The organism is Mesorhizobium sp. WSM1343 (assembly GCF_055901535.1).
Map to the genome: position 1 here is coordinate 5,294,026 of NZ_CM148370.1, position 57,671 is coordinate 5,351,696.

Below are 57,671 nucleotides of genomic sequence, written 5' to 3' on the forward strand. Positions count from 1 at the left end.
TCGACCTTCCTTCCGGTCGAGGACCAGGGCTATTTCTTCGTCGTCATCCAGTTGCCCGACGGCGCGTCGCTGGAACGCACCGACGCGGTGGCGCAGAAGGCGCGTGACATCCTGCAGGCGACGCCCGGCGTCGACATCGTCGGCTCGATCAGCGGCCTGAACTTCCTGACCAGTGCCGCGCAATCGAATTCGGCGGTCGAATTCGCCATCCTGAAGCCGTGGGAGGAGCGGGGCCCCGACCAGAGCGCGTCGAAGCTCGTCGCCGATGTGCGCGGCAAGCTGATGCAGATCCCGGAGGCCTTCGCGCTGAGCTTCGATCCGCCGTCGATCCCCGGTATCGGCACGACGGGCGGCTTCGAGTTCGTCGTCGAGGATCTGACCGGCCGCGGCAGTTCAGCCCTCAACGATGCGACGCAAGCCGTGATCGCCGAGGCGCGCAAGCAGCCGGAAATCAACCCGCAGCAGCTGTTCTCGCCGTTCTCGACCTCGACGCCGCAGTTCAACTACGACCTCGACCGCAGCAAGGCCAAACTGCTCGGCCTCAACCTGCCCGATGTCTTCAACACGCTGCAGATCTATCTCGGCTCGCTCTACGTCAACGACTTCAACCTGTTTGGCCGCACCTTCCGGGTGACCATCCAGGCCGACAAGGATGCACGTGCGGGTGCCGCCGACATTTCGCGGCTCTATGTGCGCAATGCCTCCGGCGGCATGGTGCCGCTCTCGACGCTGGGCAAACTCGTGCCCTTCGTCGGCCCGGAGACCGTGCCGCACTACAACAACAATGCCTCGGCCTCGATCAATGGCGGCGCCGCACCGGGCTTTTCCTCCGGCCAGGCGGTTGCCGCCATGGAACGGGCCGCTGCAACCGCGCTGCCAAGGGATTTCGGTTTCGAATGGACCGGCATCACCTTCCAGGAGCTCAAGGCAGGATCGATCGCGTCCGTCGTCTTCGGCCTCGCCATTGTCTTCGTCTTCCTGATCCTGGCGATGCAGTATGAGAGCTGGGCGATGCCGTTCATGGTGCTGTTGGCGGTGCCACTGGCCCTGTTCGGCGCCTTCGCAGCGTTGTTGCTGCGTGGCATGCAGATCGACGTCTACTCGCAGATCGGCTTCGTCATGCTGATCGGCCTGGCGGCCAAGAATGCGATCCTGATCGTCGAATTCGCAAGGCGACGGCGCGAGGAAGGCCTCAGCATCGTCGACGCGGCGATGGAGGCGGCACGGCTCAGGCTGCGGCCGATCCTGATGACGGCCTTCGCCTTCATCCTCGGCGTGCTGCCGCTGATGTTTGCGACCGGCGCCGGTGCGGCAAGCCGGCAGTCGATCGGCACCACCGTGTTCGGCGGCATGGTCGCGGCGACCATCCTGTCGCTGGTGTTCGTGCCGGTGTTCTACGCGGTCATCGAACAGCTGCGTGAACGCCGCAGCAAAGACGAGCCCACCTCTCAAGACAATGAACCAACTGCTGAGCACGCTTTACCGCCCCTGGCGGAAGCGGCCGAATAAGATTGGAGACTGATCATGCGTAAATGGAAAATCGCGTTGGGAACGGCTGTCGCGCTGGGTGCGATCTCGGTGGCCAGCGTCCACCTGCTCGATATGGGCAATCTCAGCCTCAATGCCGGCACGGCAGGTGCGGCGCCCGCCCCGGCGGCGTTCGTCATGCCGGTGCCGGTGGTCAGTGTCGTCAAGAAGACGATCCCGATCTACCTCGACTATGCCGCGCGGACAGAGCCGATCCGCAGCATCACCTTACAGGCGAGAATTCCCGGCTATCTGCAGGAGCAGACCGCAGCCGACGGCGTCGACGTCCGGCAAGGCGATCTTCTCTACAAGATCTCGCCTGACGACTTCCAGGCGGCGCTCGACCAGGCCAAGGCCCAGGTGCAGCGCGACACGGCGACGCTCGACTATGCCCGCTCGAATCTTGGTCGCGGCACCGAGCTCGCCAAGAGCGGCTACCTCGCCAAGGACGGCTTCGACCAGCGCACCAGCACATTGCGCGAAGCGCAGGCATCGCTGGCGCTGAACCAGGCGGCGGTCCGCACGGCAGAGCTCAATCTGAGCTACGCTGAAATCCGGGCGCCGTTTGCCGGGCGCCTTGGCCGCAACCAGGCCTCGGTCGGAACGCTGGTCAGCGTCGCCGGCACCGTGCTCAACACGCTGGTGCAGCTCGACCCGATCTACGTCACCTTCAACCCGAGCGAGACGGATCTGACCGAGATCGAGCAAGCCCGTGCGAACGGCCCGATCGAAGTGGATGTCCTGCTCCCCGGCCAGACCGAGGCAAGCCAGAAGGGCGAGCTTACCTTCATCGACAATTCGGTCGACCGCTCGACCGGCACGATCACGGCGCGCGCGACGATCGGCAATGGCAAGTTCACGCTGCTGCCGGGCCAATATGTCCGTGTCCGGCTGCATGTGAGAGAGCAGGCCGATGCGCTGATGGTGCCCCAGACGGCCCTGGGCTCAAGCCAGCTCGGCAAATATCTCTATGTCGTCGGCAAGGGCAACACGGTCGACCAGCGGCTCGTTTCGCTCGGACCGACGAGCGGCGATCAGGTCGCCATCCTCAGCGGCGTCGCCGAGGGCGACCAGGTGATTACGGGCAATCTGCAGAAGATCGGCCCCGGAGCGCCCGTATCGCCGATACCGGAAAAGCCGGCCACCTGAACACCCCCGTCAGGATCCGGCTTCAGCGCGGCGCCCCGGCCTTCCCACAGGTCGCGGGCGCCGCTCGACTGAACATCGACCAGACCGGCAACATCGGCCCGGTCGGCCTTGGCCGGCGGCATGAATGCACAATAGGGGTGCCCGAGGCGCACCGAGACGGAGGAGAGCGCAATCAGCCGACCGGCCTCCAGATCGGCGTGCGCCATGACCCGCTGGCCAAGCGCGATGCCCAGGCCGAGCCTTGCCGAGGCGATCGGCGTCGGTGAGCGCGATGCGGTTGCCGCTGCGCGCGAACAGCTGCTTGCCGAACCAGGTTTCGAGATTGCGTATCTGCTGGCTGACCGCCGCCGACGAAACGCCGAGTTCAGAGGCGGCCAAAGTGAAGCTGCCGGCACGGGCGGCAACTTCAAAAGCCTTGATCGCATTCAGCGGCGGCAACCGTTCCACAGCGGCTCCATATGACTCGCCAGAGGGAATTTCGGAACGGTCTCTGCAGCGTTGGCCAATCAATTGAGATAGCCTCTTGTTAGATTGTCGACAATCTGCTTGTCTTGCTTTCGGTTTCCTGGGAGTGGCCGAATGGCGAAAGCGGATTTCAGTCCTATCGCGGATACGACGCGACGCGCCGAGATCGTTGCGCTGTTGCGGCGCGCGATCCTGACCGGCCAGCTCGCGCCCGGCCAGAAGCTCAACGAGCTCCGTATCTCCGAACAGATGCGGGTCAGCCGCGCGCCGCTGCGCGAGGCGATGCGCGAGCTGGTCCAGGAAGGGATCCTGACCAGCATCCCCTATGCCGGCACCTTCGTCATCGAGGTCACAGCCAAGGACATCGACGATGCCTATTCGTTCAACAAGGTGATGGACGAGCTGGCCATCGAGCGGGCGTGGCCGCTGCGTGACCAGCGCTTCTTCGACGAGCTCGACCGGCGCCACGAAGCCGTGAAGCAGGCGACCCGCGCATTGGACACGACACGCCAGATCGAAACCGCGCTGCAACTGCATGGCCTGATCTACGAATGGGCCGACAATTCGGTGCTGCTGGAAACCTGGCAGCGGCTGACCAGCCGGCTGCAGATGTATTTCGCGCTCCACCAGCATGCCCGCAACGAGCCGGTGTCGGCCGAAGACGTTCACGAAACCTATGTGCGGTTGCTGAAGGGCAAGGACATGCGTGCGGCCCAGCGCCATGCCAGGGAGCATATCGATCTCGACTTCGAGGAGTTGCTTGCCTACGCGCGCGGCCTCGAACAACGCCCATCGAGGGGCGCCTGACCCGTTCCCAACACCACAGACAGCGGACAAGACACGTGCAGATCGAGACCATCAAGGCCTACCACGTCATGCAGCCCTTCGTTGACGGGCCATACCGCATGTCGAAGGGGCGCGAGGCCGACGCCTTCGACGCGGTGATCGTGTCCATGACATCAGACAGCGGCATCACCGGCTGGGGCGAGATGGCGCCGCTCGGCAATTTTTACTCAGCCGCCTTCCCCGCCGGCGTTCGCGCCGGCGTGGTCGAGATCGCGCCGCATCTGATCGGCCGCGATCCGCGCGGGCTGGCCAGCATCGGGCGGCTGATGGACACGGTGTTCAAGGGCCATCCCTACATCAAGTCGGTGCTCGACATGGCCTGCTGGGATCTGGCGGCGCGCGCAGCCGACGTGCCGCTGGTCACGCTGCTCGGCGGCAAGGAAAGCGACACAGCGGAACTCTACAAGGTCGTCACGCACGGGAGCGTCGACGCCATGGCCGCGCTGGCCAAGCGCATCGTCAAGGACGGCTTCCACCGGCTGCAGGTCAAGGTCGGCGGCAATGTCCATGACGACATCGAACGCGTCATCGCGGTTGCCTCCTCGGTGCCGAAAGGCACGGTCATCTTCTGCGACGCCAATGCCGGCTGGACTCCCTATCAGGCGCGCCAATTCGCCGATGCCACGCGCGCCATCGACTACACGTTCGAGCAGCCCTGCACCACGATCGATGAAAACATGTCGGTGCGCCGCATGCTCGACAAGCCGATGGTGCTCGACGAATCCGTCACCTCGCTCGAGGCGATGCTGGAAATTCATCGCCTGGGCGCGGCCGACGGGCTGACGCTGAAGATCTCGCGCCTTGGCGGCGTGACGAAGACGCGCCAGATCCGCGACGTTGCCGTCGACCTCGGCTTCATGATCACGGTCGAGGACACGGGCGGCGCCGAGATCGACACCGCGGCGATGGCGCATCTGTCGCTGTCGACGCCGGAAGAGCGCCGGCTGCACGCCATCGCCTTCCATGAATGGGTGACGGTGCGCACGGCATCGAACATGCCACCGGTCACCGGCAGCCGCATGGGCATTCCAGACGGGCCGGGTCTCGGCATAGACGTCGTTCCCGATCTGCTCGGCGCGCCGTTCTTCGAGATCGGGCGCTGAGATGAAAATCCGCAGCATCAAAGCCACGCCGATCAATCTGCGCCTCGAAGCGCCCTATGCCTGGGTGTTCGGCGAACTCGACGGATTTTCACCGACCGTCGTCGAAGTCGAGACCGAGGATGGCCTGGTCGGCCTCGGCGAAGCGCCGACGCCAGCGGCGGCCGCGATCATCAATAATGTCCTGGCGCCGCGGCTGGTCGGGCGCGATGCCTTCGACATCGCCGGCGCCGAGCATGTCTGCCTGCCCTTTTGGACCGGCGTGCAGTCGATCAACGACCGCACGCGCATCATGGCTTTCGGCGCCATCGAGATGGCTTTGTGGGACCTGCGCGGCAAGGCGTGGAACCAGCCGCTCTATCAGTTGCTTGGCGGCGCCGTACGCAAGGATATCCCGTTCACCGACTATTTTTCGCTGCGCGGTGATGGGCCAAATGTGAAGGGCGAGACGACGCCCCAGGAAGTCGCCGACTATTGCGTCGAATTGCACGAGACGCATGGAACGACTTTCTTCGAAGGCAAGTTCTCGACCGAAGATCCGAAAATCTCGCTCAGGATGGTCGAGCTGATCCGCAGGAAACTCGGCGACGATGCGATGATCCGTATCGATTCCAACCAGGCGTATTCGCTCAGCACCGCGCGGCGGCTGGCGCGCCCGCTGGAAGAGTTGGGCGTGCGCAACTGGGAGGATCCGGTGGCGACCATCGAGGAGATGCGCGAGTTGCGGCGCCATTGCTCGATCCCGTTCTCGACCCACAACATCGACATTGCGCGCGCCATGGAAACCAAAGTGCCGGACGCGTTCGTCGGCAACCCGACGACGCATGGCGGCATCGGCCGGCTGCTGCGCTTCGTCGGCGCCTGCGAGCATGCCGGGATCGATTTCTGGTGCTACAGCGGCGACAGCGGCATCGGCAGCGCCGCCTATCTGCATCTGTGCGCGGCACTCGGCTGGATCAGGGAGCCGAACCAGTCGCTGTTTCGCATGCTGCCGATGGATGTCACCGAGGAAGGACCGTTTTCGCCGAAAAACAATGTCGTGCGCGTTCCGGAAGGTCCCGGTCTCGGCGTCACCTTGTCGCGCGAAAACCTCGCTGCCTGTCACAGAGACTTTACCGAGAAAGGACCGTGCAACAAGTATCATGACCCGGCAAAGCCCGGAACCTATCGCCGTTTGCCGCTGAACTAGATGACGGCTAGCGGCCAAGACCGACGGCCAGACACGAGAAGCCAACCGCCGCGACTTCGGTCGGGAAGGTTGGACAAAGACGGTGGAAGCAGTGCAGCCAACAATCCGGAGCGTCCATGCCACGACTGGATGGACCGGACAAAACCGCATGCTAAAGTTCCGATAGACAGGCCTCCGGTGCCGGGAAAATGGAGCAATCCACGAAATTTCGTCAACCATAAGAAATAGGGGAAAGGGTAAAAACCCATGAGCAAGAACCACAGCATTCTCGATCTGATCCGGCGCAATCGCACGCCGATTGAAAATCACCTGATCGATGGCCTCGTCGACGGCCGTGTCAGCCGCCGCGACTTCGTCCGTCACGGCAGCCTGCTCGGCCTGTCGCTGCCGCTGCTGGGCCGCATCGGCATGGCCGCCGGCCTCGGCGGCATGCCGTCGCTGGCGCGCGCCCAGGGCGCGCCGGGCGCCACCATCCGCGTCGCCAGCAGTGTGCCGGCGGCGACGATCGACCCGGTCAGCATTGCGGACGCCGGCGGCCTGCTGATCATGCAGCAGGTTGCCGAATTCCTTTGCGTCGACGGCCCCGATCTGGTGCTGCAGCCGGCCTTGGCCGAAAGCTGGAAGCCGAACGACAACGGCACGGTGTGGACCTTCAAGCTGCGCAAGGGCGTAAAATTCCACAGCGGCGGCGAGATGAAGGCCGACGACGTCGTGGCCAGCATCGACCGCCTTGCCGACCCGGCCAACTCGTCCAATGCGCTGTCGGTGTTCACCGGCATCCTGCAGAAAGGCGCTTCAAAGAAGGTCGACGACTACACGGTGGAATTCCACCTCGATGCGCCGAACGGCAACTTCCCCTACATGGTGTCGTCCGACAACTACAACGCCGTCATCATCCCGGCGAGCTACAAGGGCGACTACGAAAAGAGCTTCGACGGCACCGGGCCGTTCAGAATTGAGAAATACACGGCAAAGGTCGGCGCGTCCTTCGTCCGCAACGAGGACTATTGGGGTCCCAAGGCCTTGCCCGAGCGCACCGAATTCACCTTCTTCACCGACATGCAGCCGCAGATCCTGGCGCTGCAGGGCGGACAGGTCGACATCATCAACCAGATGCCGGTGTTGGCCGGTGTCGCTCTGCTCAACGATCCGAACATCGACATCATCAGCCTGAAGTCGTCGGCCCATCAGCAGCTGCACATGCGCTGCGACGAGGGTCCGTTGAAGGATGCGCGCGTGCGCCGAGCCATTGCGCTCTGCCTCGATCGCGACAAGCTGGCCGCCGGCCTGATGAAGGGACGCTCCGCCCTGGGCAATGACAGCCCGTTCGCCGCCGTCTATCCTTCGACCGATACGAGCGTGCCGCAACGCAAGCAGGATATCGCCCAGGCCAAGCAGCTCATGGAAGCAGCCGGCCTTGGCCAGGGCTTCAAGATAACCCTGACCACCGAACGCTACCTGGAAATCCCCGAATACGCCCAGCTCATCCAGAACTGGGTCAAGGAGATCGGCGTCGAGCTCGATCTCAACATCCTCGACCAGAGCGGCTATTACGGAGACGCGGTGTTCGGCAAATCGAACTGGCTGGATTCGGTGATGGGCATCACCGACTACGGCCACCGCGGCGTGCCGAACGTCTATCTTGCGGCACCGCTGAAGAGCGAAGGCACCTGGAATGCGGCGCATTTCAAGAACAAGGACTATGACGCGCTGGCGACCAGCTACATCGCAGCACTCGACCTCGAGGCGCAGAAGGCCGACGCCGGCAAGATCCAGAAGCTGTTGCTCGAGGAAACGCCTGTTATTTTCGGCTATTTCTACGACTATCTGACGGCGACGGCGAAGGGCGTGGCCGGCGTACAGCCGACCGCCATGTCGCAGCTGTTCCTCGACAAGGCATCGAAAGCCTGAACTAACTCTTTGTTGGAGCATGACCTTTTCCGAAAACCGGTCCCCACTTTTCGGGATCATGCTCAAAGGGAAAGCCAATCCTCTAACAGCCAGCTCCCGCATGGGGCTGGCTCCACAAGGAGTCTTAGCCATTCTCTCCTTCCTTGCCCGGCGTGTCTCGCTGTCGCTGGTGACGCTGTTCCTGCTCAGCATCATGGTGTTCCTGGGCGGCCAGGTGCTGCCCGGCAACGTCGGGCGCGCCATATTGGGTCCATTCGCCGACCAGCGCGCGGTCGACGCGCTCAATCACACGCTCGGCGTCGATCGCCCGCTGCTGGCACAGTACTGGGGCTGGATCTCCAATTTCGTCCAGGGCGACATGGGCACGTCCTACATCTTCCGCTCGCCGGTCGCGCCTTTCGTCATCGATGCGCTCGGCAATTCGATGAAGCTGGCGGCGGTCGCCTTCGTGCTGGTGGTACCGATCGGCATCCTCGGCGGCGTCGTCGCCGCGCTCAACCTCAACCGCCCGCTCGACCGCATCATCAGCCTCGGCGGTCTGTCGGTGACGGTGCTGCCGGAATTCGTCACCGGCATCATCCTGATCCTGATCTTTGGTGTCTGGCTGCGCTGGCTGCCGATATCGGCCGCATGGCCGCGCGACGCCGGCTTCTTCACGCAGCTCTACTACCTGATCCTGCCGTCGCTGCCGCTGTTCCTGGTGCTGTTCGGCTACATCGCCCGCATGGCGCGCTCCGGCATGATCGAAGCGCTCGATTCCGACTACACGCGAACGGCCGTGCTGAAGGGCCTGCCCTGGCGCACGGTGATCTGGCGCCATGTGCTGCGCAATGCGCTGCTGCCGACCATCACCGTTATCGCCACGCAGACCGGCTACCTCATCGGCGGCCTTGTCGTCATCGAAACGCTGTTTCGCTACCAGGGCATCGGCTCGCTGATCTTCACTGCCGCCCGCGGCAAGGATTTCCCGATGCTGGAATCGGGCATCCTCACCATCGGCATCGTCTATGCCGTGGCCACTCTTGTCGCCGACTTCCTCTATTCCGTGCTCAATCCGCGCATCCGGCTGGGGTCAGACCAATGAGCACCATCCAGACCACCTCCTCGAGATCCGACGACACGCGCCCGCGCGGCCCGCTGGCCGAGGTCTTTTTCTCGCTGCTGCGCTCGCGAACATTCCTTGTCGGTTTCGCCATCGTGCTGTTCTGGGTTGCCTGCGCGCTGTTCGGCGAGCACTTCGCACCCTACGACCCGCTCGCCGACGACATCATCAACGCGCTGGCGCCGCCTTCTTCCGAACACTGGTTCGGCACCGACCAGATCGGCCGCGACGTCTTCTCGCGCGTCATCGTCGGCTCGCGCGACATCCTGACCGTCGCCCCGCTGGCGACCTTGCTGGCGACAGTGGCCGGCACGGCGCTCGGCCTCGTCACCGGCTATTTTCGCGGCCTCGCCGACGATGTCGTCAGCCGAATCCTGGAAGCCTTCATGGCGATCCCGGTGGTCATCGTTGCGTTGCTGGCGATCGTTGCGCTCGGCACCTCGAAGACGACGGTCATCGTCGTCATCGGCTTGAGCTTCGCGCCGATCATCGCGCGCACCGTGCGCTCCGCGGTGCTGGCCGAGCGTGAACTCGACTATGTCGCTGCCGCGCAGCTAAGGCATGAAAGTGCCCTGCATACGATGTTCGTCGAGATCCTGCCCAACGTCATTCCGCCGATCCTGGTCGAAACCACTGTGCGGCTCGGCTATGCCATCTTCGCCGTCGCCACGCTCTCCTTCATGGGTTTCGGCATCCAGCCGCCCTCGCCCGACTGGGGGCTGTCGATCTCCAACAACTACGGCATGATCGGCGGCGGCTTCTGGTGGACGGTGCTGTTCGATGCGCTCGCCATCGCCTCGCTGGTCATCGGCGTCAATCTGGCGGCCGACGGCGTTCACGGAGCGCTCAATGACTAACTCCGCCAAGGCCGAAAACGCACTCGAAGTCACCGATCTTTCGGTTGCCTACCGCGTCGCCGGCCGCAACCGCGCCGTGCTGCGTAACCTCAGCCTCACCATCGGCCAGGGCGAAGCCTATGGCCTGGTCGGCGAATCCGGCTGCGGCAAATCCACCGTGGCGCTTACGGTGGTGCGCTATCTGCCGAGAAACGGTTCTATCACCGGCGGCACGATCTCGCTCGACGGCCAGAACGTGATGAAACTCGACGCCGAGGCGCTCAGGCGGGCGCGCGCGGAAAGCGTCTCCATGGTCTATCAGGACCCGGGCAAGGCGCTGAACCCGTCGATCCGCGTCGGCCGTCAGTTGACCGAGATTTTTGAACTCGGCGGTATTTCGGGACAAGCGGCCACCGACCGGGCGATTGCGATGCTCAATCGCGTGCGCATCTCCGATCCGATGAGCGTGATGCAGCGCTACCCGCACCAGCTTTCCGGCGGCATGCAGCAACGCGTGGCGATCGCCATGGCGCTGGCCAACGATCCCTCGATGCTGATCCTCGACGAGCCGACCACCGGCCTCGATGCGACGGTAGAGGCCGAAGTGCTCGACCTGATCGCACAGCTGCGGCAAGAACTGTCGGCCTCGATCCTGTTTATCAGCCACAACCTCGCCGTCGTCTCCAACATGTGCGACCGCGTCGGCGTGCTCTATGCCGGCATGCTGGTCGAGGAAGGGCCGACGGAGGTCGTCTTCAACGACCCGCGCCATCCCTACACCGTAGCCTTGCTGCGCTGCCTGCCGCGCGGGGGCCAGCGCAAGGACCAGGGCCGCCTCGATACCATTCCCGGCTTCCTTCCCGGCATCGGGGCCGACATCAAGGGCTGCGCCTTCGCCGATCGCTGCGCGCTCGCCGACGACCGCTGCCGCAGCGAATTGCCACCGCTCTACGATCTGGGCGGCCGGCTGTCGCGCTGCTTTCATCACGACAAGGCGCAGGCGCTGCCGCGCGCGACGCCGAGCAATGTGGCGCCTGTACCAAAGGCGGCGGCAGCGCCGGTGCTGCGCGTCACCGGGCTGAACAAGACCTATGCCAGCCATGGCCATGCACTGCGCGCCGTGAAGGACGTGTCGCTCGACCTGCGGCCTGGCGAAACGCTCGGGCTGGTCGGCGAATCCGGCAGCGGCAAAACGACCTTCGCCAGGCTGCTGCTCGGCCTTGTGCCGCCGGACGCAGGCGGCACGATCGAGCTGGAAGGCAAGGCGCTGGCGCCCAGGCTGGAGAACCGCAGCGACGACCAGATCAAGGCGATGCAGATCGTCTTCCAGAACCCGGACTCCGCACTCAACCGATCGCATTCGATCCGGCATCTGATCGGACGCGCGCTGAAGCGGCTGGCGGGCCTCTCCGGCAAGGCGCTGGAGGCTCGTCTCAACGACCTCGTCCGCTCGGTGCGGCTCACCGACCGCCATCTTGCCGTCAAGCCACGCCAGCTCTCCGGCGGCCTGAAGCAGCGCGTCGCCATTGCCCGCGCCTTCGCCGGCGACCCGCGCATCGTCGTCTGCGACGAGCCGACCTCGGCGCTCGACGTCTCGGTGCAGGCTGCCATCCTCAATCTGCTCGCCGACCTGCAGTCGAAGGAAGACGTCAGCTACATCTTCATCTCGCATGATCTGGCCGTGGTGCGTTACCTCTCCGACAAGATCGCCGTGCTCTATCTCGGCCGCATCATGGAGCTCGGACCGTCGGAAGAGGTCTTTTCCGGGCCGCATCATCCCTACACCGAAGCGCTGCTGTCGGCCGTGCCCAAACTCGACCAGACCGAGACGGCGCGCATTCGTCTCGACGGCGAAATCCCGAGCGCCACCAATCCGCCGTCGGGCTGCGTGTTCCACACGCGCTGCCCGCGCAAGATCGGTCCGATCTGCGAACAGCAGGAGCCGCCGCTGAGCGAGGCCCAGCCCGGCCATTCCATCCGCTGCCACATTCCATATGCCGAACTGGCCAGGCTGCAGAGAGCGGCCGTGACCGAGCCGGCATAGCGCCGCGCTTCCGTGGCTTGGCCAGTCAGACCTGGCCGGCCATGCTGAGAGCACGGTCACCTTCCGAAAAGCCCTGCCCTTCGGCCCAGTCCCTGGCCAGCGTGCGCAGGCCTGTGAGCGCGACATCCAGGACATCCGAAGAAACAGGATTGGAGGGATAGGCGAGGTAGATCGGCCGCCGGAACACCGGCGCGTCGTCGATGCGCCGCATTTCGCCGCGCTCGATATGGCCGCTGACGGCGCTGAGCGGCAGATAGGCGGCGGCTTGCTGCGACAGCACATGCTGCAGCCCGATGAAGACCAGTCCGGCCGATATGGCCGGCTTGACCATGCCGGCAAAGGCGCGGTCGTGCTCGATGCGGAACTCAAGCCCCCAGTCCATCAGGATGTAGTTTTCGGTCCACGGCCTGGTCTGCGCGGCATGCTGCACCAGCACGACCTGATCGACCGCCAGCGTTTCGTAGACGATGCCGGGGTGCGGCCGCGGCAGATAGAGGATGCAGATATCGAGCAGGCCTTCCGCCAGTTGGTCGATCGCCGAGTCCGGAAAGCTGCCCTCCAGCCGCAGCGCCACGTTCGGCCGCCTGGCGCGCATCCACTCGACCCATGGCGAGGTGATGCGGTCCCACAGATAGGCAGGCGCGGTCAGCCGCAGCAAGGTCTCGTAGCCATCGGGAACGGCGATGTCCTGCCGCGATTGCTCCCAGGTGCGGGTGATGGAAGAGGCATGTGGCAGGAACTGCCGCCCGGCCGGCGTCAGCGTGACGCCATCGCGGTCGCGCACGAAAAGCCGGCGGCCCAACTGCTCCTCCAGCCCCCTGATCCGTGCGCTGACGGTGGACTGCGCGAGGTTGAGCCGGCTGGCCGCAACGGTGAAGCTGCCATGGGTGGCGACTTCGAGAAAGCTGCGCAGATTTTCAGTGTCCATGCCCACCTCTGCATCGAAAATTTCGATGACCCCTATCAAAAAATATCGCTTTCCGGCGGCAGTCAACAATGAACTAGATGGCCGAACCCCAAGACAAGCGAGGAATCCAGCCATGCCCAAGCATTTCCGGATGATCGACAACGCTCGCAGAACGCTCACTGCAATCGAAAATTCCGCTGTCGACGAATTGCTGGCCGGCAGGATGGACCGCCGCGACTTCCTGCGCCATGGCAGCGTGCTTGGTCTCTCACTGCCGTTCCTGGGCAGCCTTGTCGCGGCCGCCGGCCTCGGCACGCAGCAAGCACGCGCGGAGGGCAAGCCGGGCGGCACGGTGCGCGCCGGCGTGGCGACGCCGGGCGGCGCCATCGATCCCGTCACCTATTATGACAGCGGCAGCTACCAGCTGGTTTTCCAGACCGCCGAATTTCTCTGCATCACGCAGCCGGACCTCACCTTGAAGCCGGTGCTGGCGGAGAGTTGGGCGCCGAACGAGGACGGCAGCGTCTGGACGTTCAAGCTGCGCAAGGGCGTGAAATTCCACAATGGCGAGGATTTCAAGGCCGACGACGTCGTCGCGACCTTCGACCGGCTGGCCGACCCCAACGGCGCTTCCAATGCACTTTCCGTGTTCAAGGGGCTGCTGTCGAAAGGCGGCACCCAGAAGGTCGACGACCACACCGTCGCCTTCCATCTCGATGCGCCGAATGGCAGCTTTCCCTATTCGGTGTCGATCGACAATTACAACGCCGTCATCCTGCCGGCGAGCTACAAGGGCGACTACGAAAAGACGTTCGAAGGAACCGGGCCATTCCGGCTGGAGACCTACACGCAAAAGGTCGGCGCGACCTTCATCCGCAATACCGACTATTGGGGCGAGAAGGCGCTGCCTGACCGGCTCGAATTCAAATTCTACGGCGACGTGCAACCGCGCATCCTGGCGCTGCAGGCCGGCGAGGTCGACATTCTCGACGCCGTTCCGCTCGATGTAAGCCAGGTGGTGCTGAACAGTCCTGATATCACGGTGCTGCGTGTCGCTTCGACCGCGCACCGGCAGCTTCACATGCGCTGCGACACCGGCCCCTTCACCGACAAGCGCGTGCGCCAGGCGCTGGCGCTGTGCATCGACCGCTCCAAGCTGGTCGACGGGCTGTGCCGCGGCATGGCGGCGACCGGCAATGACAGCCCCTTCGCACCCGCTTTCCCCGCAACCGACAAGACGGTGCCGCAGCGCGTCCAGGATATCGCCAAGGCCAAGCAGTTGCTGGAGGCGGCGGGCCTTGCCAGTGGTTTCGACATCACGCTAACGACGCTGCGCTATTCCGACATTCCCGGCTACGCGCAATTGTTCCAGAATTTCGCCAAGGAAATCGGTGCCCGCATCTCGCTCAACATCGAAGACCAGGACAAATATTACGGCAAGGCGGTGTTCGGCCAGTCGGACTGGCTGGACAGCCCACTTGGCATCACCGACTACGCCCATCGCAGCGTGCCGAACGTCTTCCTGAAGAGCCCGCTGGTCAGCGACGGTCCGTGGAATGCGGCGCATTTCAAGAGCCCGGCCTATGACGGCATGGTCACCAGCTATCTCAAGGCGCTCGATGTCGGCGCGCAACGCGCTGCCGCCTCCGACATCCAGAAACTGCTGCTCGACGAGACGCCTGTCATCTTCAGCTATTTCCCCGATCTGCTGGTGCCGGTGCGCAAGAATGTCAGCGGCTTGCCGCCGATCGCCGCCGGCCTGCTGCTCGATCGCGTGTCCCTGAGCTGATCGTGCCTCAACGCCCGATGACAAAAGAAACAAAACGGGAGACTACCATTCGCAAGCCTCATCTGCGCGGCCGCGGGCCGCATTTTCCGCTGCTCGACAGCATCGTGCAGTACGACTTCGAGCCGGGCTACATAGCCTTCACCATGCCGACGCAGAAGCGCCTGCGCGTGCAGGTGGGGTCAATGACCGTGGCCGATACGACCAACGCCTTGGTGTTCTACGAATCCGATCATCTGCCGGTCTACTATTTTCCGATCGGCGACGTTCGCGAGGAGTTCCTGCTGCCGAGCAAGACCACGACAGAGGACCCATTCAAGGGCACAGCCACCCACTATTCGCTCAACACCGGCATCACGCTGGTCGAGGACGCGGCCTGGCGCTATCTCGATCCGGTCAAGGGCTGTCCGCCGATATCGGACTATATGACGTTCACCTGGAGCAAGATGGGGCACTGGTTCGAGGAGGACGAGGAGATCTTTGTCCACGCCCGCGATCCGTTCCGCCGCGTCGACTGCCTGCCGTCGTCGCGGCGCGTGCAGGTCATCCTCGATGGTGAGCAGGTCGCCGATTCACGCCGCGGCGTGTTCCTGTTCGAGACCGGCCATCCGGTGCGCCACTATCTGCCGATCGCCGACACGCGGCTCGATATGTTCGCGCCCAGCCGCTACATCTCGCGCTGTCCTTACAAGGGCATCTCCAACTACTATCACGTGACGACCAAGGCCAAGCGCCACGAGAACCTGGTCTGGTATTATCCTGAGCCGGTGCACGAGGCGGAGCGCATCAAGGGGCTGGTCTGTTTCCACCACGAGCTGGTCGACAAGATCCTGGTCGATGGCGTCGAAATCCCGAAGGAAGCCACGGCCGCGTCGAGCGGTTATTTCTAGGCATCGACGCCGCTTGCGCGCGGGCGCTTGATCGAAGCACGGGTCAGCGCATACCCTCCCTGGGACAGGGAGGACACTCGATGGATCTTTTCAAGCTGGATGGCGATGTCGCGCTGGTCACCGGCGCCGGCAGCGGCATCGGCCAGGCCATCGCGATCGGGCTGGCCGAGGCAGGCGCCGACATCGCCTGTTTTGGTCATGCGTCGAAAGGTGGGCTGGATGAAACGGCGCACCGGATCACGGCACTCGGCCGTAAGGCGCTGGTGCTGAACGGTACAGTGACATCGCAGAGCGATCTGGCGGCGGCGATCGATCGAGTCGAGAGCGAACTCGGTGCGCTGACCGTTGCGGTCAACAATGCCGGCATTGCCGGCTCCGAACCCGCCGAGACGATGCCGCTGGAGACTTGGCAGAAGGTGCACGAGGTCAATGTCGCCGGCGTGTTCCTGTCCTGTCAGGCCGAAGCGCGCAAGATGCTGGTGCGAGGCAAGGGCTCGATCATCAACATCGCCTCGATGTCGGGCACCATCGTCAACCGGGGCCTGACGCAGGCGCACTACAACTCTTCGAAGGCCGCCGTCATCCACATGTCCAGGAGTCTCGCCATGGAGTGGGCCGATCGCGGCCTGCGCGTCAATGTCGTCAGCCCGGGCTACACACTGACGCCGATGAACAAGCGGCCTGAGGTGGCCGAAGAGGTCAAGATCTTCAAGCGCGACACGCCGATGGGGCGCATGGCGGCGCCGGAAGAGATGGTCGGACCGACGGTGTTCCTGGCCAGCCGCGCAGCGAGCTTCGTCACCGGCCTCGACCTGATTGTCGATGGCGGCTACGTCTGCTGGTAGAGGTTCAACTTCGCCTGCAGTCTGAATTTATACGCTTCGCGCGGTGTTAGTCGTTGCGCGACATGAACCTTGATATATATAATTTCATCCCATGAAACTGGCTTGGCGAGATGGCGCTTGCCGGGTCGACAGCCGAGAACATGAGACCTTGATGGCTCGCACCTTGCAAGGCGCCGCAAGACTGGCAATCGATCCGCAGATGACCGCCCCCGCAGCGATCCGTCGGCAACCATGACGCCGACACTGCAGTCCTGTTCCATCATCACTAGAATTGAGCACCATCTTGCCTGCGTCGGCCAAAGCCGGGGCAACAATCTGGCGCCGACGGCCTTGCGCAAAGACCAGCCTTTCCAACACAATCAAGAAAAGCCGCAAGAAGGGAACGAACGATAATTTTCACAGCTTGAAGGAGAACAAGCATGTCACTTCGCAGTGTGATTTCGAACTTAACAATGGGAACCTTCGCACTCGCCGCGGCGAGTGCACTGACACCTTCCGCCCAAGCCGCCGCACCAGAATCCAACGATCCGATCAAGATCGCGCTGTTCGACTGGACCAGCGTCAATCTGAACGCCAAGATCCTTGGCGGTATCCTGGAAAAGCTCGGCTATACCGTCGAGTATCCCACGGCCGACTACCTCTCCAGCCTGACCACGGGCCTCACCAATGGCGATCTCGATGTCGGCCTGGAGTTCTGGGACACGACCGCCGGCGAAGCCATGAAGGCCTCCGATGCGACCGGCCAGACCGAACGGCTGGGCAAGCTCGGACCCAAGGCCAAGGAAGAGTGGTGGTTTCCGGAATACATGAAGGAGAAATGCCCGGGCCTGCCCAATTGGGAAGCGCTAAAGGACCCGAAATGCGCCGAAGCCTTCTCGACGGCGGAGACCGCACCGAAGGGACGCTATCTCGGCGGCCCGGTGACCTGGGAAGGCTTTGACGACGAGCGCGTCGAGGCGCTGAAACTGCCCTTCACCGTCATCCATGCCGGCACCGACGCGGCGATGTTCGCCGAGCTCGATTCCGCCTATCAGCGCAAGGCGCCGATCATGCTGTGGATCTATTCGCCGCATTGGGCGCCGGCCAAGTACAAGGGCGAGTGGGTTGAATTCCCGGAATACACGCCCGAGTGCTACAACGACCCGAAATGGGGCGTGAACCCCGACGCCAAATATGACTGCGGCAAGCCGCATGGCGAGATCTGGAAATACTCCTGGTCCGGCATGAAGGACAAATGGCCGGTCGCCTACAAGGTGGCCAAGGCCTACACGATTGACACCGATGAGCTCAACAAGATGAGCGGCGAGATCGATCTCGGCGGCAAGACACCGGAAGACGTCGCAGCTGCCTGGATCGCCGCCCACGAGGCCGACTGGAAAGCCTGGGCGCAGTGATCGTTCCGACTGGAAAAATGAGACCCGGCTGCTGACCAGCCGGGCCTCACTTGTTGATATTCCAGAGGGACGTTCGAATGACGGACAGGACTGAACAGGAGCCAAACACGGCGGGCGCGCCAAAAGACGCCCGTCCGGTAAAGCTTGCCTGCCGCAACGTCTGGAAATTGTTCGGATCGAACGCGGCCAATTTCATCCGCGAACGTGACGGCAAGGCCAGCATGGCCGACGTCACGGCTGCCGGGCTGGTCGGCGCGGTGCGCGCCGTCGACCTTGAAATCCGCCAGGGCGAGATTTTCATCATCATGGGCCTGTCGGGCTCCGGCAAGTCGACGCTGGTGCGCTGCATGTCGAGGCTGGTCGAGCCGACCCACGGCAAGGTCGAATTCGAGGGCAATGACCTGCTGAAAATCTCCGATGCAGCACTCATCGAATTGCGACGACACCGCATGGGCATGGTGTTCCAAAATTTTGCGCTGTTGCCGCATCTCAACGTGCTGGAGAACATCGCCTTCCCGCTCAGCATCCAGGGGCAGGACCGGGCGACACGCGAAGCAAGGGCGCGCGAGGTCATCGAGCTTGTCGGCTTAAGGGGTCGCGAGCATTTCTATCCGCGCGAACTGTCCGGCGGCCAGCAGCAGCGTGTCGGCATCGCCCGCAGCCTGGCGACAAAACCGGAAATCTGGTTCCTCGACGAGCCGTTCTCGGCGCTCGATCCGCTGATCCGCCGCGAGATGCAGGACGAGCTGATGCGGTTGCAGATGATGCTGCACAAGACCATCGTCTTCATCACCCATGATTTCGACGAGGCCATCCGGCTGGCCGACCGCATCGCCATCATGAAGGATGGCGAGGTCATCCAGATCGGCACGCCGGAGGAACTGGTGGTCAATCCGGCGACCGACTACGTCGCCGAGTTCACCCGCGACGTCGACCGCGCCAAGGTGATCTCGGCACGCAGCCTCATGCGCGCCTGCGACGGCTCGGAGCACGGCGGAACGGTGGCGCCGGAGGCCAAGATATCCAGCTTTTCCGCCAGCATCGTTGCCGCCAACAAGCCGTTCGCGGTCGTCAACGGCAGCGGCAAGCCGATCGGCGAGGTGACGCCGCAAGCGGTGATCGATCTGCTGGCCGGCATTGAGCGTTCCGGAGCCGGCACATGACGGTGACGGCAAGCGCCGGCGAAACACGGTCGCGCCCGGTTCAGGTCTGGCTGCTCGTCTGGGCGGTGGCACTCGCGGCCGTGCTTGTCGTGTTCCTGTTGCAAGACCACCTGCCCTGGGCGGTCAATTATCCGGCCAGCGCCGTCGTGCCGGTCGCCGATTGGATCAGCGCGCTGATGCGCTGGATCAAGTCGAACCTGTCGTGGCTCACCCGCTCGATCACCGCTGTGCTCGGCGTTCCGCTCGATTTCGCGCTCAATCTGCTGGCCAAGAATTTCAAGATCGGTCACGGCGCAGAAGCCTATGTCCTGCCGCGGCTGTCCTGGGTCGGCGTCTGCGCTGCCGCCTTCATCGCGGGGCATGCAGCCGGCGGCAGAAAACTCGGCCTGCTGGTCGGCGGCTGCTTCCTCTACATCGCGCTGTTCGGCCAATGGACCAGCGCCATGCTGACGCTTGGGCTGATCTCCATCGCCGTGCCGTTCTGCATCGTCACCGGGCTGTTCGCCGGCATCTGGGCGTGGCGCAAGCCGTGGGCCGAAAGGCTCATCGTCTCCCCTGCCCTCGACCTGATGCAGACGATCCCGACCTTCGCCTATCTCATCCCAATGCTGCTGCTGTTCGGCAACAGCCCGGTCTCGGCGATGATTGCGACCGCCATCTTCGCCACCCCGCCGATGGTGCGAGCAACGATGCTCGGCCTATCGCGGGTGCCGTCGGAGATCGACGATTTCAGCGAAATGGCCGGCTGCACGGCGCAGCAGAAACTGTGGCGGGTGCTGCTGCCGTCGGCGCGGCCGACATTGATGGTCGGCGTCAACCAGGTCATCATGCTGGCGCTGAACATGGTGATCATCGCTTCGATGATCGGTGCCGGCGGCCTCGGCTACGACGTGCTCCTGGCGCTGCGCGCGCTGAAGGTCGGCGAGGCGATGGAAGCCGGCCTTGCCATTGTGGCACTCGCCATCGCACTCGACCGGCTGAGCCAAGCCATCGCGCACAGCCAAGCAAAGGGCCATGTCCATCAGGAGGTAAGCCCGAGCCTCTGGTGGCGCTACCCCAACCTGACGCTGGCCATCGCCATCCTTGTCGTGACAACACTGCTCGGCCTGTTCGTGCCGGCCTTGGCAGTGGTGCCGAAAGCGATCACTTTCACCACGGCGCCGCTGTGGAAGGCGGCGGTGAACTGGGTAACCATCAATTTCTTCGACACGATCGAAGCATTTCGCGTGGCGCTCATCCTCAATTTGCTGAACCCGCTGCGCGCCTTCTGCGAAGGCTTTCCGTGGCTGGGCGCGGTCTTCCTGCTCGGCCTTGCCGGCTATCAGCTCTCCGGCCTGCGGCTGGCCGTTCTCGTCGCCGCGCTGACCGCCTTCTGCGCCATCACCGGCCTGTGGGAAAAAACGATGGCAACGGTCTATCTCTGCGGCATCTCTGCCTTCATCGCCTGCCTGATCGGCATCCCGATCGGCCTGATGGCCGCGCGCAGCGACCGCTTCGAGAAGATCGTCACGCCCATCATCGACACGCTGCAGGTGCTGCCGTCCTTCTGCTTCATCATCCCGGTGGTGATGCTGTTTCGGGTCGGCGACGTCACCGCGATGATCGCAACGATAGCCTTCGCCGTGGTGCCGGCGATCCGCTATACCAATCACGGCATCAGGCAGGTGCCGCCGGCGCTGATCGAGGCGGCGAAGGTTTCGGGCTGTACGCCGCGCCAAACCTTCTTTCGCGTGCAATTGCCGTTGGCGCTGCCCGAGATCATGCTCGGCGTCAACCAGACGATCCTGATGGCGCTGGCGATGATCATCATCTGCGCCATGGTCGGCACCCGCGATCTCGGCCAGGAAGTGTTCATCGCGCTATCCAAGGCTGATTCCGGCCGCGGCATCGTCGCCGGTCTCGCCATCGCCTTCATCGGCATCGTCGCCGACCGGCTGTTCAACGCCTGGACGGCGAAGGCCAGGGCAAGGCTGGGGTGATAGCTACCATTTCAAGCTCGATAGCCTAATAATCCATTCTTTCGTCGATTTCGTTGTACGGTCCCTCTCATGGATACAATCACTATTGAAGGCTGGGTATTGCCTGAGATTCGCCGGGTCAGCATTCCAGATATTGATTCTATATCTTTCAAAGATCCAAATGGATTCGAAGGAATCTTCAAATTCAAAATTCGCGACGGCAACGTCCATGTAGAGTGCGATATCGTAAGTTCTTGTGACAACGCTCTTCAATTTTGTACGGTTCGATCGCTCGAACTTGCAACTGCCTTAGTCGACATCTTTGCTTTCTCAAAAGGATGGGCTCTGTCGGTGATAGTTGATTTCATGACTCGCGGCGAAGAACGCCGACCAATCGCACTAAGTGAGCAGAGCGTACAAGCCTATTGCAATGCCTTCCAGAGCGCCGCCGAATTCCAGCAGCTTAGCAATCTCGTCCTTCCAAACTTGAGCTTGAGATTCGCGTTCCGTGATCTCGTCTCAAGCTTGAGCACACTTAATTATTCGGCAATCGCTGCGGCGCGAGCGGTCGAAGTAATTCGTAGCCAGATGGCTTCTGATACGTCAGAGAGTCAGGCGTGGGAGGTCATGCGAAACAAGCTTCGAATAGAGCGCTCTTACTTGAAATTCATAACAGACGCATCTCGCTATCCACGACACGGCAATCGGGGAGCTACAGATGGGGGAACTCAAATCGTCGTTACTCATCGAGCGTGGGCAATCATGACTAGGTACTTGGAATTTCTGAAGCGAGGGGGAAAAGAGGAACTGCCGGAGGACATGTTTCCTCTTTTGACAGCTTGATGGCAAACCCATCAGGCCATCAAAAGAATTCAAGCCGCTGGCCGAACCTTTATTCCGCTGCTACCCCTTTGACTTCCAGATAGCTCTCCATGGAATCGTCCAGCGCCTGCAGCCATGGCGTATGATGCAGCGGCGCCATGGTGCCGGTCATCAGCGAGCGGTAGGCGTGATCGCGGAAGCTCATAATGTCTTCGCCCTTGTGGTGCTCCCACTCCATGAAGGTCTGGTTGACCGCCTCGACGTCGAAGCCGGGATAGTCGGTCTGGTCCATCAATTCCTTGGTGTAGTCGCCCTGGAACCAGATCATCTGCTCGGCGTCTTCGAGCGTTTCCTCGCGCGCGCGCCATTTCGCGCCGTGCTCGGCCATCGCCTCGGCCGACGGCAGCTTGATGCGGCCCATGATGACGTCGCGGGCGAACCAGGCCTGCGCGTCGAACATGTTGAAGGTGTAGAACTGGTCCTGCATGCCGATATAGGAAAGTTTTGGGTTCTTCTCCCAGACGACGCCCTCATAGAGATCGAGCGGCCACATGCGGTTGGCGGTCTTGAGCTTCAAATCGTCGGTGAGGAAGGGGAAGGAATGCAGGTAGCCGGTGCACAGGATGATGGCGTCGACATCCCTAGTGGTGCCGTCCTTGAAATGCGCGGTTTTGCCGACGACCTTCTGCAGCAGCGGCACCTCTTTCCAATTCTCCGGCCATTTGAAGCCCATCGGCTTCGAGCGGTAGCTGGAGGTGATCGATTTGGCGCCGTATTTGTAGCATTGCGAGCCGATATCCTCGGCCGAATAGGAGCGGCCGATGATCAGAATGTCCTTTCCCTTGAACTCCATCGCGTCGCGGAAATCATGGCTGTGCAGGATGCGGCCATTGAAGGTGGAGAAACCCTCGAAATAGGGCACGTTGGGTACCGAGAAATGCCCGGAGGCGACGACGACATTGTCGAACTCTTCGGAATAAGTGACGTCGTTGGTGCGGTCATGCGCGGTGACGGTGAATTTCTTCGTCTCGTCCGAAAACGTCACCATGCGCACCGGGCTGTTGAAGCGCACCCATTTGCGCAGGCCTGATTTCTCGACGCGGCCCTTGATGTAGTCCCACAGCACGGCGCGCGGCGGATAGGAGCCGATCGGCCGGCCGAAGTGCTCCTCGAAAGTATAGTCGGCGAATTCCAGGCATTCCTTTGGTCCGTTCGACCAGAGATAGCGATACATGGAACCGTGCACCGGATCGCCATGCTCGTCGAGACCGGTGCGCCAGGTGTAGTTCCACAGGCCGCCCCAGTCCGACTGCTTTTCGAAGCAGACGATCTCGGGAATGTCGGCGCCCTTGTCGGCCGCCGATTTGAAGGCCCTGAGCTGTGCCAGGCCGGATGGGCCGGCTCCGATGACGGCAACGCGACTTTTCATGGCAGGCCTCCCGATCTGGTTTCGACTTTTGCCTTGACGCAACTCCCAAGGGGAAAGCGCTATGCGCTTTCCCGGAATTGCTCTTACGAAACAAATTTCACTCACAGGGACAGTAATTGGCCCTTTCGTGCTGTCAACAGCCCGGTGCGGAAACAACGTTCCGCCGATGTGGATTTCCCGCAAAAAACCGGACGCGGCCAAACGCCGGATCGTGCGCATGCGCTTTCAGGCGACTTGCCGTCGCAGTTGCGCTGCTGTATCGGCACCTGACATGTTCACCTAGAGTGAAATAAATCCGCAGGAGTGCCGGGGGCGACATGGCGAAGAAGGTTTCCGATTCCAAGGCTGGTCCAGCCGGTGCAAAGGCCAAGCCGCAGCCAAAGGTCTCGGCCGACGGGAAAACCATCCGCGCGCCGCTGACGCAGAACCCGCATGCCATTCGCGACACGCGCGAAAAGGTGCTGGAGGTGGCGATCGGCCGCGAGGTGCGCGCCTTCCGCAAGAAGCTCGGCATCACCGTCGCCGATCTGGCGGCCGCCACCGACATTTCGCTGGGCATGCTGTCGAAGATCGAGAATGGCATCACCTCGCCGTCACTGACCACCTTGCAGGCGCTGTCGCGGGCGCTCGGCGTCCCGGTGACAGCCTTCTTCCGCCGCTTCGAGGAAGAGCGCAGCGCCGTTTTCGTCAAGGCCGGCCAAGGCCTCGATGTCGAGCGCCGCGGCACGCGCGCCGGTCACCAGTACAATCTGCTCGGCCATATCGGCTCCAATACCAGCGGCGTCGTCGTCGAGCCCTATTTGATCACGCTGACCGAGGATTCCGACGTGTTTCCGACCTTCCAGCATGAGGGCATGGAGTTCCTCTATATGCTCGAGGGCGAGGTCGTTTACCGGCACGGCAGCAATCTCTACCCGATGAAGCCCGGCGACAGCCTGTTCTTCGACGCCGACGCGCCGCACGGGCCGGAACAGCTGACGAAACTGCCGATGCGGTATTTGTCGATTATCTGCTATCCGCAGAGCGCGGGTTGAGCGGGACTCGATCTCCCCACGAGGGGAGATCGGCAGCTTCGCGGGCGTCGCTCAATCCGGTCCGAACCCAGGGCTCGTCGGGCTGCCGTCGTCGAGCTTCGACAGCCACTCGACCAACGTTGACCTATACCGGGTCAGGCCCTTGTAGTTGGCGAGTTCGTCGGGCAGGTCGCGGATGACGCGGTGCAGGCGCCGGGCCCATTTTGGTTGCGTCACCAGCTCGTCCATCTTGATCAGATAGCAGCGGATCGGGAAGACGATGCCGTTCGAGCGCGGCAGGCGCCAAAAACTCTGCAGCTCGACGCGCAGATGCACTTTGTCGCCGACATTTTCCGGCGTCACCGTCGCCCGGTCCGGACCCCATTTGTGATAGTTTTCGGGGCTGGTGTCGAGGCGCGGATTGATGGTCATCGTCCAGTTCAGGCGCCTGGCCGGCTTGCCTTGCTGGATGTTGGTGAGGAATTTCAGCGCCCTGACAAAAATCCCCTTCTCATGCGCCAGCGGCACCGGCGCGTGCCATTCGAAAAAGTTCATGCCGATGTCGAAATCGAGCGACCAGTCGGCTTGGGTGGTGACCATGCCGGCATCCATCCACAGATTGCCGTCGCGCTGGTCGAGGATGCAGAAGTCGCCCTGGCTCTGGCGGGTGATGTACTCCATCGGGCCGTAAGGCAGCGTCGAGGTGTCGCCGAAGGTGAAGGTGTCGTCGATGCCGAGCGGCCGGTTGATCCAGCGCCAGCGGTCGCCGTCGCGGGTCAGCGTGAAATGCTCGGGATAGCCCAGCGCCTGCTGCTCCATCAGCAGTTCCAGCAAGTCCCAACCGGCCAGCGTCATGTGCGGCAGCGACTGGCAGCGCAGCGGGTCCTCGGCCAGCACCAGCGCGCGGTCCTGCATCTCGGCGACATAGTGCTCGTCGACGTCGATCAGGTTTTCCAGCACGCTGCCCTTGGGGCCGACGACATGCGGCTCGATGTTGACCGCATACATGTAGGCGTCTTCGTGGAACGGAAACGGGAAGCGCCTGATGTGCTCAGGGCTGTTCCTGAAGGTGAAGTCGTCGCGGAACGTTTCCTTGCGAAAGGTGATGCCCATGATTTCCTCCTAGCGCTCCAGGACCAGCGACCGGCCCTCGAAGCGCGACACGCACGGCATGATCTTCTTGCCCGAACGGTGCTCTTCCTCGCTCAGCCAGTGGTCGTTGTGGATGAACTTGCCGTCGCAAGAGATGACGTTGGTTTCGCACTGGCCGCAGACGCCGCCGCGGCAGAGATAGGGCGGATCGACGCCGGCCGCTTCGATCGCTTCCAGCAGGCTCTGCTGCTCATCGACGCGGATCGTCTTGCCGCTGACGGCAAGCGTCACGTCGAAAGGCAGGCCAGGCTGGGGGGCCGCGAAATGCTCGAAATGCACGGTTTCCGATGGCCAACCGAGGCTTGCCGCGCGATCACGCACCCAGTTGATCATGCCGGCCGGGCCGCAGACATAGAGATGCGTGCCGAGCGGCTGCGTCGACAGCAGCCGGTCGAGTTCGATGCGCTCGTCAAGGTCGTCATGATAGAGCCTGACCCGTCGGTCGTAGCGCTCGCGCAGCACATCGGCGTAGGTGCCGAGCGATGCGGTGCGGCAGGTGTAGTGCAGTTCGAAATTGCCGCCTTCCGCCGCAAGCTGAGCGGTCTGCGCCATGAACGGCGTGATGCCGATGCCGCCGGCCAGCATCAGATGCTTTTTGGCGCGCAGGTCGAGCGAGAACAGATTGACGGGATAGCTGACCACCATCTCCATGCCGGGCTTGACGTTCCGGTGCATGAACAGCGAGCCGCCGCGGCCGACATCGTCGCGGCGCACCGAGATCGTGTATTCGCGCGTGTCGAGCGGCGAGCCCATCAGCGAATAGGGGTTGAGCCTGGTGCGTTCGCCGTCGCGCATCTCGACCACGACATGGGCGCCGCCGGAAAAGGTCGGCAGCAACTCGCCGTCGCGCCGGCGGAAATGGAAGCGGGTGACGAGGTCGTTGACCGGGACGACGTCGCTGACCACGACATCGAGTTTTGTTGTTCCGGCGCTCATCGGAAAACCTCCTCCATCGGAGGAATCTCGCTGCGATCCTCGGCGTTGATGCAGACGCCCTGGAACGCCGCGATGCGCCTGGAATAATGATCGCGCACCAGAAGCAGCAGGCCGCAATGCGCGCAGGTCGCCGGCTGCGTCGTCACATTCTCGGTGATGCCCTTGCAGTGGACGCATTGCATGCGCCGCGCCAGCGAACCGCGGTGCTCGGTCTGGATCGAAGTGTGGTCGATGCCGGCTTCAAGCGCCACCTGCATCGCCTGGCCGATCAGGCCCTCAGTGCCGGCGAGATAGAGGCGCAGGCCCATATGCGCATTGGTCAGTGTCTGCCTAAGCCGTGGCAGCAGGCTGGCGAAGGATGGCGACAGATGAAACTGCGCCGGTCTCAGCGCTTCGAGGGCCGCGGTGTGTTTGCCGTCAGGCCCGGGAATGAAGACGATTTCGGCGTCGTCGAAAAACCCGGGCGGCGCCCTCCCGGCCATCTCCGCTATCGTCAGCGCCCCTTCCGCATCCGCGATAAAAAGATGATGCTTGCCGGGCTGCGGAGACAAGGTTCCGTAAACAGGCCGGCTGATGATGCTTTTGGCTGCCATTTAAGTCTTCGTGCCTTCGAGCGCTTCACCGTTTCATAGAAACGGCGGACCGCTCTATCTCTTTGCTTTGACGCAATTCCGGACGGAAAACCGTTTCACACTTTTCCTGGAATTGCTCGAACCCCTCGCTGTTGATTATGCCTCAACCTTTCGCCGTGCGCTTGGTCTTCTTGGGATCGTCGAATGGCAATGGCTGGGCGGTGGCCTTGATGGCGCCGCTCCTGTTGCGGATTTCGAGCTTGGTGTCCTTGACCGCGCAGTCGACGTCGAGGCGGGCGATGCCCATCGATTTCTCGACCAGGGGCGAATACATGGCGCAGGTTACCACGCCCACCTTCTTGCCGTCGCGATAGACCGGCGCACCCTCATCGGCCGGCTCCTTGCCGTCGAGCAGAACGCCGTAGATCTTGAAGCGCTCCTTACCCTTGAGGCGATAATGCTCCTCGGCGCCGCGGAAGCCGGTCTTTCCGGGGCTGACGGTGAAGTCGAGGCCGAGCTCCCACAGCGTGTCGCCGGGTCCTTCGTTCTCGAACGGATATTTCTGCGAATTGTCGTAGGGGTAGAACAGCAAATAGCTTTCCACCCGCAGCATGTCGAGGGTGGTGAAGCGGCACGGAATGATGCCGGCGCTCTTGCCCTCGTCGAGGATCCTGTCCCAGATCGTGCCGGCATCCTGGCCGCGGCAGAAGATCTCGTAGCCGCGCTCGCCGGTGTAGCCGGTGCGCGAGATCATGACGGGCAAACCGAACAGTTGCGTCTGCATATGATGGAAATAGTTGAGGTCGCGAATGCCCGGCACATGCTTGGCCAGATAGTCGACGGCGGTTGGCCCCTGCAGCGAAAGATCGTGCAGATTGTCGTCGAAGCGCAGCGACACGTCGCGGCCCATAGCCGCCCGCTGCAATTCTTCATGGCCGGTGCCCGAACCATGCACGACCATCCAGGCATTGGGGCCGGTGCGGTAGAGGATGCAATCGTCGGTGAATTTTCCCGCCTCGTTCAGCATGCAGGCATAGGCCGACTTGCCGGGGTAGATCTTTTCGACGTCGCGCGTCGTCGCCAGGTCGATCAGGTGTGAAGCATGCGGCCCGGTGATGTGCACCTTCTTGAGGCCGGAGACATCCATCAGGCCAGCCTTGGTGCGGATGGCGATGTACTCCTCGTCGGCATCCTTGTCGTAGGTCCAGGCGGTTCCCATGCCGCTCCAGTCTTCGAGCTTCGAACCGAGCGCTCGGTGGCGATCCGCCAGGGTCGAAAATCTCCAGGATGCCGTCATCCGCTCGTCCTCCGTTTCGATAATGCTCTGCTGTTCCCTGCCCCCTGCGCAGTGGCGGGAGCTTTGACCGAATATTGATCGCAAACGCCAGGACGCCGCAATACCCATAAGCAATTAATTTCATTGTCAGGCAAAATCCACCGCGCAAAGCAAACAGTTAACCTCACGTAAATCGCGCTTGACAATTGCGGGATTCGGACTGAATTTATGAAAAAAATTTCACTCTCTTGAAAGAAGGCAGCGGCCGGCCAATTCGGGGCCTGGCGTTGGAAAAAGGGGAAAACCGATGTCAGACATGCAACAGCGCATCGAAGCGCTGTACCGCTCCGACGTGCGCGGATCTGCGCTCCTGATCGTCTGCCTGTGGGCGACGATCCTCTTCGTCCTGCTCATGACATGGCCCTACATCCCGCACAGCGGCATCAAGGCCGTGGTCGCGATCGCCGCCGCCGCCGTGCTGATCTTCAACACGGCCGCCATCCTGGCGATGGTCAAGCACTACAAGGAAGACAAGGAATTCATCTACGGGCTCGACATCAAGAACGCCGACGCATTCCGCAACCGCAAGTCCTGAGGGGTAGAAGAAATGTCCCGCTACACGCCGCCGGAGCAGAGCAAGGCCGGGCAGGTTTTCGACATCGCCGTCGTCGTCGTCGCCATTTTCGTGGCGCTGTGGCTGCCGCTGAAACTGGGCCTCGCCGGCGCGGCGAAATCCATCGACGCGCTCGACGCCAAGACGTGGGAAGCGCTCGGCCAGAACCCGACCATGGCCTCGATCTGGGAAAAGCTCGGCTACACGCCCGAGACCGCGCACGACATCATCCAGAACCGCTTCCATTATGTCATCGACTGGCCGACGCTGATCATAATGGCTGCGGTGCTGATAGGCTATTTCGTCTTCCTGTTTCGCGCATCCGACCGCGAATATCGCGACGTCATCAACGAAAAATTCGACGACAAGTAAGAGTTCTGAGGACGATTTAATTCGGGGACACGATCATGTGGGTGGCACTCTCTTACGCATGCTGGGGCATCTCGATCGTGCTCGCTTTGTGGATGCTCTACGACTGGTTCAAGGTCGACACGACCTTCTCCGAAGAGGTGCTGACCTCCTCGCGCGAAGGCGAACTGGAAGCCACTTCCGAAAAACACCGGATCTGAGTGAGGATTGAACAATGACGATCGCACTTGAACCGGCTGCCCCGGCTGTCCAAGGGGACAGAGTTTCACTCCTGCGCGTGCTCGGACCGGCCCATGTCTGGGCGCTCGGCGTCGGCATCGTCCTGGTCGGCGAATTCACCGGCTGGAATTTCTCGGCGGACAAGGGTGGCGCGCTGGCCGCGCTGATCGTCTGCTGGGTCGTCGGATTGCTCTACACCTCGGTTGCGATGATCGATTCCGAGGTGACATCGACCGTGGCCGCCGCTGGCGGCCAGTATGCGCAGGCAAAGCACATCGTCGGACCGCTGATGGCGTTCAACGTCGCGCTGTTCCTGGTCTTTGCCTACACGATGCTCGAAGTGTCCGACGCCATCCTGCTCGGCGACACCATCGTCGCCAAGGCCGGCGTCGAAGGGCTCACCCACAATTCCTTCATCGCCGCGACCATCGTCGTGCTGGCGTGGCTGAACTATCGCGGCGTGCTGATGACGCTCAACGTCAACTTCGTCATCACCGCGATCGCCTATATCTCGATCGTCATCCTGTTCTTTTCGGTCAGCCCGTGGACGCAAGGCGCGGTGCTGAAGCTGAACGAACTGGTCACCCCAGGCAATGCGCTTCCCTATGGCTGGATCGGCGTCATCGCCGCCTTCCAGTTCGGCATATGGTACTATCTCGGCATCGAAGGCACCACACAGGCCGCCGAGGAAGTGCGCTCCCCGGCCCGCTCGCTGCCTTACGGCACCATGGCCGGCATGATCACGCTTTTGATCGCGGCGGCCATGACCTGGTATGTCTGCGCCTCCCTGATGCCCTGGGAATATCTCGGCATCACCTACTATCCACTGTGGGACGCCGGCAAGCTGACCGGCAGCCCGCTGCTCGAGAACCTGTTGTTCGTCGCCACGCTGCTGGCGGCGCTGGCGTCGGCCAATGGCTGCATCAACGATGCGGCGCGCGCCTGGTTCTCGCTCGGCCGTGACCGCTATCTGCCGACATGGTTCTCGGCCGTGCATCCGAAATATCGCACGCCCTATCGGTCGATCCTGTTCCTGCTGCCGATCGCGCTGGCCTTCGCCTTCATCGCCGACCTCAATCAGGCGATCACCTTTTCGATCCTGTCGGGGGTGCTGCAATACACGTTCATGAGCATCAACATCATCATGTTCCGCAAGAAGTGGCCGTTGGGCTCGATCCGCCGAGGCTACACCCACCCCTTCCATCCGATCCCGGCCATGGTGCTGTTCTGCCTGTGCGTGGTGACCTTCTTCGCAATCTTCCTCGGCTTCGGCTCGCAGTTGATCGCCATGGTCGCCTTCTACTTCCTGATCTCGCTGTGGTTCCACTTCTACCGTTACAAATTCGTGCGGCGCGGCGACCAGTTCACCATGCCGTGGCCAAAGCCGCAGGGTTATTGATGGGAGTAGGCCCGTCCGGATCCCGGCCGGGCCTGGCATGAGAAAATGTCCGAGCTGACATCAGCACTGCTGGCCGGGGCCATTGTCCTGGTTGTCGTTCTCCACCTTGCCTGGCAAGCGCGTGCCAGCCGCAGCAGGGCATCGATGGCGCTCGCCGTCGAGCAGGACCGCATCCGCACAATCATCGCCGATGCTGCCAATGTTTCGGATGGCACCGCCGGCGTCATCACCTGGGAAGGATCCTGGAACAGCAAACGTGTCCAGGTGCGCACCATCGTCGATACGCTGGCGACGCGCAAACTGCCGGCGCGCTGGCTCAGTGTTTCGATCACCGAAGAGGTCGCGGTACCAGCCACCTTCGACATGATGATGCGGCCGGGCTCGCCGACGACCTTCTCCAATTTCGATCATCTCGAGCATACGCTGCCCAAGGCTCCGGGATTTCCCGCCGAGTCGGTGCTGCGCACCGACCGCAGGGCGGCGCGCTTTCCGCAAGGCCTTATCGCCAGCCATATCGAGATCTTTTCCGAAGGGCGCGCCAAGGAACTGCTGATCACGCCCAAGGGTATACGCATCGTCTGGCTTCTGGCCGAAGCCGAGCGCGCGCGCTATGGCGTTTTCCGGCAGGCCGAATTCGGCGACGCCGCACTCGATCCCGCGCTGATCGAAAGGCTGCTGATGTCGGTGTCGGCGCTTCGCGACGCGATCAACAAAAGCGAACGGCAGGCCGCATGACCAGTTCCGCCACTGCACCCACCAATCCCTATCTGGTTCTCGGCGCCGCAATCGTGCTGCCGGGAAGCGGGCACGTCATTCTGGGCGTGCCGGTGCGCGGCCTTCAATTCCTTTTCTTCATGGTGATCCTGGCATGGATGACGGCCAAGATCGCGCCGCCCGATGCCAGCTTCGTCGGCCGTCACGCCGGCGGCTTCCTGATCTATGCTTTGTCGATCCTGGACGCCTACAAGCTCGCCCGCATCCGCACCGCCAAATGGGTTCACAACGCCCGGCAAGGCAACGATAGTGGGCAGAGCGGCATTGAGACGCATAGGTAATTAGAGGAATATTTTTTTCATACGATTGAATTTGCGGACCTCATTCGATACATCATTTCAGAGTTGCAAACGATCTCTTAGCTACAAAACGTCGGGAGGCTGACATGTGTGGAATTGTCGGACTGTTTTTGAAGGACAAGTCGCTGGAACCCCAGCTTGGCGCGATGCTGTCGCAGATGCTGATTTCGCTCAGCGATCGCGGTCCCGATAGCGCCGGCATCGCCATCTATGGCGCGCCGTCCAAGAATGAGGCCAAGATCACCATCCAGTCGGCCAAGCCCGACCGCGATTTCCGCGGCCTCGAGGCGGAGCTCGCCAAGGCCATCGGCACGCCGGTGACGATCGCGGTGAAATCCACCCATGCAGTCGTCAGGACCACGCCTGCCAAGATCGATGAAGCGCGCGAAACCATCCAGGCGCTGCGCCCCGACATCCGCATCATGGGCGCCGGCGACGTGGTCGAGATCTACAAGGAAGTCGGCCTGCCCGAGGCTGTCGTCGATCGCTTCGATGTCCGCAAGATGACCGGCACACATGGCATCGGCCACACCCGCATGGCGACGGAATCGGCGGTAACGACGATGGGCGCGCATCCGTTCTCGACCGGCGCCGACCAGTGCCTGGTGCACAATGGCTCGCTGTCGAACCACAACAATGTCCGCCGCGAACTGATCCGCGAAGGCATGACCTTCGAAACCGAGAACGACACCGAAGTCGCTGCCGCCTATCTCTCGTCACAGATGGCGCATGGCAAGAATCTCGGCGAGGCGCTGGAAGGCACGCTCTCCGACCTCGACGGCTTCTTCACCTTCGTCGTCGGCACCAAGAACGGCTTTGGCGTGGTGCGCGATCCGATTGCCTGCAAGCCAGCCGTGATGGCCGAAACCGACCAATATGTCGCCTTCGGCTCGGAATATCGCGCGCTGACCAAACTGCCCGGCATAGACAATGCGAGGGTCTGGGAACCCGAGCCCGCAACCGTCTATTTCTGGGAGCATTGAGTTCATGCCGGCAACCACGCTTTCAAAAACCGCGGCACACGACCCTCGGGTCTTCGATCTCGACCAGTTGTCGCTGCGCGAACTCAACCAGGCGCTGCACAATCTGGCTCCCGGCTCGAACGAAACGGCATGGGAAGTGCTGAACCCGAAAGGCAGCCATTCGGTGGCCGTTGGCGTCGACCAGCCTGTTGCCATCGATGTGCGCGGCAGCGTCGGCTATTACTGCGGCGGCATGAATTCCGGCAGCACCATTACCGTGCATGGCTCGGCAGGGCCTGGAGTCGGCGAGAACATGATGTCGGGCTCGATCACCATCAAAGGCGACGCCAGCCAGTATGCCGGCGCCACCGGCAAGGGCGGCCTGCTGGTCATCGAAGGCAACGCCTCGTCGCGCTGCGGCATTTCGATGAAGGGCATCGATATCGTCGTGCATGGAAATATCGGCCATATGTCGGCCTTCATGGCGCAGTCAGGCAATCTGGTGGTGTTGGGCGATGCCGGCGATGCGCTCGGCGATTCCATCTACGAGGCGCGGCTCTTCGTGCGCGGCAAGGTCGACAGCCTCGGCGCCGACTGCATCGCCAAGGAAATGCGGACCGAGCATCTGGAATTGCTGCAGGGCCTGCTCGACCGCGCCGGCGTCACCGGCGTCAAGCCGTCGGAGTTCAAGCGCTACGGCTCGGCGCGTACCCTCTATAATTTCAATATCGACAACGCCGACGCGTATTGAGGCAGCATGACCTACAGGAACCCGCCGACGACGCCGCGCAAATCCGCGACCTTCGACGACTACACGCTTTCCGAGATCCGCCGTGCCGCGGCGACCGGCATCTATGACATCCGTGGCGCCGGCGCCAAGCGCAAGCTGCCGCATTTCGACGACCTACTGTTCCTCGGCGCCTCGATCTCGCGTTACCCGCTCGAAGGCTATCGCGAGCGCTGCGACACATCGGTCGTGCTCGGCTCTCGCCATGCCAAGAAGCCGATCGAGTTGAAGATTCCGATCACCATTGCCGGCATGAGCTTCGGCTCGCTGTCGGGTCCGGCCAAGGAAGCGCTCGGACGCGGCGCTACCCTGTCGGGCACCTCGACCACGACGGGCGACGGCGGCATGACCGAGGAGGAGCGCGGCCATTCCAAGCAACTGGTCTATCAATATCTGCCCTCGCGCTACGGCATGAACCTGCGCGATCTGCGCCGCGCCGATGCGATCGAGGTCGTCGTCGGCCAGGGCGCCAAGCCGGGTGGCGGCGGCATGCTGCTTGGCCAGAAGATTTCGGATCGTGTCGCCGAAATGCGCACGCTGCCGAAAGGCATCGACCAGCGCTCGGCCTCACGCCACCCCGACTGGACCGGACCCGACGATCTCGAGATCAAGATCCTCGAATTGCGCGAAATCACCGACTGGGAAAAACCGATCTACGTCAAGGTCGGCGGCGCGCGCCCCTATTATGACACGGCGCTTGCCGTGAAGGCCGGCGCCGATGTCGTTGTCGTCGACGGCATGCAGGGCGGCACCGCCGCCACCCAGGAAGTGTTCATCGAAAATGTCGGCCAGCCGACGCTTGCCTGCATCAGGCCGGCCGTGCAGGCGCTGCAGGACCTCGGCATGCACCGCAAGGTGCAGTTGATCGTCTCCGGCGGCATTCGCAACGGCGCCGATGTCGCCAAGGCGCTGGCGCTCGGCGTCGACGCGGTCTCGATCGGCACGGCGGCCCTTGTCGCGCTCGGCGACAACGATCCGCGCTGGGAGGCGGAGTACAACGAGCTTGGCACCACGGCCGGCGCCTATGACGATTGGCACGAGGGTCGCGACCCCGCCGGCATTACCACGCAGGATCCGGAACTGATGAAGCGGGTCGATCCGGTGGCTGCCGGGCGCCGGCTGGCGAACTACCTCAAGGTGATGACCCTTGAGGCTCAAACGATCGCCCGCGCGTGCGGCAAGAACAGCCTGCACAATCTCGAACCCGAGGACCTGGTCGCGCTGACGATCGAGGCAGCCGCCATGGCCGGCGTGCCGCTGGCCGGCACCAACTGGATACCGGGGAAGAACGGCTTCTGATCAACGAAGGGCCGATTCCCGCATACTCGGGAACAACAATCGATAAAATGGGGAACTACCGTGGCAACTGATCTTGCTGAATTCGCAAGGGCGAAAAACGTCAAATATTTCATGATTTCCTACACTGACCTGTTCAGTGGCCAGCGTGCCAAGCTGGTGCCGGCGCAGGCGATATCAGACATGCAGAAGGACGGCGCCGGCTTTGCCGGTTTCGCCACATGGCTGGACCTGACGCCGGCGCATCCCGACATGCTTGCGGTGCCGGATCCGGATTCGGTGATCCAGCTGCCGTGGAAGCCTGAGGTCGCCTGGGTGGCGGCCAACTGCATCATGGACGACAAGGAGGTCGACCAGGCGCCGCGCAACACACTGAAGCGGCTGATCGCGGAAGCCGCCAGCGACGGCATGCATGTCAAGACCGGCGTCGAGGCCGAGTTCTTCCTGATCTCGCCTGACGGCAAGACGATCTCCGACGAATACGACACGGCCTCAAAACCCTGCTACGACCAGCAAGCGGTGATGCGGCGCTACGACGTCATCGCCGAGATCTGCGACCACATGCTGGCGCTCGGCTGGGGCGCCTATCAGAACGACCATGAGGACGCCAACGGCCAGTTCGAGATGAACTGGGCCTTCGACGACGCGCTGGCCACCGCCGACAAGCACTCGTTCTTCAAATTCATGGTCAAGTCGATCGCGGAAAAGCATGGCCTGCGCGCGACCTTCATGCCGAAGCCCTTCCAGGGCCTGACCGGCAATGGCTGCCATGCGCATATCTCGGTCTGGGACAAGGCCGGCAAGACCAACGTCTTCGCCGACAATTCGATGGAGCTCGGCCTGTCGGCCAAGGGCAGGAATTTCCTCGGCGGCATCATGAAACATGCCTCCGCACTGGCCGCGATCACCAACCCGACGGTGAATTCCTACAAGCGCATCAACGCGCCGCGCACCATTTCGGGCGCGACCTGGGCACCGAACACGGTGACCTGGACCGGCAACAACCGCACCCACATGGTGCGGGTGCCCGGCCCCGGCCGCTTCGAGCTGCGGCTGCCGGATGGCGCCGCCAATCCCTATCTCCTGCAAGCGGTCATCATCGCCGCCGGCCTCGACGGCATTCGCTCGAAGGCCGATCCTGGCAAGCGCTACGACATCGACATGTACCAGCATGGCCATACGGTAAAGGGCGCGCCAAAACTGCCGCTCAACCTGCTCGACGCCTTGCGCGAGTTCGACAAGGACAAATCGCTCAAGGCGGCGCTGGGTGAGGAATTCTCGTCGGCCTACCTAAAGCTGAAGCACCAGGAATGGAATTCCTATGCTTCGCACTTCACGCAATGGGAGCGCGACCACACGCTGGATATTTGACCACCAGCGCGACGCGAGCGACCTCGGAATGAACTGATGAAATATTCGATCTTCTCGCTCGCTCGTGCCGCCCTGTCCGGCCACAAGAACTGGCAGCGCACCTGGCGCGACGCCACGCCGAAGGATCGCTACGACGTGGTGATCATCGGCGGCGGTGGGCACGGGCTGGCCACCGCCTGGTTCCTCGCCAGCGAGTACGGCATCAAGAATGTCGCCGTGCTCGAAAAAGGCTGGATCGGCTCCGGCAATGCCGGCCGCAACACCACCATCATCCGCTCCAATTACGGTCTGCCCGGCAACACCGGCTTCTACGAATTGTCGATGAAGCTGTGGGAGCGGATGGAGCAGGACCTCAACTACAATGCGATGGTCAGCCAGCGCGGCGTCATCAACCTCTACCATTCCGATGCGCAGCGCGACGCCTATGCGCGGCGCGGCAACACTATGCGCATCAACGGCATCGACGCCGAACTGCTCGACCTCGCTGCCGTCAGGAAGATGATCCCGTTCCTGAACTTCGACAATGCGCGCTTTCCCGTGCAAGGCGGGCTGTTGCAGCGGCGCGGCGGCACGGCGCGGCACGATGCGGTGGTCTGGGGCTATGCGCATGCGGCGAGCGAACTCGGCGTCGACATCATCCAGAATTGCGAAGTCACCGGCTTCGTCAGAGACGCCAATGGCAAGGTGACCGGCGTCGAGACGTCGCGCGGCAAGATCGGCGCCGGAAAGGTTGGCATGGCGGTCGCCGGCTCCTCGTCGCGCGTCGCGGCAATGGCCGGCCTGCGCCTGCCGATCGAGAGCCATGTGCTGCAGGCCTTCGTCTCCGAGGCGATCAAGCCGCTCATCCCGGGCGTCATGACCTTCGGCGCCGGCCATTTCTACGTCAGCCAGTCCGACAAGGGCGGCCTCGTCTTCGGCGGCGATATAGACGGCTACAATTCCTACGCCCAGCGCGGCAACATGCCTGTGATGGAAGACGTCTGCGAGGGCGGCATGGCGCTGATGCCGATGATCGGCCGCGTGCGCCTGCTGCGCCAGTGGGGCGGCATCATGGACATGTCGATGGACGGTTCACCGATCATCGACAAGACGCCCGTCGACGGGCTCTATCTCAACGCGGGCTGGTGCTATGGCGGCTTCAAGGCGACGCCAGGGTCCGGTTTTGTCTTTGCGCACCTCCTGGCTCGCGACGAGTCGCATGAAGAAGCGGCACGGTTCCGCCTAGACCGGTTCCGAACTGGCGCCATGATCGACGAAAAGGGCCAGGGCGCCCAACCGAACCTGCATTGAAGGCGGTTTAGAAGAAATGCGCATTGCCTGTTCTTTCTGCGGTGAACGCGAACTCGGCGAGTTCACCTATCTCGGCGACGCCAAGCCGGTGCGGCCCGAGGCCGGCGCCTCGGAAGACGAGGTCTTCGACTATGTCTATCTGCGCGACAATGTCGCCGGCGCGACCAGCGAATATTGGTACCATGGCGGTGGTTGCCGGGCTTGGCTGAAGGTCACCCGCAACACGCTGACGCACGAGATTTCCTCCATCGAACCGGCGGCTGGTGCCGGCGCTGCGAAGGTTGGTGCGTGATGGCCGGCGCGCAGACACACCGGCTCGGCAATGGCGGGCTTGTCGACCGCTCGGCACCGCTGAACTTCCGTTTCGACGGCAAGGCTTTCTCCGGCTTCCAGGGCGACACGCTCGCCTCGGCGCTGATCGCCAACGGCGTCAAGCTGGTCGGCCGCTCATTCAAATACCATCGCCCGCGCGGCATCCTGACTGCGGGCTCGGAAGAACCCAATGCGCTGGTTGAGCTGCGCACCGGGGCACGGCGCGAGCCGAACACCAAGGCGACGACGGCCGAACTCTATGACGGGCTCGAGGCCGCCAGCCAGAACCGTTGGCCGTCGCTGCGCCACGACGTGATGTCGGTCAACCAGCTGTTCGCGCCGATCTTCGTTGCCGGCTTCTACTACAAGACATTCATGTGGCCGGCGAAGTTCTGGGAAGCGATCTATGAGCCGGCGATCCGCCGCGCCGCAGGCCTTGGCCGTGCCGCCGGCATCGCCGATCCCGACCATTACGACAAGGCATGGGCGCATTGCGATGTGCTGATCGCCGGCTCCGGCCCGGCTGGCCTGGCCGCGGCGTTGGCAGCCGGCCGCGCAGGCGCCCGCGTCATCCTGTGCGAGGAGGATTTTGTCCTCGGCGGCCGTCTGCTGTCGGATGGCGGAATGATCGACGGCGAACCTGCGGCCGAGTGGATTTCGCGGACGCTGGCTGAACTGGCTGGTATGCCCGACGTCCGCGTCATGACCCGCACGACGCTGTTCGGCGTCTACGATGGCGGCACCTATGGCGCCATTGAGCGGGTCAACGACCATTTGCCCTCGCCGCCCGAGCACCAGGTGCGCCAGCGCCTGTGGCGGATCGTGGCGAAGCGCTGCGTCGTGGCAGCCGGCGCCATCGAACGGCCGATCGTCTTTGCCGGCAACGACACGCCCGGCGTGATGATGGCCTCCGCCATGCGCACCTATGTCGCGCGCTACGCCGCTACACCGGCAAAGCGGATCGCACTTTTCACCAACAATGAGGACGGCTGGCGCACCGTCGAGACGGCGCTCGGTGCCGGCCTGCAGATCGCAACGGTCATCGATGCGCGGCCCGAAATTTCGCCGGCGCATCGTTCGCTGGCCTCCAAGGGCGGCTTCCCCGTGCTGCACGGAGCCGTCAGCAGCGTCGATGGCGGTAAGGACGGCGTCAGGAAAGTCGCGGTAGCGCTGACTGGCGGCGCGCGCGCGGAAGTCGAAGCCGACGGGCTTGCCGTCTCCGGCGGCTGGAATCCGGCGGTCGGGCTGACCTCCTACCATCGCGGACGGCCGAAATGGCGCGACGATATTGCTGCTTTCGTACCGGACGGCGCGCCGCCCGGTATGGTCGCAGCGGGCGCCGCCAATGGCGACTTTGGCCTCGGCGCCTGCCTGAGCCAGGGATTTGCCGCTGGCGCGGCAGCGGCGCGTGACACGGGGCACAATGGTACGGCGGGCGCCGCGCCTGCCGCCGATGACGAGGCTTTTTCGCTGACGCCGCTCTGGCATGTTGCGGGCAAGGGAAAAGCCTTTGTCGATTACCAGCACGATGTCACCGCTTCCGACATCGAACTGGCGCAGCGCGAAGGTTTTGAATCGGTCGAGCACCTGAAGCGCTACACGACGCTCGGCATGGCGACCGACCAGGGCAAGACCTCGAATGTCGCCGGCCTCGCCATCATGGCTGCGGTCAGCGGCCGTTCGATCCCCGAGACCGGGACAACGATCTACCGGCCGCCTTACGTGCCCGTCGCCATCGGCGCCTTCGCCGGCCATCACCGCGACGAGACTTTCCATGCGACGCGGCTGACGCCGTCGCATCACTGGGCCGTGGAACAAGGTGCTGTCTTCGTCGACACCGGCCTGTGGAAGCGGGCGCAGTGGTACCCCCGCGCGGGCGAGAAGGACTGGCTGGAATCGGTGACGCGCGAGGTCAAGGCGGTGCGCTCAGGCGTCGGATTCTGCGATGTCTCGACGCTCGGCAAGATCGACGTGCACGGTCCGGATGCCGGCGCCTTCCTCGACCGCGTCTACATCAACACCTTCTCCAGTCTTGCAGTGGGCAAGGCGCGCTACGGTCTGATGCTGCGCGAGGATGGCATCGTCTATGACGATGGCACCACGTCGCGGCTGGCCGAAGACCACTATTTTCTCACCACCACCACGGCCAAGGCCGGTCTGGTGATGCAGCATCTCGAATTCTGCCGCCAGGTGCTGTTCCCGGAGCTCGACGTGCAGCTCACTTCCGTCTCCGACCAGTGGGCGCAGTTCTCGATCGCTGGACCGAGCGCGCGGGAGTTGCTGAAACAGATCGTTGATGAGTCCGAGGACCTTTCCAACGAAGGCTTTCCGTTCATGGGCGCGCGCGAAGTGACATTGCGCGGCGGCCTGAAGGCGCGGCTGTTCCGCATCTCGTTCTCCGGCGAAATGGCCTTCGAGATCTCGGTACCGGCACGCTTCGGCGATGCGATGGCGCGCAATCTGATGCTGGCCGGTGCGCCATTCGGCGTGACGCCTTACGGCACCGAGGCGCTCGGCGTCATGCGCGTCGAAAAGGGCCACATCGCCGGACCGGAACTGAGCGGCACGACGACAGCGGCCGATCTTGGTCTGGGCAAGATGATGTCGACCAAGAAAGACTATATCGGCCGCGTCATGGCCGGACGCGAGGCGCTGGTAGCCCCGGATCGCCAGGTCGTCGTCGGCATCAAGCCGACGGACGAGACACGTCGGCTGCGCTCCGGCGCACACATCATCCCGAAGGGGCAGACGCCCGGCCCCGGCAACGACCAGGGCTATGTCACCTCGGTCTGCTTCTCGCCGACGTTGGATCAGTGGATCGGGCTCGCGCTTGTCGAACGCGGCCGCGAACGCATCGGCGAGATCGTGCACGCGCATGATCCATTGCGCGGCGAAGACTATGACGTCGAACTCTGCAATCCCGTCTTCTACGACCCGGATGGAGGGCGCCAGCGTGGTTGAGTTTTCCTGGGCTCCCCGCAGTCCGCTTGAAAAGGCGCTCGTTGCCGGCGTGCATGGTGCACGCGGTATTGAGGCCGGCGTCTCGCTGACCGAGATCCGCAATTTTGATCTGATCCAGGTGATGGCGCGGCGCGGCCAGGCGGCCGAGCTGGGACAAGCCGCCAAGGCTCGGTTTGGTGTTGCTGTCCCTGATGCGCCCAAGGCGGTGCGGACTTCGGACGCAACGCTGATCTGGTCGGGACCGGACCAGTTCTTCGTGCTGTCGAAGGGCGGCAAGCACACGATGCAGACGCTGGAGCCCGCATTGTCCGGCTCGCTGTCGGACCAGTCGCATGCGCGGGTTCTGGTCAGCATCTCCGGCGCCAAGGCGCGGACAATGCTGGCGAAACTGTCGTCGATCGATTTGCATCCCGATGCGTTTCCGGTTGGCGCCGCCGCCGCGACGTCGATGGATCACACCAGCGTCACGCTCTGGCGCGACAGTGATCGGACGGATGGGCAGGCGGTGTTCAACGTTCTGATGTTTGCGACGTTTGCCGAGAGCCTTTCGCATACGATGCTGGATTCGGGCGCGGAGTACGGCGTGGACATCAGTCACTCCAAGGACTTAGCGTAACGCTTGTGCGCGGCCTTCCCTTCTCCCCTTTGTGGGAGAAGGTGGCCTCGCGAAGCGAGGTCGGATGAGGGGTGCTCCAGCTTGGCAAGAACGGTGATCCGGCCAGCACCCCTCAACCGTCTCGGCGCTGCGCGCCGATCCACCTTCTCCCACAAGGGGAGAAGGGAAAAAGCGCGCTCTCCTTGCCAAACGCGATCCCCCTGCTATTCTTCCCGCTAAAATAATTTCACGCACAGGCAAACTTGTTTCTCGAACCGCAAGGCTGAGATGAGCCAGTCGCCCTACCCCGCAATTGCCGCCGGACCGCCCAAGCCTAGCCTCATCCTGAGGCCCGGCCAGATCGCGCTGCCGCCGGGCATGGAGCGTTATACGATCCAGGGCAACGGCGCGGTGCTGATCGACATCGAGGCCGGCGACGCGATCACCGTGCGCAATGTCGAAGGCGGCCAGGCCTGCGAACTTCTGGCCTGGGACAGGACCGGCGCGACCGATCCCGGCATTTTTGGTGAAGCATCGAACAGCAACGCTGCCGGCATCAAAGCGCTGCTCATAGAGGGCGACGACAGTCTCGCATCCCTGCGGAGCGGGCTCGCCCGCCGGCAGGTGCAGCTTGACCACGCCAAGGCCGTGCGGGTGTTCGGCGTCACGACACCGGCCGGCACCGAGCAGGCTTTCACCGTCGCACGCGATGGTGCGGTGCTGATTGCCGCCCCCGGCGGGCCGATGCTGGTCGATGGTCATGACACGGCGACACCGCTGACCGTCTTCGTTCGCCGCGCCACGATCCGCCCGGCGGCGAAATCGGTATTGGCTGATCCGCTTGCCGACCCGGTGCTCGATTTGCGCGTCCATTCGGCGACCGCGGAGGCCTATTTCGTTAGGGCTGGCGACTATCTGCAGATCATCGATGTCGACGGGCGCCAATGCACCGATTTCCAGTGCTTTTCGGCGCGCAAGCTGGACAGGGGACTGGATCATCCGCTCGACGTGACGACGACGCGCACGCTCATGGGTGCGAGCTACCCGATGCCCGGCCTGCATTCCAAATACTATGACCAGGACATGGAGCCGCTGGTCGAGGTGGTGCAGGACACATGCGGCCGGCACGACGCCTTCGCGCTCGCCTGCGCCGCCAAATATTACGACGACATCGGCTATCCCGGACACACCAACTGTTCGGAGAATTTCAACGGCGCTCTGGTCGGCAAGGGCGTCAATCCCCGCGCGGGCTGGATGGCGATCAACTTCTTCTTCAACACGGCGATCGACGCGCATGGCGTCATGGTGTCCGACGAGCCGTGGTCGCGGGCGGGCGACTATGTGCTGCTCAGGGCGCTCACCGACATCGTTTGTGTTTCCTCCGCCTGCCCCGACGACACGACGCCGGCCAATGGCTGGAACCCGACCGACATCCATGTGCGGACCTATTGCGGCCAGCACAAATTCTCGCGAGCGATCGCCAGACGCATGACGCCCGATTCGGAACCGAAAATGACCCGCGAGACCGCTTTTCATTCGAGCTTTGCCAAGCACACCCGCAACTTTCAGGAGTACAAGGGCTATTGGCTCGCCAATTCCTTCGCCAAGGACGGGCCGATCGCCGAATACTGGGCCTGCCGCCAAGACGCGGTGATCATGGACCTGTCGCCGCTGCGCAAGTTCGAGGTCACCGGCCCGGATTCCGAAGCGCTGCTGCAATACACGCTAACCCGCGACGTCAAGAAGCTTGGCGTTGGCCAGGTGGTCTATTCGGCCATGTGCTACGAGCATGGCGGCATGATTGATGACGGCACCCTGCTGCGGCTGGGCAAGGACAATTTCCGCTGGGTCGGCGGCGACGATCTGTCTGGCGAGTGGCTGCGCGAGACGGCGACAAAACTCGGCCTCAATGTCCTTGTGCGTTCCTCCACCGACCAGATGCACAATGTCGCCGTGCAGGGACCGAAGAGCCGCGACATCCTCAGGGAGGTGATCTGGACCTCGCCGCTGCAGCCGTCGATCGACGAACTCGAATGGTTCCGCTTCGCCGTCGCCCGCATTGGTGGCGGCAACGGCATTCCGGTCGTCGTCTCGCGCACCGGCTATACCGGCGAGCTCGGCTACGAGATCTGGTGCCATCCGCGCGACGCCGAAAAAGTCTTCGACGCCATCTGGGAAGCCGGCCAGCCGCACGGGCTGAAGCCGATGGGACTGCAGGCGCTGGACATGGTGCGCATCGAGGCCGGGTTGATCTTCGCCGGATACGAATTTTCCGACCAGACCGATCCGTTCGAGGCCGGCATCGGCTTCACCGTGCCGCTGAAGAGCAAGACCGACGATTTCGTCGGCCGCGAGGCGCTGATCCGCCGCAAGGAGCACCCGCAGACGAAGCTGGTCGGTCTCGACATCGACGCCAATGTCGACGTCGGCCATGGCGATTGCGTGCATGTCGGCCGTGCCCAGATCGGCGTGGTCACGTCAGGCATGCGCTCGCCGGTGCTGAACAAGACCATCGCGCTGGCCAGGCTCGATGTCACCCATTCGGCTGTCGGTACCGAGGTCGAGATCGGCAAGCTCGACGGCCATGCCAAGCGGCTGCCGGCGCGAGTCGTCGCCTTCGCCCACTACGATCCGCAAAAGACCAAACCGCGTTCCTGACGGCCCTTCCCTCCCAAGACAGTGAGGCCGTGCTGCAGTTCGTGATAGGAATTTTTTCTTGACCTGCTGAGGGCAGCTATGCTACATATTCGTCCATGGTGCTGATTTGCGCTGCGACCCGCCTCCGGCGGGTTTTTCGCTTCCTGACCCTTGGTCCTTTTCCGAACAATCCCACCGCGGCAGTGTGAAGCCGACATGTTTCGCAAGCGTGATGTGCACGGCGCGACAAATCGCTTGACCTGAAAGCGCGCCGGATCAATCTTCACTGTTAAGAAAAAAATGCGACTGAGTGGAAACACCGACAGCCGCCCAAAGCATGCGTCGATGATGAAGCCTCGCGAAGTCGCGGCCGTCACGAACGGGGAACATCAAAATGGGGAACAAAGACATATGAGCACGATAACGACTGTCCTGGAGCCGCTTGCCGAAGGCAAGTTGCACCGAAATATCGACTGGCGCGGCGCCTTCTGGGTGGCGAGCGGCGTGCCGGCCCTGGTCCTGTTCTCGATCGGCGGCATTGCCGGCACGACCGGCACGCTGGCCTTCGCGATCTGGATCTTCTCCATGATCATGGGCTTCCTGCAATCCTTCACCTATGCCGAAATCGCCGGCCTGTTTCCGAACAAGTCGGGCGGCGCGTCGATCTACGGCGCCACCGCCTGGCTGCGCTATTCCAAGTTCATCGCGCCGCTGTCTGTCTGGTGCAACTGGTTCGCCTGGTCGCCGGTGCTGTCGCTCGGCTGCTCGATCGCCGCCGCCTACATCCTCAACGCGCTGGCGCCAGTGCCGCTGTTCACCGAAACCTCACCCGATGTCGTCGCCTATATCGCCGCGCATGCCGGGACGAGTGCCGCCGACGCCATCACAGCGGTGACCGCGGCGGCGACGCCGGCAATCCGCAACTGGACGCTTTACAGCCACACGCTGGGACCGGTCTCGTTCACCTTCAACGCGACCTTCTTCATCGGCGCAGTGCTGATGCTGATCATCTTTGCGATCCAGCATCGCGGCATTCTCGGCACCGCCAATGTGCAGAAATATATCGGCCTCTTGGTCATCGTCCCGATGCTGATCGTCGGCGTGGTGCCGATCGTCACCGGCCAGATCAACTGGGCGAATTTTTCGCCGCTGGTGCCGCTGGCCGCAGCCTACGCGCCCGAGCCCGGTGCCTGGAACATCGCCGGCTGGACGCTGGTGCTTGGTGGTATGTTCATCGCCGCCTGGTCGACCTACGGCTTCGAGACCGCCGTCTGCTACACATCCGAGTTCAAGAACCCCGGCACCGACACGTTCAAGGCGATTTTCTATTCCGGCCTTCTGTGCATGCTGCTGTTCATCCTGGTGCCGTTCACCTTCCAGGGCGTGCTTGGCCTCAACGGTATGCTGGCGACGCCGATCGTCGACGGCTCCGGGGTCGCCGACGCGCTGGCCGGCATGGTCGGCGGCGGCGCGCTAGTCCACAGCCTGTTGGTGATGCTGATGATCCTGGCGCTGGTGCTGTGCATCATGACGGCCATGGCCGGCTCTTCGCGTACGCTCTACCAGGGCTCGGTCGATGGCTGGCTGCCGCGCTATCTCAGCCATGTCAACGAACATGGTGCGCCGACACGGGCAATGTGGACCGATCTCGTCTTCAACCTGATCGTGCTGGCCATCGCCTCGGCCGACGCGACGAGCTTCTTCTTCATCCTCGCCGTGTCGAATTGCGGTTACATCATCTTCAACTTCCTCAACCTCAACGCCGGCTGGATCCACCGCATCGACAACGGCCATATCGCACGGCCCTGGAAGGCGCCGAGCTGGCTGCTCGGGATCGGGGCGATCTTCGCCTATGTCAACGCGATCTTCATGGGCGCCGGTGCCAAGGTATGGAACCCGATGGCGCTGTGGGCCGGCCTGATCACGGCAGCGCTGATCATCCCGGTGTTCTGCTTCCGACACTACATTCAGGACAAGGGCAAGTTCCCCGACCACATGCTGGCCGATCTCGGCATGACGGGGGCCGACCTCTCGGTCAAAAAGGCGGGCATGCTGCCCTATCTGACGCTGGTCGCCGGCGTGGTGGTGATGCTGCTCGCCAACTGGTTCTTCGTCATCTGACCTCATAAAAATAAAAAGGATCGGGCGCGCTTCGGCGCGCCCGATCCTTTTCGACTGGCGCGATCGATCTATTCGGCGGCCAGCGCCAGTTGCGGCTTTTCGGCTTCCTGGCTCAGTTCCGGATCGTCCGTCCGTCCCTCCGCCCCGCGCTTCTTCGGCTCCCGGCCGAAGAACAGGGCGTAACCGGCCGGCAGGACCAGGATGGTCAGCACCGTGGCAACCAGGATGCCGCCCATCATGGCGTAGGCGAGCGGACCCCAGAAGACGCCGCGCGAGATCGGGATCAGCGCCAGCACCGCCGTCAGCGCCGTCAGCGTGATCGGCCGGAAACGGCGAACGGCCGAACCGATGATGGCCTCGTAGCGGTCCATGCCCGCGGCGATGTCCTGGTCGATCTGGTCGACCAGGATAATCGAGTTGCGCATGATGATGCCGAGCAGCGCGATGACGCCGAGAATGGCGACGAAGCCGAACGGCGCACCGCTGATCAGGAGTGCCGCGGCAGCACCGATAATGCCAAGCGGACCGGTCGCCAGCACCAGCATCGCCTTGCCGAAGTTCTGCAGCTGGATCATCAAAAGCACGACAATGACGGCCAGCATGATCGGTGCCTTGGCGGCGATCGAAGCCTGGCTTTCCGCCGAATCCTCCGCACCGCCCTGGATTTCGATCTTGTAACCGGGCGCCAGACCCGCACGCAGGTCCTTCATGTCGTTGTACATCTTGGTGACGACGTCGTTGGACTGCACGCCGTCGGGCAAGGTGGCGCGCACGCTGATGGTCGGCAGGCGGTCGCGGCGCCATTCGATGCCTTGCTCCAGCACCGGCACCACCTTGGCCACCTGCGACAGCGGCACGAAACCGCCGAAGTCGGTCGGGATATAGACCGAGTCGACCGAGGACAGCAGGCTGCGGCTGGCATTCGGCTCGCGGGCGACGATGGACACCGTCTCCTCGCCGTCGCGGAAGTCGTCGAGCGGCGCGCCGGACATCGTCGCCTGCAGCATCTGGCGGATGCGCTGCGAGGTGACGCCGAGTGCGCGGGCACGATCCTGGTCGATGACCAGCTTCATCGCCGGAACCGGCTCCAGCCAGTCATCATGCACGGCGCCAAGCAGCGGATCTTCACGGAACTTCGCCTTCACCTGGTCGGCGATGCGGCGCACCTCCTGGCGATCCGGCCCCATGACGCGCATCTGCACCGGCCAGCCGGTCGGCGGACCGAGGAACAGACGATCGACCTTGGCACGGATGGACGGGAAGTCTTGCGCCAGGACGGTGCGCAACTTGACGATCAGACGCTCGCGAGCCGGTTCGTCATTGGCCATGACGAGCAACTGGGCAAAGTTGGGGTTGCTCAGTTGCTGGTCGAGCGGCAGGAAGAAGCGCGGCGCGCCCTCGCCGATATAGGTGGCGATGAAACGCTTGTCCTTGTCGTCCATCATCTTGGTCTCGAGCGCCTTGGCCTGCGCCTCGACTTCCTTGATGCTGGTGCCTTCCGGCAGCCAAAGGTCGACGAGGATTTCCGGCCGCGACGATTGCGGGAAGAAGTTCTGCGGAATGAACTGGAAAGCCCACAGGCTGGTGCCGAAGGTGACCAGCGTCATCACCAGGACGATGATGCGATGGCGCACGGCCCAGCTGACGGTGGCACGAAGCCGGCGGTAGAAACGCGTGTCGAAGACATCGTGACGGCTGCCGGCATGCTTGCGCTGCTTGAGGATCATGTTGCCGAGCCATGGCGTGAAATAGACCGCGACGAACCAGGAGACGATCAGCGCGATGCCGACGACATAGAACAGCGTGCGGACATATTCGCCGGCGGTCGAGGCCGCGAAGCCGACCGGAATAAAGCCGGCCGTGGTGATCAGCGTGCCGGTCAGCATCGGGAAGGCGGTCGAGGAATAGGCGAAGCTCGCCGCCTCGACCTTGACCATCCCCTCCTCCAGCTTGCGCTCCATCATCTCGACGACGATCATCGCGTCGTCGACCAGAAGACCGAGCGCGATGATCAGCGCGCCGAGCGAGATGCGCTGCAGGTCGATGCCGAGCTCGTACATGATGGCGAAGGTCGCGGCCAGCACCAGCGGGATGGCGATGGCGATGACCAGGCCGGAACGCCAACCGATCGACAGGAACGAGACGACGAGCACGATCAGCAACGCTTCGCCAAGCGCATGCATGAACTCCGCCACCGCATCGGTGACGACGCCCGGCTGGTCGGAGATCTGGTCGACGGCAACGCCGTAGGGCAGCGCCTCTTCGAAACGCTTGTAGGTGGCCTCGACATCCTTGCCGACATCGGTAACCTTGAAGCCCTTGGCCATGACGACGCCCAACTGCACGCTGTCGTGACCGTTGAAGCGGTACTTTCGCTGGAACGGATCCTGCAACCCCGAACTCACCGTGGCGATGTCGCCCAGCCTCGTGACCTGACCGCCGGCGCGCAGGCGCAGGTTCCTGATATCCTCGACCTTGCCGACATCGCCCTCGACGGAAATGCGCACCGAGTTGGTGCCGGTATCGACGGAGCCGGCCGGGTCGACATTGTTCTGTCCCTTGATCGCATTCTGCAGATCGGTCAGCGTCAGGCCGCGTTCGGCCAGGGCCTTGGACGAGACGTCGATATAGAGCTTTTCAGGCTGGTCGCCGATGATGACGGCCTTCTCGACGCCGGGCGTCGTCAAAAGCATGTCGCGCGCCTGGATGGCGAACTTCTTCAGCTCGGGATAGCTGAAGCCGTCGCCGCTGATCGAATGCAGGGTGATGAAGGTGTCGCCGAATTCGTCGTTGAAATAGGGGCCGAGCAGACCTTGTGGCAAGTCACCGGCAATGTCACCGACCTTCTTGCGCACCTGGTAGAACGCGTCGGTCACCTCGGCGGTGTTGGTGTCGCCCTTGATCTGCACGGTGATGATGGCGCTGCCGGCGCGGGTGAAGGAGCGCACGAAATCGAGATGCGGCGTTTCCTGCAGCTTGCGTTCGATCTTGTTGACGACCTGGTCTTCCATCTCCTGGATCGAGGAGCCCGGCCAGATCGCCTGGACGACCATGACCCGGAAGGTGAAATCGGGATCTTCCTTCTGGCCCATGCGCATCAGGCCGAGCGCGCCGGAAATGATGATCAGGCCGAACAGGAACCGCGCAATGGCGGGATGGCCGATTGCCCAGCGCGACAGGTTGAAGGGCCGCTTCTCTTCCGTGGAATTGGTCATCGACGCTGGTCCATCTATCTAGCGCAACAAAATCGAGGGTTCGTAGTGGCTTCCGGGCGGCAAGGCTCTCCCAGCGGAGAAGCACTCATCGCGGTGGGACGCGAAATCGATGTGGGGGTGACATCAATCGAGCGTCTCGGTCGGGCGCCTGCCGCCCGGAAACCAGCGGCTGCGGGAACGCGCAGCCGGTTGTCTGTCGTCAGCGCACCTGCTTGGCGTCGCCGTCCGCCGCGGATGCCGATTGCAGCGCCGTATCACCGGCGAGCTTCACCTTGAGGTTCTCGGTCATGAATTGCGTGCCGGCGGCGACCACGACATCGCCGGGTTTCAAACCCTCCGCGACACGCACGCCATCGGCGGCGAACTCGGCAACCTTGATCGGACGAGCATGAACGGTGTCGGCGCCACGATCAACGGTCCAGACGATCGATTGGGTGCCTTGCTCGGCCAGTGCGCTCAGGGGGATCGAGACCAGCTGCCGCTCATTGGCCGCCGTGGCTTCGATGCTGGCGGTCATGCCGAGCAGCACACGCGGATCGTTGGGCAGGCTGACGCGGACGGCAAAGGTGCGTGATTGCGGATCGGCGCTGCCGGCGACTTCGCGGACCTTGCCGTCGAGCGCCAGCGCATCATCCGACCAGAAGCCCGCCTTGACCGCCTTGCCCGCCTTGAATTCGGCGATTTCCATTTCCGGGACGGCGATCAGCACTTCCTTTTCGCCGTCGACAGCGACAGTGACAACCGGCGTGCCGGAACCGACCACCTGGCCAACGTCGGCGCTGACCGTGGTGACGATGCCATCCCTGTCGGCCTTGAGATCGGTATAACCGACCTGGTTCTTCGCCTGAGCCAGTGTCGAAAGGGCGGAATCACGGGTGGCGACCGCTTGGTCATAGGTCAAGGTCGCCTGTTCGAGCTGTGATTTCGGGGCAAAATTCTTGGCAAAAAGCTGCTCGGCACGCTTGCGGGCGAGTTCCACGGTCTCGACCTGCCGCTCGGCGGCATCGAGCGCTGCCTGCGCGCTCTTGACCGAAAGGTCGTAGTCAATGGGATCGATGCGGGCGAGCACATCGCCCGAGGCCACATGCTGGCCGATATCGACGAGGCGCTCGGTGATCTTGCCATTGACGCGGAATGCCAGAGCGCTCTCGGTGCGGGCCCTCACCGACCCGGAATAGGAGAGCGTGCGGGTGTCATGTACCTTCGCGATCTCGACAACCTTGACCGGGCGGATGATATCCTTGACTTCGGCTTTTTCCTGGCTGCAGCCGGCAAGCCCGAGAGTGGCGGTGACAAGCAGCACCGGGCCTACAGCGGGCAACCTGCCGATGATTGAACTGAACGAAGACACGCGCGTACTCCCGAAATGGAGATGAATCGTTGAAACCGGCGCCCGACGGGCGGAGGCTACTTCAAGGCCTTGATTGCATAGTCGACGAGGTCGTCAGGCATTGCCCGGTTGGTCTTGGCAAGGCATTGCGCCACCATCTGCGGGTGACACAGGATGACGGTCGCGGCGCCGAAACAGCGAGACGCGATAACCGGATCCTGTTTTCTGAACTCACCGGCCTCGATCCCGTCACGAATGATTTCCGCGAACAGGTCGTGAATGCTGTCGACATGCTTGTCGATCACACCCCAATCCCGTTCGAGGGCGACGATGACCATCTCGTGGACCTTCTGGTCGTCGAGCATGACCTCCATCGTCATCTTGTATTGCGCATGCACGTAGCGCCGGAGCCGCTCCTCGGCGCTGATCGGCAGGCGCGAAATCTCGTAGGCCATCTTGTAGCTGGCGCCGAGCATCCGGCCGCAGACGGCCTGGTGGATTTCGACCTTGGAGGCGAAGAAACGGTAGATGTTGGCCGGCGACATGCCGAGCTCACGCGCAATGTCGGCGACATTGGTCTTGCCGTAGCCATAGTGCCGGAACAGGCGCTCGGCGCAATCGAGAATGCGCGTTACATTTTCCTGTCGGGCGGCTTCGGCGACTATGGTGGCGGCTTCGGACATGATCCTCTATCGATTTACGAGTGACGAATTTTGATTTTCATCACTCGTAAATCGAAAAGAAGGACCTGTCAATGCGGATTCGGTATACACGTACGAATGGTGACAGATGGTGACAGTGAGAAGGTGGAATCGACGATCGCTGTTAGCGGCTGGCCCTGATGAATTCGTCATCCTAGGGCGAAGCAAGGAGCGAAGCGACGCGGCGCAGACCCTAGGATCCATGCCGCGGCGTTGGTCAAAGAGTGCGACGGATCAATAGGTTACACGGTCAGCAAGCTGTAGCCTGCAGCCGCCATTCTCGACTGTCGGAGCTCGGCCGCAAGGTCACGGCATGGATCCCTTGGGCTGCGGAGCAGCTCCAGGGTTTCCGCGACGTCGCTCGCGACTGCTACACCCTAGGATGACGAAGCCCGGAAGCCCGCGACAAATTGTCGAGGCGAAGCATGGGTGGCGATGCAGCTAAGCCCCCTTGGCCATCTCGCGTAGCCGGAATTTCTGGATCTTGCCGGTCGAGGTTTTCGGGATTTCGGCGAAGATGACCGCCTTCGGCACTTTGAACCGGGCAAGCAGCGCGCGGCAGTGATCGATGATCTCGGCTTCGGTCGCGACCTTGCCGGGTTTCAGCTCGACATAGGCAACAGGCACTTCGCCCCATTTGTCGTCGGGCCTGGCGACGACGCCGCAAGAGGCCACCGACGGGTGCTTGTAGAGCGCGTCCTCGACCTCGATAGAGGAAATGTTCTCGCCACCGGAGATGATGATGTCCTTGGAGCGGTCCTTGAGTTGGATGTAGCCATCGGGGTGCATGACGCCGAGATCGCCGGAATGGAACCAGCCGCCGGCGAAGGCTTCGTCGCTCGCCTTGCGGTTTTTCAGGTAGCCCTTCATGACGATGTTGCCGCGGAACATGACCTCGCCGATTGTCTCGCCGTCGGCCGGTGTCGTCCGCATCGTCTCGGGGTCCATGACCGTCAGGCCTTCGAGCGCTGCATAGCGCACGCCCTGCCGCGCCTTCCTGGCGCTGCGCTCGCCCTTTTCGAGATCATCCCAGGCGCCGTGCCATTCGTTGACGACCGCCGGGCCATAGGTCTCGGTCAGGCCGTAGAGATGGGTGACGGCAAAGCCGGCATCCGCCATCCCCGACAGCACGGCTTCCGGCGGGGGTGCTGCAGCCGTGTTGAAAGTGACCGTCTGCGGAAATGCGCGCTTGTCCTCGTCCCTGGCATTGATCAGCACCGACATGACGACCGGCGCGCCGCACAGATGGGTGACGCCCTGATCGGCGATCGCATCGTAGATCGGCTTCGGCCGCACCCAGCGCAGACAGACATGGGTGCCGGCCTGGACGGCGAGCGTCCAGGGAAAGCACCAGCCATTGCAGTGGAACATCGGCAGCGTCCACAAATAGACCGCGTGCTTGGCCATGCCGGCATGGATGGTGTTGGTGTAGGCCATCAGGGCCGCACCGCGATGGTGGTAGACGACGCCCTTCGGATTGCCCGTCGTTCCGGACGTGTAGTTGAGCGAAATCGCATCCCACTCGTCGTCGGGCATCGACCAGGCGAAGTCCGCGTCGCCGCCTGCGACAAATGCCTCATAGTCCAGTGAGCCTACCCGCTCGCCCTTTGGGTACGGCGCGTCGGCGGCGTATTCGGGATCGTCATAGTCGATGACCAGCGGCTTGACCCTGGCCAGTTCCAGGGCCTGCTTGACGACGCCGGAGAATTCGCGGTCGACGATCAGCACCTTGGTCTCGGCATGATCGAGTTGGAAGGCGATGACCGCCGCATCGAGGCGGGTGTTGAGCGAATGCAGCACCGCCTTGGTCATCGGCACGCCGAAATGCGCCTCCAGCATCGGCGGCGTGTTTGACAGCATGACGGTGACGGTGTCGCCCTTGCCGATGCCGCGCTTCTGAAGGGCCGAGGCAAGCTTCAGCGACCGCTGCCAGAAAGTGCGATAGTCGATGCGCTGGCGGCCATGGATGATGGCGATATGGTCGGGATAGGTCTTGGCCGCGCGCTCCAGATAGGTGAGCGGCGTCAGCGGCTGATGGTTGGCCGCGTTCTTGTCGAGATCCTGTTCGTAAGGATTGCCCATCCCATGCTCCCCGCGATTTTCTTTCAGACGTTCTAATCACAGGCTTGGGCCGCGTCACCACAAACGATGCCAGGACAGAGCGCATTTGGCACAATGATGAACCAGATTCGGCGCAAGCGGGAGCATCGCATACCTCTGCCCAGTTTGACTTTTGTCGAGAGCCATGAATAATGTCAGCTGAGGAGACGGCATGGCGATCCGACCGGCAGAACAACTCATCCACAAGGCCGCCTGGCTCTACTATGCCCATGGCCTGCGGCAGGACCAGGTGGCGAGCCAGCTTAACATTTCCCGTGCCTCGGTCGCCATGTACCTGCGCAAGGCGCGCGAGACCGGCATCGTCAACATCTCGACTTCGACCCAGCTTTTCACCGACGACGTGCTGGCGCGCAAGCTCGAGGATGCGCTGAGCCTCGACGCCGTCTGGATCGCGCCGGAGAATGATCATATTGCCGACCCGTCGACGGAAATCGCCGTGCTGGCGGCGAGCGTCTTTCTCGAACTGGTCAAGAAGGGCGACCGCATCGGCGTCGCCTGGGGCCGCACCGTCTATATGATTGCCGACGTCATGTCCTATGCCGATCTGCAGGATGTCACGGTGGTGCAACTCTGCGGCAATCTCGGCGCGCCCTATTCCTATCGCCCCGACCAATGCACTATGGAAATCGCGCGGCGGCTCAACGCCAAAGGGCTCAATTTCTACGCGCCGCTGGTGCTGTCTACGGAAGAACTTGCGCGTGCGCTGCGTGCCGAGCCGGTGATCCGGGAACAATTGTCGGGTGTCGGCGAATGCGACCTGGCGTTATACTCGGTCGGCGCGGTCGACGCCGACAGCCATCTGGTCAAATGCGGCGCGCTGACGCCAAGTGAAATGGCGGATCTGCGCAGCCAAGGCGCTGCCGGCGTGATTGCCGGGCAGATCATAGACGCCGAGGGCAAGGTGCTCGACTGCAGTTATAACAGGCGGGTGATCTCCGCCGAGCTTGCATCGCTGCGCGCCATCGCCAGGCGGTTGGTGGTGGTGCAGGAGGACAGCAAGTTCGAACCGCTGCTCGCGGCGATCGCCGGCGGCCTTTGCACGCATCTGGTGGTCGGCGCGCACATGGCGCAGCGGCTTCTGGACCATGCGGCTGCCACGACAGAAAAGGCCTCCTAGGAAATCCCATCTCCGCCGCCGGCGTATTGTCATCAAAGCGTCGCGGCATTCCTGTTTCACCATCAAAGACAAACAACCGGACGAAGCGAACATGAAGAATTTGTGGAATGACGAAGCCGCCGAAAAACTCGTCGCAGACTACGCGAAAAAGGGTGTCGGCCGCGACCTGGCGCTGCGCGTCTACACGACCCGGCTGCTCGGCGGCGAACCACGGCTGGTCCTGCATGGCGGCGGCAACACCTCTTGCAAGACGACGGCAACCGACCTCGTCGGCGACCAGTGGGACGTGCTGTGCGTCAAGGGCAGCGGCTGGGACATGGGAGTCATCGAGCCGCAGGGCCTGCCGGCGGTCAAGCTCAAGCCGCTGCTCAAGGCGCGCGCGCTGAACAGGCTGGCCGACGAGGACATGGTTGCCCTGCAACGCGTCAACCTCATCGATCCGTCCTCGCCCAACCCGTCGGTCGAGACGCTGCTGCATGCCTTCCTGCCGCACAAATTCGTCGACCACACGCACTCGACCGCCATTCTCGCCATCGTCGACCAGGAGGACTCCAAGCCGCTGGTGAAGACGGTTTTCGGCAGCAAGATGGGTTACGTGCCTTACATCATGCCCGGCTTCGACCTCGCCAAGGCGGCTGCCGACATCTTCGACGCCGATCCTGACGTCGAGGGCCTGATCCTCGACAAGCATGGCATCTTCACCTTCGGCGACGATGCGAAGCAGGCCTACGACCGGATGATCCATTATGTGAACGTCGCCGAGGACTATATTGCCGCAAGCGGCAAGCCGAAGGCGGCAAAGGCAGCCTTGCCGGCAAAGCTCGCGACGCCGGCGTCGATCGCGCCGATGCTGCGCGGCGCGGTGGCGGTAGCGCGCGGCGAAGGCCGCTTCGACCGAATGGTCAGCGATTTCCGCACTTCGCCGGCAATTGTCGATTTCATCAATTCAGCCGAGATCGCCGATTATGCCGGGCGCGGCGTCTCGACGCCCGATCTGTCGATCCGCATCAAGACCGGGCCGATGGCGCTGCCGGCGCCCGACGCGGACAAGGCCGGCGACTACAAGGCGGTGATCAAGAGCCATGTCGACGCGTTCGCCAAGGATTATCGCGCCTATTTCGAAACCAACGATGCGCTCGACGACGTCAAGCGCACTATGCTTGACCAGATGCCGCGGCTGACGCTGGTGCCCGGCCTCGGCATGTTCGGCCACGGCCGCACCCTGAAGGACGCGAAGATCGCGTCGGATGTCGGTGAGATGTGGATCGAGGCAGTGCGTGGCGCCGAGGCCGTCGGCCGGTTCCATCCGCTTTCCAAGGCCGACCTGTTCCCGCTCGAATACTGGTCGCTGGAACAGGCCAAGCTCGCCTCCAACAAGCCGAAGCCGCTGACCGGCCAGGTGGTGCTGATCACCGGCGGTGCCGGCGCGATCGGTGCAGCGACGGCAAAGCTGTTCGCCGACAATGGCGCCCATGCCGTCGTCGTCGATCTCAACGCCGAAAAAGCGGCTGACGCGGCGAAGAAAGCCGGCAACAATTCGATCGGCGTCGCCGCAGACATCACCGACCCGGCACAGGTGCGTGCCGCCTTCGACAAAGCGGTCGCCGTGTTCGGCGGTGTCGACATCCTGGTTTCCAATGCCGGCGCCGCCTGGGAAGGCCGCATCGGCGAGCTCGACGATGCACTTTTGCGCAAGAGTTTCGAGCTCAATTTCTTCGCCCACCAATCGGTGGCGCAGAATGCCGTGCGCATCATGCTCGAGCAGGGCACCGGCGGCGTGCTTCTGTTCAACACCTCCAAGCAGGCCGTCAACCCCGGCCCGAAGTTCGGCGCCTATGGCGTGCCGAAGGCGGCGACGCTGTTCCTGTCCAGGCAGTACGCGCTCGACTATGGCGCGCATGGCATCCGCTCGAACGCCGTCAACGCCGACCGCATCCGCTCGGGCCTTTTGACCGACGCCATGATTGCCAGCCGCTCAGGCGCGCGCGGCGTGTCGGAGAAGGACTACATGTCCGGCAATCTGCTCGGCCAGGAAGTGACGGCGCAGGACGTGGCGCAGGCCTTCCTGCATCATGCGCTGGCCGACCGCACCACCGCCGACGTGACGACCGTCGACGGCGGCAATATCGCGGCAGCGCTGCGGTAGTTTGCGAAAGGGCCAACGGGCTTGCGCATCTGGGGCTCTGTAGCTACATTGTAGCCCTCAGAGGAGTTTTGACATGGCAACGGATACCGTAGTCCGCGCTCGGATCGATACGGCGACAAAGGATCAGGCGACGGAAGCCCTGGCGGCGATGGGATTGTCAGTTTCCGATGCCATCCGCCTGCTGCTGGTCCGCGTTGCCGCGGACAAGGAATTTCCCTTTCCAGTGAAGGTGCCGAACGCAACCACGCGAAAGGCCATGGCCGAATTGGAAAAGGGCAAGGGCAAGCGTTTCGCCACGGCCGACGAGTTGTTCAAGGATTTGGGTATCTGACATGCTGGCTCCCGTTCGCTCCGGGCAATTCCGCCGGGATGTGAAACGTATGGAGAAACGTGGCAAAGACCTCGGCAAATTGCGCGAGTTGCTCGGCCTTCTGATCGCCGGAAATGAGCTGCCGGCGAGTTACAAGGATCACCCTCTGAAAGGCGATTGGAAGGGCTATCGCGACGCGCACATAGAACCGGACTGGCTTTTGATCTACCGCGTTACTGACGATGAACTACAGCTTGCCCGCACTGGTTCCCATTCCGACCTGTTCAATGAGTAGGCAAGCCGGAAACTCAGGATTTCTGCGACAGCTTCGATTTAAGTACAGCCCACGCTTCCAGCGCCTTCCTGGATGTTGCCTCCGTCAGGGAGGGCTGTTCCTTAAGGCTACTAAGGACT

General features: G+C 62.9%; 49 protein-coding genes (2 of these 49 only partly in view). 37 read left to right on the plus strand and 12 right to left on the minus strand.

All coding sequences use genetic code 11. The annotated features are described in order from the left end of the window. On the plus strand, positions 1-1,509 hold the end of the coding sequence (locus AC0NIL_RS25985) for an efflux RND transporter permease subunit (protein ID WP_224619736.1). The gene continues 1,668 nt to the left of window position 1, outside the view; only the last 1,509 of its 3,177 coding nucleotides appear in the window; its start codon lies beyond the left edge, outside the window; it ends in the stop codon at positions 1,507-1,509. 15 nt (positions 1,510-1,524) lie between these two features. Then, a complete protein-coding gene (locus tag AC0NIL_RS25990; RefSeq protein WP_013532876.1) occupies positions 1,525-2,676 on the plus strand; it encodes an efflux RND transporter periplasmic adaptor subunit in 1,152 nt (383 codons plus the stop codon). 9 nt (positions 2,677-2,685) lie between these two features. Here the strand turns inward: AC0NIL_RS25990 and AC0NIL_RS25995 are convergent, their stop codons facing one another. Then, the gene (locus tag AC0NIL_RS25995; RefSeq protein ID WP_275953774.1) at positions 2,686-3,123 is read right to left on the minus strand and encodes a LysR family transcriptional regulator; all 438 of its coding nucleotides are present in this window, start codon (positions 3,121-3,123) and stop codon (positions 2,686-2,688) included. A gap of 132 nt (positions 3,124-3,255) precedes the next feature. Between AC0NIL_RS25995 and AC0NIL_RS26000 the strand changes: the two genes are divergently transcribed. From AC0NIL_RS26000 to AC0NIL_RS26030, 7 genes are all read left to right on the plus strand, one after another. Beyond that, positions 3,256-3,948 carry a GntR family transcriptional regulator gene (locus AC0NIL_RS26000; RefSeq protein WP_275953775.1) on the plus strand — a complete coding sequence of 231 codons (693 nt, stop codon included), beginning with the start codon at positions 3,256-3,258 and terminating at the stop codon, positions 3,946-3,948. A gap of 35 nt (positions 3,949-3,983) precedes the next feature. Further along, complete coding sequence (locus tag AC0NIL_RS26005; RefSeq protein WP_275953776.1) at positions 3,984-5,090, plus strand: mandelate racemase/muconate lactonizing enzyme family protein; 1,107 nt, start codon at positions 3,984-3,986, stop codon at positions 5,088-5,090. 1 nt (position 5,091) lies between these two features. After that, positions 5,092-6,276 (plus strand): mandelate racemase/muconate lactonizing enzyme family protein, encoded by a 1,185-nt coding sequence (locus AC0NIL_RS26010; protein ID WP_127368703.1) that lies wholly within the window; start codon positions 5,092-5,094, stop codon positions 6,274-6,276. A 246-nt stretch (positions 6,277-6,522) separates the two neighbouring features. Further along, positions 6,523-8,187: an ABC transporter substrate-binding protein gene (locus tag AC0NIL_RS26015; protein WP_275953778.1), complete on the plus strand. Its 1,665-nt coding sequence runs from the start codon at positions 6,523-6,525 to the stop codon at positions 8,185-8,187. Between the two features lie 100 nt (positions 8,188-8,287). Continuing rightward, positions 8,288-9,271 (plus strand): ABC transporter permease, encoded by a 984-nt coding sequence (locus AC0NIL_RS26020; RefSeq protein ID WP_181172681.1) that lies wholly within the window; start codon positions 8,288-8,290, stop codon positions 9,269-9,271. Beyond that, entirely contained in the window at positions 9,268-10,146 is an 879-nt protein-coding gene (locus AC0NIL_RS26025; RefSeq protein ID WP_275953779.1) for an ABC transporter permease, read from the plus strand. Before AC0NIL_RS26020 ends, AC0NIL_RS26025 begins: the two co-directional genes overlap by 4 nt. Next, positions 10,139-12,169 carry a dipeptide ABC transporter ATP-binding protein gene (locus tag AC0NIL_RS26030; RefSeq protein ID WP_275953780.1) on the plus strand — a complete coding sequence of 677 codons (2,031 nt, stop codon included), beginning with the start codon at positions 10,139-10,141 and terminating at the stop codon, positions 12,167-12,169. The genes AC0NIL_RS26025 and AC0NIL_RS26030 overlap by 8 nt, the downstream gene beginning before the upstream one ends. 25 nt (positions 12,170-12,194) lie before the next feature. Here the strand turns inward: AC0NIL_RS26030 and AC0NIL_RS26035 are convergent, their stop codons facing one another. Next, a complete protein-coding gene (locus AC0NIL_RS26035; protein WP_473572726.1) occupies positions 12,195-13,097 on the minus strand; it encodes a LysR family transcriptional regulator in 903 nt (300 codons plus the stop codon). 112 nt (positions 13,098-13,209) lie between these two features. On the opposite strand from AC0NIL_RS26035, the gene AC0NIL_RS26040 reads away from it, so the two are divergent. The 7 genes from AC0NIL_RS26040 (at position 13,210) to AC0NIL_RS26070 (ending at position 21,955) form a co-directional block, all read left to right on the plus strand. After that, entirely contained in the window at positions 13,210-14,865 is a 1,656-nt protein-coding gene (locus AC0NIL_RS26040; RefSeq protein ID WP_473572727.1) for an ABC transporter substrate-binding protein, read from the plus strand. Between the two features lie 17 nt (positions 14,866-14,882). Further along, a complete protein-coding gene (locus tag AC0NIL_RS26045; protein WP_013532886.1) occupies positions 14,883-15,752 on the plus strand; it encodes a DUF427 domain-containing protein in 870 nt (289 codons plus the stop codon). Positions 15,753-15,832: 80 nt separating this feature from the next. Beyond that, positions 15,833-16,597, plus strand: a complete 765-nt coding sequence (locus tag AC0NIL_RS26050; protein ID WP_013532887.1) for an SDR family oxidoreductase — start codon at positions 15,833-15,835, stop codon at positions 16,595-16,597. Between the two features lie 419 nt (positions 16,598-17,016). After that, positions 17,017-17,991, plus strand: a complete 975-nt coding sequence (locus AC0NIL_RS26055; RefSeq protein WP_027163833.1) for an ABC transporter substrate-binding protein — start codon at positions 17,017-17,019, stop codon at positions 17,989-17,991. A gap of 77 nt (positions 17,992-18,068) precedes the next feature. Continuing rightward, the gene (locus AC0NIL_RS26060) at positions 18,069-19,154 is read left to right on the plus strand and encodes a quaternary amine ABC transporter ATP-binding protein (RefSeq protein ID WP_013532889.1); all 1,086 of its coding nucleotides are present in this window, start codon (positions 18,069-18,071) and stop codon (positions 19,152-19,154) included. Beyond that, positions 19,151-21,133: an ABC transporter permease gene (locus tag AC0NIL_RS26065; protein WP_275953783.1), complete on the plus strand. Its 1,983-nt coding sequence runs from the start codon at positions 19,151-19,153 to the stop codon at positions 21,131-21,133. The genes AC0NIL_RS26060 and AC0NIL_RS26065 overlap by 4 nt, the downstream gene beginning before the upstream one ends. A 69-nt stretch (positions 21,134-21,202) precedes the next feature. Further along, positions 21,203-21,955: a DUF8168 domain-containing protein gene (locus AC0NIL_RS26070; protein WP_275953784.1), complete on the plus strand. Its 753-nt coding sequence runs from the start codon at positions 21,203-21,205 to the stop codon at positions 21,953-21,955. 49 nt (positions 21,956-22,004) lie between these two features. Here the strand turns inward: AC0NIL_RS26070 and AC0NIL_RS26075 are convergent, their stop codons facing one another. Further along, on the minus strand, positions 22,005-23,363 hold the full coding sequence (locus AC0NIL_RS26075; protein ID WP_473572728.1) for an NAD(P)-binding domain-containing protein: 1,359 nt from the start codon (positions 23,361-23,363) through the stop codon (positions 22,005-22,007). 317 nt (positions 23,364-23,680) lie between these two features. Between AC0NIL_RS26075 and AC0NIL_RS26080 the strand changes: the two genes are divergently transcribed. Continuing rightward, positions 23,681-24,397, plus strand: coding sequence for a helix-turn-helix domain-containing protein (locus AC0NIL_RS26080; protein ID WP_473572729.1), 717 nt, complete (start codon positions 23,681-23,683; stop codon positions 24,395-24,397). Positions 24,398-24,448: 51 nt separating this feature from the next. Here AC0NIL_RS26080 and AC0NIL_RS26085 read toward each other — a convergent pair whose 3' ends face one another. The 4 genes from AC0NIL_RS26085 to AC0NIL_RS26100 form a co-directional block, all read right to left on the minus strand. Then, complete coding sequence (locus tag AC0NIL_RS26085; RefSeq protein ID WP_024502597.1) at positions 24,449-25,489, minus strand: heme-dependent oxidative N-demethylase family protein; 1,041 nt, start codon at positions 25,487-25,489, stop codon at positions 24,449-24,451. Positions 25,490-25,498: 9 nt separating this feature from the next. Then, positions 25,499-26,464, minus strand: a complete 966-nt coding sequence (locus tag AC0NIL_RS26090) for a PDR/VanB family oxidoreductase (protein ID WP_063167620.1) — start codon at positions 26,462-26,464, stop codon at positions 25,499-25,501. Further along, complete coding sequence (locus AC0NIL_RS26095) at positions 26,461-27,057, minus strand: dimethylamine monooxygenase subunit DmmA family protein (protein WP_473572730.1); 597 nt, start codon at positions 27,055-27,057, stop codon at positions 26,461-26,463. Before AC0NIL_RS26095 ends, AC0NIL_RS26090 begins: the two co-directional genes overlap by 4 nt. Before the next feature lie 142 nt (positions 27,058-27,199). Next, a complete protein-coding gene (locus tag AC0NIL_RS26100) occupies positions 27,200-28,333 on the minus strand; it encodes an aminomethyl transferase family protein (protein WP_027163838.1) in 1,134 nt (377 codons plus the stop codon). 286 nt (positions 28,334-28,619) lie between these two features. Between AC0NIL_RS26100 and AC0NIL_RS26105 the strand changes: the two genes are divergently transcribed. From AC0NIL_RS26105 to AC0NIL_RS26180, 16 genes are all read left to right on the plus strand, one after another. Next, on the plus strand, positions 28,620-28,907 hold the full coding sequence (locus AC0NIL_RS26105) for a hypothetical protein (protein ID WP_013532898.1): 288 nt from the start codon (positions 28,620-28,622) through the stop codon (positions 28,905-28,907). A 12-nt stretch (positions 28,908-28,919) separates the two neighbouring features. Beyond that, positions 28,920-29,297, plus strand: a complete 378-nt coding sequence (locus AC0NIL_RS26110; RefSeq protein WP_013532899.1) for a hypothetical protein — start codon at positions 28,920-28,922, stop codon at positions 29,295-29,297. A gap of 35 nt (positions 29,298-29,332) precedes the next feature. Continuing rightward, positions 29,333-29,494: a hypothetical protein gene (locus AC0NIL_RS26115; protein WP_013532900.1), complete on the plus strand. Its 162-nt coding sequence runs from the start codon at positions 29,333-29,335 to the stop codon at positions 29,492-29,494. Between the two features lie 14 nt (positions 29,495-29,508). After that, complete coding sequence (locus AC0NIL_RS26120) at positions 29,509-30,912, plus strand: APC family permease (protein WP_024502594.1); 1,404 nt, start codon at positions 29,509-29,511, stop codon at positions 30,910-30,912. A 45-nt stretch (positions 30,913-30,957) separates the two neighbouring features. Continuing rightward, positions 30,958-31,647, plus strand: coding sequence for a hypothetical protein (locus tag AC0NIL_RS26125; protein ID WP_064995089.1), 690 nt, complete (start codon positions 30,958-30,960; stop codon positions 31,645-31,647). After that, complete coding sequence (locus AC0NIL_RS26130) at positions 31,644-31,967, plus strand: hypothetical protein (RefSeq protein ID WP_473572731.1); 324 nt, start codon at positions 31,644-31,646, stop codon at positions 31,965-31,967. The genes AC0NIL_RS26125 and AC0NIL_RS26130 overlap by 4 nt, the downstream gene beginning before the upstream one ends. 104 nt (positions 31,968-32,071) lie before the next feature. Further along, complete coding sequence (locus AC0NIL_RS26135) at positions 32,072-32,968, plus strand: class II glutamine amidotransferase (protein WP_063167616.1); 897 nt, start codon at positions 32,072-32,074, stop codon at positions 32,966-32,968. 4 nt (positions 32,969-32,972) lie between these two features. Next, on the plus strand, positions 32,973-33,698 hold the full coding sequence (locus AC0NIL_RS26140; RefSeq protein WP_013532905.1) for a GltB/FmdC/FwdC-like GXGXG domain-containing protein: 726 nt from the start codon (positions 32,973-32,975) through the stop codon (positions 33,696-33,698). A 6-nt stretch (positions 33,699-33,704) separates the two neighbouring features. Next, complete coding sequence (locus tag AC0NIL_RS26145) at positions 33,705-35,033, plus strand: FMN-binding glutamate synthase family protein (RefSeq protein WP_010914750.1); 1,329 nt, start codon at positions 33,705-33,707, stop codon at positions 35,031-35,033. A 60-nt stretch (positions 35,034-35,093) separates the two neighbouring features. Continuing rightward, positions 35,094-36,401: a type III glutamate--ammonia ligase gene (gene glnT, locus AC0NIL_RS26150; RefSeq protein WP_024502590.1), complete on the plus strand. Its 1,308-nt coding sequence runs from the start codon at positions 35,094-35,096 to the stop codon at positions 36,399-36,401. A gap of 36 nt (positions 36,402-36,437) precedes the next feature. Continuing rightward, the gene (locus AC0NIL_RS26155; protein WP_013532907.1) at positions 36,438-37,691 is read left to right on the plus strand and encodes a sarcosine oxidase subunit beta family protein; all 1,254 of its coding nucleotides are present in this window, start codon (positions 36,438-36,440) and stop codon (positions 37,689-37,691) included. A gap of 16 nt (positions 37,692-37,707) precedes the next feature. After that, positions 37,708-37,983: a sarcosine oxidase subunit delta gene (locus AC0NIL_RS26160; protein ID WP_013532908.1), complete on the plus strand. Its 276-nt coding sequence runs from the start codon at positions 37,708-37,710 to the stop codon at positions 37,981-37,983. Beyond that, a complete protein-coding gene (locus AC0NIL_RS26165; RefSeq protein WP_473572732.1) occupies positions 37,983-40,964 on the plus strand; it encodes a sarcosine oxidase subunit alpha in 2,982 nt (993 codons plus the stop codon). Before AC0NIL_RS26160 ends, AC0NIL_RS26165 begins: the two co-directional genes overlap by 1 nt. Beyond that, a complete protein-coding gene (locus tag AC0NIL_RS26170; protein WP_275953793.1) occupies positions 40,957-41,580 on the plus strand; it encodes a sarcosine oxidase subunit gamma in 624 nt (207 codons plus the stop codon). Before AC0NIL_RS26165 ends, AC0NIL_RS26170 begins: the two co-directional genes overlap by 8 nt. A 267-nt stretch (positions 41,581-41,847) precedes the next feature. Next, on the plus strand, positions 41,848-44,217 hold the full coding sequence (locus tag AC0NIL_RS26175; RefSeq protein ID WP_473572733.1) for a DUF1989 domain-containing protein: 2,370 nt from the start codon (positions 41,848-41,850) through the stop codon (positions 44,215-44,217). A gap of 390 nt (positions 44,218-44,607) precedes the next feature. Continuing rightward, positions 44,608-46,317: an APC family permease gene (locus AC0NIL_RS26180; RefSeq protein ID WP_024502584.1), complete on the plus strand. Its 1,710-nt coding sequence runs from the start codon at positions 44,608-44,610 to the stop codon at positions 46,315-46,317. A gap of 68 nt (positions 46,318-46,385) precedes the next feature. Here AC0NIL_RS26180 and AC0NIL_RS26185 read toward each other — a convergent pair whose 3' ends face one another. The 4 genes from AC0NIL_RS26185 to AC0NIL_RS26200 all read right to left on the minus strand — a co-directional run bounded on the left by AC0NIL_RS26185 (position 46,386) and on the right by AC0NIL_RS26200 (position 53,645). Next, positions 46,386-49,532, minus strand: a complete 3,147-nt coding sequence (locus AC0NIL_RS26185; protein ID WP_473572734.1) for an efflux RND transporter permease subunit — start codon at positions 49,530-49,532, stop codon at positions 46,386-46,388. Positions 49,533-49,731: 199 nt separating this feature from the next. Then, the gene (locus tag AC0NIL_RS26190) at positions 49,732-50,883 is read right to left on the minus strand and encodes an efflux RND transporter periplasmic adaptor subunit (RefSeq protein ID WP_024502583.1); all 1,152 of its coding nucleotides are present in this window, start codon (positions 50,881-50,883) and stop codon (positions 49,732-49,734) included. Between the two features lie 56 nt (positions 50,884-50,939). Continuing rightward, entirely contained in the window at positions 50,940-51,545 is a 606-nt protein-coding gene (locus AC0NIL_RS26195; RefSeq protein ID WP_013532915.1) for a TetR/AcrR family transcriptional regulator, read from the minus strand. A gap of 459 nt (positions 51,546-52,004) precedes the next feature. After that, entirely contained in the window at positions 52,005-53,645 is a 1,641-nt protein-coding gene (locus AC0NIL_RS26200; protein WP_013532916.1) for an acyl-CoA synthetase, read from the minus strand. A gap of 190 nt (positions 53,646-53,835) precedes the next feature. Between AC0NIL_RS26200 and AC0NIL_RS26205 the strand changes: the two genes are divergently transcribed. The 4 genes from AC0NIL_RS26205 (at position 53,836) to AC0NIL_RS26220 (ending at position 57,552) form a co-directional block, all read left to right on the plus strand. Continuing rightward, positions 53,836-54,801 carry a sugar-binding transcriptional regulator gene (locus tag AC0NIL_RS26205; RefSeq protein ID WP_013532917.1) on the plus strand — a complete coding sequence of 322 codons (966 nt, stop codon included), beginning with the start codon at positions 53,836-53,838 and terminating at the stop codon, positions 54,799-54,801. Between the two features lie 91 nt (positions 54,802-54,892). Further along, positions 54,893-56,947, plus strand: a complete 2,055-nt coding sequence (locus AC0NIL_RS26210; protein ID WP_473572735.1) for a bifunctional aldolase/short-chain dehydrogenase — start codon at positions 54,893-54,895, stop codon at positions 56,945-56,947. A 73-nt stretch (positions 56,948-57,020) separates the two neighbouring features. Then, positions 57,021-57,278, plus strand: coding sequence for a type II toxin-antitoxin system RelB/DinJ family antitoxin (locus AC0NIL_RS26215; RefSeq protein ID WP_275953798.1), 258 nt, complete (start codon positions 57,021-57,023; stop codon positions 57,276-57,278). A gap of 1 nt (position 57,279) precedes the next feature. Next, positions 57,280-57,552 (plus strand): type II toxin-antitoxin system RelE/ParE family toxin, encoded by a 273-nt coding sequence (locus AC0NIL_RS26220; protein ID WP_275953799.1) that lies wholly within the window; start codon positions 57,280-57,282, stop codon positions 57,550-57,552. A 13-nt stretch (positions 57,553-57,565) separates the two neighbouring features. Here AC0NIL_RS26220 and AC0NIL_RS26225 read toward each other — a convergent pair whose 3' ends face one another. Continuing rightward, positions 57,566-57,671: the end of a hypothetical protein gene (locus AC0NIL_RS26225; protein WP_473572736.1), read on the minus strand. The gene runs 2,279 nt beyond the window's last position; only the last 106 of its 2,385 coding nucleotides appear in the window; its start codon lies off the right edge, out of view — the gene reads right to left on this strand; its stop codon occupies positions 57,566-57,568.

Coding starts and splice junctions, on each gene's coding strand:
- AC0NIL_RS25990 (WP_013532876.1), top strand. CDS start 1,525: ATGCGTAAATGGAAAATCGCGTTGGGAACGGCTGTCGCGCTGGGTGCG.
- AC0NIL_RS26000 (WP_275953775.1), top strand. CDS start 3,256: ATGGCGAAAGCGGATTTCAGTCCTATCGCGGATACGACGCGACGCGCC.
- AC0NIL_RS26010 (WP_127368703.1), top strand. CDS start 5,092: ATGAAAATCCGCAGCATCAAAGCCACGCCGATCAATCTGCGCCTCGAA.
- AC0NIL_RS26015 (WP_275953778.1), top strand. CDS start 6,523: ATGAGCAAGAACCACAGCATTCTCGATCTGATCCGGCGCAATCGCACG.
- AC0NIL_RS26020 (WP_181172681.1), top strand. CDS start 8,288: ATGGGGCTGGCTCCACAAGGAGTCTTAGCCATTCTCTCCTTCCTTGCC.
- AC0NIL_RS26025 (WP_275953779.1), top strand. CDS start 9,268: ATGAGCACCATCCAGACCACCTCCTCGAGATCCGACGACACGCGCCCG.
- AC0NIL_RS26030 (WP_275953780.1), top strand. CDS start 10,139: ATGACTAACTCCGCCAAGGCCGAAAACGCACTCGAAGTCACCGATCTT.
- AC0NIL_RS26035 (WP_473572726.1), bottom strand. CDS start 13,097: ATGGACACTGAAAATCTGCGCAGCTTTCTCGAAGTCGCCACCCATGGC.
- AC0NIL_RS26040 (WP_473572727.1), top strand. CDS start 13,210: ATGCCCAAGCATTTCCGGATGATCGACAACGCTCGCAGAACGCTCACT.
- AC0NIL_RS26045 (WP_013532886.1), top strand. CDS start 14,883: ATGACAAAAGAAACAAAACGGGAGACTACCATTCGCAAGCCTCATCTG.
- AC0NIL_RS26050 (WP_013532887.1), top strand. CDS start 15,833: ATGGATCTTTTCAAGCTGGATGGCGATGTCGCGCTGGTCACCGGCGCC.
- AC0NIL_RS26055 (WP_027163833.1), top strand. CDS start 17,017: ATGTCACTTCGCAGTGTGATTTCGAACTTAACAATGGGAACCTTCGCA.
- AC0NIL_RS26060 (WP_013532889.1), top strand. CDS start 18,069: ATGACGGACAGGACTGAACAGGAGCCAAACACGGCGGGCGCGCCAAAA.
- AC0NIL_RS26065 (WP_275953783.1), top strand. CDS start 19,151: ATGACGGTGACGGCAAGCGCCGGCGAAACACGGTCGCGCCCGGTTCAG.
- AC0NIL_RS26070 (WP_275953784.1), top strand. CDS start 21,203: ATGGATACAATCACTATTGAAGGCTGGGTATTGCCTGAGATTCGCCGG.
- AC0NIL_RS26075 (WP_473572728.1), bottom strand. CDS start 23,363: ATGAAAAGTCGCGTTGCCGTCATCGGAGCCGGCCCATCCGGCCTGGCA.
- AC0NIL_RS26080 (WP_473572729.1), top strand. CDS start 23,681: ATGGCGAAGAAGGTTTCCGATTCCAAGGCTGGTCCAGCCGGTGCAAAG.
- AC0NIL_RS26085 (WP_024502597.1), bottom strand. CDS start 25,489: ATGGGCATCACCTTTCGCAAGGAAACGTTCCGCGACGACTTCACCTTC.
- AC0NIL_RS26090 (WP_063167620.1), bottom strand. CDS start 26,464: ATGAGCGCCGGAACAACAAAACTCGATGTCGTGGTCAGCGACGTCGTC.
- AC0NIL_RS26095 (WP_473572730.1), bottom strand. CDS start 27,057: ATGGCAGCCAAAAGCATCATCAGCCGGCCTGTTTACGGAACCTTGTCT.
- AC0NIL_RS26100 (WP_027163838.1), bottom strand. CDS start 28,333: ATGACGGCATCCTGGAGATTTTCGACCCTGGCGGATCGCCACCGAGCG.
- AC0NIL_RS26105 (WP_013532898.1), top strand. CDS start 28,620: ATGTCAGACATGCAACAGCGCATCGAAGCGCTGTACCGCTCCGACGTG.
- AC0NIL_RS26110 (WP_013532899.1), top strand. CDS start 28,920: ATGTCCCGCTACACGCCGCCGGAGCAGAGCAAGGCCGGGCAGGTTTTC.
- AC0NIL_RS26115 (WP_013532900.1), top strand. CDS start 29,333: ATGTGGGTGGCACTCTCTTACGCATGCTGGGGCATCTCGATCGTGCTC.
- AC0NIL_RS26120 (WP_024502594.1), top strand. CDS start 29,509: ATGACGATCGCACTTGAACCGGCTGCCCCGGCTGTCCAAGGGGACAGA.
- AC0NIL_RS26125 (WP_064995089.1), top strand. CDS start 30,958: ATGTCCGAGCTGACATCAGCACTGCTGGCCGGGGCCATTGTCCTGGTT.
- AC0NIL_RS26130 (WP_473572731.1), top strand. CDS start 31,644: ATGACCAGTTCCGCCACTGCACCCACCAATCCCTATCTGGTTCTCGGC.
- AC0NIL_RS26135 (WP_063167616.1), top strand. CDS start 32,072: ATGTGTGGAATTGTCGGACTGTTTTTGAAGGACAAGTCGCTGGAACCC.
- AC0NIL_RS26140 (WP_013532905.1), top strand. CDS start 32,973: ATGCCGGCAACCACGCTTTCAAAAACCGCGGCACACGACCCTCGGGTC.
- AC0NIL_RS26145 (WP_010914750.1), top strand. CDS start 33,705: ATGACCTACAGGAACCCGCCGACGACGCCGCGCAAATCCGCGACCTTC.
- AC0NIL_RS26155 (WP_013532907.1), top strand. CDS start 36,438: ATGAAATATTCGATCTTCTCGCTCGCTCGTGCCGCCCTGTCCGGCCAC.
- AC0NIL_RS26160 (WP_013532908.1), top strand. CDS start 37,708: ATGCGCATTGCCTGTTCTTTCTGCGGTGAACGCGAACTCGGCGAGTTC.
- AC0NIL_RS26165 (WP_473572732.1), top strand. CDS start 37,983: ATGGCCGGCGCGCAGACACACCGGCTCGGCAATGGCGGGCTTGTCGAC.
- AC0NIL_RS26175 (WP_473572733.1), top strand. CDS start 41,848: ATGAGCCAGTCGCCCTACCCCGCAATTGCCGCCGGACCGCCCAAGCCT.
- AC0NIL_RS26180 (WP_024502584.1), top strand. CDS start 44,608: ATGAGCACGATAACGACTGTCCTGGAGCCGCTTGCCGAAGGCAAGTTG.
- AC0NIL_RS26185 (WP_473572734.1), bottom strand. CDS start 49,532: ATGACCAATTCCACGGAAGAGAAGCGGCCCTTCAACCTGTCGCGCTGG.
- AC0NIL_RS26195 (WP_013532915.1), bottom strand. CDS start 51,545: ATGTCCGAAGCCGCCACCATAGTCGCCGAAGCCGCCCGACAGGAAAAT.
- AC0NIL_RS26200 (WP_013532916.1), bottom strand. CDS start 53,645: ATGGGCAATCCTTACGAACAGGATCTCGACAAGAACGCGGCCAACCAT.
- AC0NIL_RS26205 (WP_013532917.1), top strand. CDS start 53,836: ATGGCGATCCGACCGGCAGAACAACTCATCCACAAGGCCGCCTGGCTC.
- AC0NIL_RS26210 (WP_473572735.1), top strand. CDS start 54,893: ATGAAGAATTTGTGGAATGACGAAGCCGCCGAAAAACTCGTCGCAGAC.
- AC0NIL_RS26215 (WP_275953798.1), top strand. CDS start 57,021: ATGGCAACGGATACCGTAGTCCGCGCTCGGATCGATACGGCGACAAAG.
- AC0NIL_RS26220 (WP_275953799.1), top strand. CDS start 57,280: ATGCTGGCTCCCGTTCGCTCCGGGCAATTCCGCCGGGATGTGAAACGT.